This window comes from Rhodococcus sp. X156 (genome assembly GCF_004006015.1).
Classification (GTDB): Bacteria; Actinomycetota; Actinomycetes; order Mycobacteriales; family Mycobacteriaceae; genus X156.
In genome coordinates, this window is sequence record NZ_CP034766.1 from 624,014 (window position 1) to 681,236 (window position 57,223).

Sequence of the window (57,223 nt, forward strand, 5' to 3'; positions counted from 1 at the left end):
TGGTGACCAACGTGCTCAACCGGGTGTGGGCGCAGTCGGCGACCATGGGGGCGCTGCCCACCCTCTACGCGGCCACCGCGCCGGACCTGCCGGGCGGCACCTACGTGGGCCCGGACGGGCTGGGCCAGCAGCGCGGGCACCCCAAGCCGGTGGGATCCAACCGCCGGTCGCGTGACCGCGAGGTGCAGCGGCGGCTGTGGGGCCTCTCCGAGGAGCTCACCGGAGTCGAGTTCGACCTGCCCTCCACCGTGTCGTCGAGCTGAGTGTCGTCGAGCTGGGTGTCGCCGAGCTGACCCGGGCCCCCGGGCCGAGCAGTCCGGAGGACTGCTTGCCGAACAGCGGCGGCAGGTGGCGCAGCATCAGCGCCGACCACGTGACGTGGCTGATCATCGGGGCCTGGATGCCGCCGGTGGCGCGGCGCTGCAGCGCGAACAGGGTGCCCATCGCGGTGGAGGCCAGCACCAGGGCGGGGTTGCGGGTGGCGCAGGTGGCCAGCGTGTACACCGCGGTGGTGGCCAGCACCGGGCGCCCGGTGCCCAGTGCCCCGGCGCCCAGCGCCGCGAACACCGCGCCGCGGTAGAACACCTCCTCGGCCACCCCGTTGGCCAGCGTGGTCAGCAGCACCAGCCGGTCGGCGCCCTCGTCGGAGTACTGCAGCACCGAGGAGATCGCGCGGTCCAGCACCGGCACGTGCCGGGCGACGAGGGCGGCGGCGTAGAAGACGCCGAACGCGCCCGCACCCACCAGCACCGGGACCAGCACGGGCCGGTGCAGCGCCCCGTCCGGGCCGCGGGCCCAGCCCCGGTGCAGCGGCCCCGACGCCAGGCCGCCGGCGGTGTAGGTGGCGGCTACCGCCAGGGTGAGCCCGTAGAACTCGGGCGAGCCCGGCTCGGTGGACAGCGACACCCCCAGCAGCCCGGCCCCGGCCACCGACACCGCGCCCACCACCTTGCGGCGCCGGGCGAAGGCGGCGTCAGGCTCCCAGTGGTCGCGCGGCACCCGCTCCGTCAGCCACGCCGGCGCTGGGATCCTCACAGCTGCAGCAGGGCCTCGGCGCGCTCGGCCAGCGCTGCCCGGACCGAGTCGTCGTAGCTCATCGGCTGGAAGGGCACGACCTGGCGGATGCTGTCGTCGCGCACGACCACCTCGTTGCGCATCGACTCCACCAGCGAGCGGCCGGTCTGGGTGTCCAGGTCGGTGACCAGCGACAACCACCGCGACGACAGCCCGGGCGAGAGCAGCGGCACCGGCACGATCACTAGCGGCCGCTTCTCGATGGCCGCGACCCGCCGCATCATGTCCACGTAGGCCAGCACGTCGGGCCCGCCCACGTCGAAGGCGCGCCCCCGCGCCTCGGGTGCCTGCAGCACGCCCACCAGGTAGCGCACCACGTCGTCGATGGCGATGGGCTGGGTGCGCGTGCGCACCCAGCGCGGGGTGACCATGGCCGGCAGGTGCTCCACCAGCTGGCGGGTCAGCTCCCAGGAGATGCCCCCGTGGCCGACGATGATGCCGGCGCGCAGCGTGGTCACCGGCACACCCGCCGAGCCCAGGGCGTGCTCCACCTCGCGGCGGCTGCGCAGGTGCTCGGAGAGGTCGTCGTCGTCGTCGCCGAGCCCGCCCAGGTAGACGATGCGCTCCAGGCCCGCGTTCGCGGCGGCCTGGGCGAAGTTCTCCGCGGCGGCCAGGTCGCGCTGCTGGAAGTCGGCGGCGTCCAGGGAGTGCACCAGGTAGTAGGCCGCCGCGCAGCCCTGCAGCGCGGTGGCGAGCGAGCCGGCGTCGTGCACGTCGCCGTAGACCGCCTCACCCGCGCCGTCGTAGGTGTCGGGGTGACGCGTCATGGCCCGCACCTCCTGCCCAGCCTCGACAAGGGCAGGGCACAGTCGTTGACCCACGAAACCGGACGAACCCGCAACCAGAACACGCATGTCCCCAGGATCGCTGGTGTGGCTCGGTTGTGCTCGTCCTGGCTGTGGTGGGGGAGCAGCGGCGTTCACCTTCCGGACACCTTGGTGGTACACCGTGGGCGAAGGCCCGAGCTGGCCCGCGCCTGCCGCAGCAGGACTCCGCGCTGAGACCCCGATAGGACTGACCTTGCCGTGATCCACGCTGATCCACCGCTGCCTGGGCAGACGCTGCCTGGTCAGAAGCTGCCTGGCTCGGCTGCCCCGGAGCCCCGCACCCTGCTCGACATCCTCGCTGCCACTGCTGCGTCCTGGCCGGATGCCGACGCCCTGGACGACGGTCATCGCCGGCTGGGCTACGCGGACCTGTGGCTGGAGGTTCGAGCGCTGGCCGCCGTGCTGGCCGGTGCCGGGATCGGCCCCGGGGACCGGGTGGGGGTGCGCATCCCGTCCGGGTCCTGCGAGCTCTACGTCGCCATCCTGGGTGTGCTCGCCGCGGGCGCGGCCTACGTGCCCGTGGACGCCGACGACCCCGAGGAGCGGGCCACGCTGGTGTTCGGCGAGGCCGAGGTGCGCCTGGTCCTCGACGGCAAGCCGCTGGAGGTGGTGCCAGCCACGCCGCGCGCACCGACGGCGGACGACGACGCCTGGATCATCTTCACCTCGGGCTCCACCGGGGTGCCCAAGGGGGTGGCGGTCAGCCACCGCAGTGCCGCGGCCTTCGTGGACGCCGAGGCGCGCCTCTTTCTGCCGGACCACCCCGTCGGTCCCGGGGATCGGGTGCTGGCAGGGTTGTCGGTGGGCTTCGACGCCTCGTGCGAGGAGATGTGGCTGGCGTGGCGACACGGCGCCTGCCTGGTGCCCGCGCCCCGCTCGCTGGTCCGCAGCGGCAGCGACCTCGGCCCGTGGCTGGTGGCCCACGACATCACGGTGGTCTCCACCGTCCCCACCCTGGCCGCGCTGTGGCCCGCCGAGGCGCTGGAGGCGGTGCGGCTGCTCATCTTCGGCGGCGAGCCCTGCCCGCCGGAGCTGGTCGCCCGCCTCACCGTGCCCGGGCGCGAGGTGTGGAACACCTACGGCCCCACCGAGGCGACCGTGGTGGCCTGCGCCGCCCGGCTCACCGGCGAGGGACCGGTGCGCATCGGGCAGGCGCTGGATGGGTGGGAGCTCGCCGTCGTGGACGCGACGGGCGCCCGGCTGGGCGAGGGCGAGATAGGTGAGCTGATCATCGGCGGCGTCGGGCTGGCCCGCTACCTCGACCCGGCCAAGGACGCCGAGAAGTTCGCGCCGCTGCCCGCGCTGGGCTGGGACCGGGCCTACCGCAGCGGTGACCTGGTGCGCAACGACGCCGCGGGGCTGGTGTTCGTCGGCCGCGCCGACGACCAGGTCAAGATGGGTGGGCGCCGCATCGAGCTGGGCGAGGTGGACGCCGCGCTGCAGGCCCTGCCGGACGTGGCTGCCGCCGCCGCGGCGGTGCGCACCACCCCGGCCGGGCACCCGGTGCTGGTGGGCTACCTGGCCCCGAGCCGCCCGGACTTCGACGTCGCCGCCGCCCGCGTGCAGCTGGGTGCCGTGCTGCCCGCCGCGCTGGTGCCGATGCTGGCGGTGGTGCCCGCCCTGCCCACCCGCAGCTCGGGCAAGGTCGACCGGGCCGCCCTGCCCTGGCCGCTTCCCGTGGAGTCCGCCCACGCCGAGCCGCAGGAGCTCACGGGCACCCTGGCCTGGGTGGCCGAGCAGTGGACTGCTGTCCTCGGCGCCCCGGTGCACAGTCCGGACGCCGACTTCTTCGCTGCCGGTGGGGGCAGCCTGGCCGCCGCGCAGCTGGTGTCCGCGCTGCGGCAGCGCTATCCGGCGGTGACCGTGGCCGACGTCTACGACTACCCGCGCATCAGCGCGCTGGCCGCGGCGCTGGAGGAGCTGGCGGCGCCACCGGTGACCGTCGGGCGCACCGTGGTGCCCACCCCGCGGCGCACGCAGGTGCTGCAGCTGCTGCTGGCCATCCCGCTGCAGACGGTGGTCGGACTGCGCTGGCTGACCTGCCTGGCCGCCCTGAACAACGTGCTCGGACCGCGTTCGTGGGCGCCGGCGGTGTCCTGGTGGTGGGTGGTGCTGGGCGTGGTGGTGCTCGTCAGCCCGCCGGGCCGGATGGCGATCGCCGTGGCCGGTGCCCGGATCCTGCTGCGCGGCGTGCGCCCGGGCGAGCACCCCCGCGGGGGCAGCGTGCACCTGCGGTTGTGGCTGGCCGAGCGGCTGGCCGATGCCAGCGGGGCCGTCGGGCTTGCCGGGTCCTCGTGGGTCACGGTCTATGCCCGGGCGCTGGGGGCGCGGGTGGGCAAGAACGTGCACCTGCACTCGCTGCCCCCGGTCACCGGCATGCTCACCCTGGAGCGGGGCTGCTCGGTGGAGCCCGAGGTGGACCTGGCCGGGCACTGGGTGGACGGGGACGTGCTGCACCTGGGGCGGATCCACGTCGGGCCGGGGGCCACCGTCGGCACCCGCAGCACCCTGCTGCCCGGCGCCCGCATCGGCGCCGACGCCGAGATCGCCGCGGGCTCGGCCGTCACCGGCACCGTGCCCGCCGAGCAGCGCTGGGCCGGTTCGCCGGCCACCCCGATGGGTCGGGCCAAGCACCCCTGGCCCGAGCGCGCACCGGCCCGCAGCAGGGTCTGGGTGCTGGCCTACGGCGTGGGCTCGCTGCTGCTGGCCGCGCTGCCCGTGCTGGCCGGGCTGCCGGGCATCGCCCTGCTGGCCTGGGCGATCGGGGACGCACCGTCGCTGGGCGCGGCGACCGGGCGGGGCCTGCTCGCCCTCCCGGGAGCGACCCTGCTGTGGTTGCTCGGCTACGCGTTGCTCACCGGTGTGCTCGTCCGGGCGCTGGGTGTGGGCATGCGGGCGGGCACCGTGGCGGTGCACAGCCGGCGCGGCTGGCAGGTGTGGGCGAGCATCCGGCTGATGGACGCCGCCCGCGGCTGGCTGTTCCCGCTCTACTCCAGCCTGCTCACCCCGGTGTGGCTGCGCGCGCTCGGCGCTCGTGTCGGCCGCGGCGTGGAGGCCTCCACCGTGCTGCTGCTGCCCCGGATGACCGTGGTGCGCGACGGCGCCTTCCTGGCGGACGACACCCTGGTCGCCGGCTACCGCCTGGGTGGTGGCTGGCTGCGCATCGCCGAGGCCAAGGTCGGCAAGCGGGCCTTCCTGGGAAACTCCGGAGTGACCGCCGGTGGTCGATCGGTGCCCAAGAACGGTCTGGTGGCGGTGCTGTCCGCGGCGCCGGCCAAGGCCAAGGCCGGCTCGTCGTGGCTGGGCAACCCGCCGGTGCGGCTGCGTCGCGCGGCCACCGGTGGGGACGAGGGCCGCACGTTCGCGCCGTCGCGACGGGTGCGGGTGGCGCGCGCGCTGGTGGAGCTGCTCCGGGTGGTGCCCGTGATCGCGACCGCCGCGCTGGGTCTTGGCGTGCTGGCGACCCTGCAGCTGCTGCTTGCCCGATTCGGCGGCGCGGTGGCCGCGGCGTGCGCGGGCCTGGTGCTGATCGCGGCCGGCGCGGTCGCGGTGCTGGCGACCAGTGCGGCGAAGTGGCTGCTGGTCGGGCGGTTCCGGCCGGTGGAGCACCCGCTGTGGAGCTCGTTCGTGTGGCGCAACGAGGTGGCCGACACCTTCGTGGAGGTGCTCGCTGCCCCGTGGTTCGCCCGCGCCGCCACGGGCACCCCGGTGCTGGGTGCGTGGCTGCGCACCATGGGCGCCCGGATCGGTCGCGGGGTCTGGTGCGAGTCGTACTGGCTGCCCGAGGCTGACCTGGTGACCCTGGGGGACGGGGCGACGGTGAACCGCGGCTGCGTGGTGCAGACGCACCTGTTCCACGACCGGGTGATGAGCATGGACACGGTGACGCTGCACGCGGGCGCCACGCTCGGCCCGCACAGCGTGGTCCTGCCCGCGGCGGTCATCGGTGCCAACACCACCGTGGGCCCGGCCTCGCTGGTGATGCGCGGGGACGAGGTTCCGGCCGGCACCCGCTGGGTCGGCAACCCCATCGCTGTTGCTACAACTTGCCGGTGAAGTCCCGTGACGCTGTCCAGCTGGAGGGTTCGGCCTCCGTCGGCGACCCGTACGTGCCCGAGCGCGGCAACGGCGGCTACAGCGTCACCCGCTACGAGCTGGACCTCGACTACCGGGTGGCGAGCAACCGGCTGAGCGGGCGGGCCCGGCTGTCCGCGGTCACCACCCAGTCCCTCAAGCGCTTCAGCCTCGACCTCGCCGGGCTCACCGTGAGCAAGGTGTCGGTGAACGGCACGAAGGCGACGAAGTTCGCCCAGCGGGACGACAAGCTGTACGTCAGCGTGGCCACCCCGCTCCCCGTCGGGGCCACCCTCACCGTCGACGTGCACTACACCGGCGCCCCGACCCCGGTCACCGGCCCGTGGGGCGAAGTCGGCTGGGAGGAGCTGACCGACGGGGTGATCGTGGCCAGCCAGCCGGACGGCGCGCGGTCCTGGTTCCCGTGCGACGACCACCCGAGCGCCAAGGCGAGCTTCCGCACCACCATCACCACCGACTCGCCCTACACGGTGTTCGCCAACGGCACGCTGACCAGCCAGCGAACCCGGTCCAGCCGCACCACCTGGGTGTTCGAGCAGCCCGAGCCGATGGCCTGCTACCTGGCGACGGTGCAGGTCGGGCAGTACGAGTCGACCACCCTGACCGAGAGCGGCGTGGTGCAGCGGGTGCTGGCGCCCAGCGCGCTGCGCTCCGCCGTGGCGCACGACTTCGCCCGGCAGCCGCAGATGATGGCGCTGTTCGAGCGGCTGTTCGGCCCGTACCCCTTCGCCGCCTACACCGTGGTGGTCACCGGTGACCCGCTGGAGATTCCGGTCGAGGCGCAAGGCGCGTCCATCTTCGGCGCCAACCACGTCGACGGCGGCCGGGGCTGGGAGCGGCTGGTGGCCCACGAGCTGGCCCACCAGTGGTTCGGCAACAGCCTCACCGTCCGTGGCTGGCAGCACATCTGGCTCAACGAGGGTTTCGCCTGCTACGCGGAGTGGCTGTGGTCGGAGGAGTGCGGTGGACCCACCGCCGCGCGGCTGGCCGAGCAGGCCCGCACCCAGCTGGCCAGGCTGCCGCAGGACCTGCTCCTCGCCGACCCGCAGCCCGAGCGGATGTTCGACGACCGGCTCTACAAGCGGGGTGCGCTCCTGCTGCACGCCCTGCGCGGCACGCTCGGCGACGAGGCGTTCTTCGCGCTGCTGCGGGAGTGGACTACGCGCTACCGGTACCTCACGGTGACCACCCACGACTTCATCGACCTCGCCGGCGCGCACGCCGGGCAGCCGCTGCGGGAGCTGTTCACCGCGTGGCTGGACCAGCCGAAGTTGCCCAGCTCGTAGCGGCAGCCCGGGGTCGCCCGGGGTTGGCGTCGAGGCCGTCGAACCGCCCGGCCGGGCGCAGCCCGCGGTACTCGGCGACCACCGGCTCCAGCTCGGCCGGGGTGGCGCCGTGCAGGATCACCCCGTCCACGCCCAGGTCCAGCTGCGCCAGCACCCGCTCGGCGCAGCGGCGCGGGCTGCCGGTGGCCGCCGGCTCCAGCCACTCCGCCGGCAGCAGCCCGGCCACGTGGCCCAGCGTCTCGACGTCGGCGACGGTGTCGATCGCGCCGGGCACCCCCTGCACCACCGGGTCGGCCCGGAAGCGGTCCAGCACCGCAGGGTCCCAGCCGTTGGTGCGCACCAGCAGGTCGCCGTAGCCTTGCAGGTAGGTGGCCAGGCGACCCACCGTCTTCTTCAGCCGCAGCTCGGTGGGCAGGTGGTCGCCGACGGTGGCGTAGCAGGACCAGATGCGCACGGCGGCGGGGTCGCGCCCGGCCTGCTCGGCGGCGGTGCGCACGGTCTGCACGGCCCGGCGCACGGTGTCGTCGGTGAAGTAGGTGTGCAGCACCACCATGTCCATGGTTCGCCCGGCCAGGGCCAGCGAGCGGGGCCCGAAGGCCACCATCCCCACCGGGATGTCGGCGTCGAAGCTGGAGTCCAGGTGCAGCACGGGGTACTTCCCGGCCGGGCCGTCGTGGCCGATGATCGTCTCGCCCCGCCACAGCCGGCGCACCAGGCCGACGAAGTCCTCGATCTGGGCGCTGGTGATCCGCGGGATGCCGAACGCGTCGAAGAGCGGCTCGATGCCCCGGCCCAGCCCCAGGGTGAAGCGGCCGTCGGTGAGCCCGTGCATGGTGGTGGCGTAGGAGGCGGTCACCACGGGGTGACGGGTGTTGTGGTTGGTGGCGGCGGTGGCCACCCCCAGCGTGCGCGACAACGCGCCCACCGCGCCGGAGAGCGTGACGGCCTCCTTGATGGTGAACCGCTCGGAGATGAACGCCGAGCCCAGGCCCATCTCCTCGGCGGCGGCCACCTCGGGGCGCACCTCGGCGGGGGAGCGGGGCGCTCCGGCCAGGGTGTAGAAGCCGAGCTCGGTGAGCTGGTCCACCGCGTCTCCTCCGCTTGGCCCTCACCGCCGGAGGGAGTTCGTTGTTACGTTAGTCACACCACGGCCCAGATGCACTGGGCGGCAACGCAGCAGGGGGACGTGCGATGCAGACCGACGCCGGGGTCGCCACCGGATCACCCGGCCCCATCGACTCACCGGCCGAGCTCACCGCCGACTGGCTCACCGCGGCCCTGCGCTCGGCCGGGCACGACCTGGCGGTGGCCGAGGTGCGAGCCGCGCCCATCGGGGTCGGCCAGATCGGCACCAACCTGCGGCTGCACGTGCGCTGGGCGCACGGTCAGGGGCCGCAGACGCTGGTGGTGAAGCTGGCCGCGGGGGACCCGGGCAGCCGCGACATCGTCCGGCAGGGCTACCTCAAGGAGGTCGGCTTCTACACCGAGCTGGGCGGGCAGGTGCTGGCCCGCGTGCCGCGCTGCTGGTTCGGCGACATCTCCGCCGACGGCTCGGTGTTCACCCTGGTGCTCGACGACGTGGCCGACGCCCGCCCGGGCGACCAGCTGGACGGCTGCGACGCCACCCAGGCCGGGGCGGCGCTGGTGAACCTGGCCGGGCTGCACGCCTCCACCTGGTGCGACCCCACCCTGGCCGAGCGGGCGTGGCTGCAGGCCGGGGGCCTCAACACGCCGGACTTCCTGGGTCCGCTGATGGTCGACTCGGTGCCGCTGTTCACCGAGCGGATGGGCAGCCGGCTCAGCCCGGACGACGTCGCCGTGCTCACCCGCGCCGCCGACGCCGTCGCCGCCTGGGTGGTCACCGGCACCGAGCCGTTCGCGCTGATGCACTGCGACTACCGGCTGGACAACCTCATGTTCGGCGCCGACGGGACGGTGACCGCGCTGGACTGGCAGACCGCGGCCACCGGCCCACCCGGGCGCGACGTCGGCTACTTCCTGGAGACCAGCCTCGATCCGCAGGTGCGCCGCGACGCCGAGGAGGACCTGCTGGCGGCATACCTGCAGGCGCTGCGCGCCGGGGGAGTCACCGGCTACACCGACGACGACGCCTGGCGCGACTACCGGCTGGGGCTGCTGCAGGGCCCGCTGGTGACCGTGCTGGGCGCGGTGTACGCCCAGGCCGAGCGCAGCGAGCGGGCCGACGCCATGTTCGCGGCCATGGCGCAGCGCTCCTGCGCCGCCATCCGCGACCACGACCCGTTCGCGCTGCTGCCCTGACTTCGCACTGCCCGGACCTCGCTGCTGTCCTGACCGGCTCTGGTGAGATGGGCGGGTGAGCACTCTTGCCAGCCGCACCGTCGGCGAGTCCGGGCCCCGCGTGGTCTTCCTGCACGGGTTGTTCGGCCAGGGGCGCAACTGGCACACCATCGCGCTGCGCCTGGCCGAGCGCGGCTACCGGGTCACCACGGTGGACCTGCCCAACCACGGGCGCTCGCCCTGGACGGAGACCCAGGACTACGGGGTGATGGCCGAGGAGGTGGCCGAGCTGCTGGCCGAGTTGGGCGAGCCGGTCACCCTGGTGGGGCACTCGATGGGCGGCAAGGCGGCCATGACGCTGGCGCTGCGCCGGCCCGAGCTGCTCACCGCGCTGGTGGTGGTGGACATCTCCCCGGTGAGCTACCCGGCCGAGCGCAGCGGCTCGGACTTCGACCGGTTCCTCACCGCCATGCGGGCGATGGACCTGGCCGCGCTGACCTCGCGCAGCGACGCGGACAAGGCGCTGTCGGAGGCGGTGCCCGACCCCACGGTGCGGGGCTTCCTGCTGCAGAGCCTGGTGCGCGACCGCGAGGTGGGCTGGCGCTGGCGGCTCAACCTGGACGTGCTGCACGCCCACCTGGCTGACCTCGGCCGCTTCCCGGAGCCGCCCGAGGGGGCGGTGTTCGACAAGCCGGTGCTGTGGATCGCCGGGGCGGAGTCGGGCTACGTGCGCGAGGACAACCGCGCGGCGATGACGGCGCTGTTCCCGCGCACCCGGCTGGTGCGGGTGAAGGGCGCCGGCCACTGGGTGCACTCCGAGCAGCCCGACACCTTCCTCTCCGCGCTGGCCCAGTTCCTGGACGACGCCGCCACCGGCTGAGCGATGAGTTCCCCGCACCCGTGGCGTCCACCGAGGAGGACGTTCACGGCGGAGAGGGGAAGTCGAATGAGTGGAGCACGCGTACTGGTCGGCACGCGCAAGGGCGCCTTCGTGCTGACCTCCGACGAGCGGCGCCGCGACTGGGACGTGCAGGGCCCGTTCTTCCCGGGCTGGGAGGTCTACCACGTGGCGGGCTCGCCGGCCGACCCCAACCGGCTCTACGCCGCCCCCTCGGGCGGGTGGTTCGGCCAGCTCATCCACCGCTCCGACGACGGCGGTGCCACCTGGGACGCCGTGGACAGCGACTTCTCCTACGCCACTCCGCCGGGCAACCACCTCTGGTACGACGGCACCCAGCGGCCGTGGGAGTTCACCCGGGTGTGGCACCTGGAGCCCTCGTCCACCGATCCCGACACCGTCTACGCCGGGGTGCAGGACGCCGCGCTGTTCCGCACCACCGACGGCGGCCAGGCCTGGACCGAGCTGACCGCCCTGCGCGAGCACAGCTCCGGGCCGCAGTGGCAGCCCGGCGCCGGCGGGATGTGCCTGCACACCATCCTGCTCGACCCCGACCGGCCGGAGCGGATGTTCGTGGCCATCTCCGCCGCCGGGGTGTTCCGCACCGACGACTTCGGGCAGAGCTGGCAGCCGGTGAACAAGGGGCTGCTGTCCGACGGCATCCCGTCGCCGGCGGCCGAGGTGGGCCACTGCGTGCACAGCCTGTCCATGCACCCGTCGCGGCCGGAGGTGCTGTACATGCAGAAGCACTGGGACGTGATGCGCAGCGACGACGGCGCCGGGACGTGGAACGAGATCAGCGGCAACCTGCCCACCGACTTCGGGTTCCCCATCCAGGTGCACGCCCACGAGCCGGACACCGTCTACGTCGTGCCCATCACCAGCGACTACCACCACTTCGTCCCGGACGGGCGGCTGCGGGTGTACCGCAGCCGCACCGGCGGCGAGGAGTGGGAGCCGCTCACCGTCGGGCTGCCCCAGCGCGACTGCTACGTCAACGTGCTGCGCGACGCCATGGCGGTGGACGCGCTGGAGCAGTGCGGGGTGTACTTCGGCACCACCGGCGGGCAGGTGTACTGCTCGCCCGACTCCGGCGACACGTGGTCGCCCATCGTGCGGGACCTGCCCGCCGTGCTCTCCGTGGAGGTGCAGACGCTGTCATGATCCGAGTAGTGCTTCCCGCCCACCTGCGGGTGCTGGCCAAGACCGACCGCGAGGTGCAGCTGGACCTGGGTGGCCAGGCCACCCAGCGCACCGTGCTGGACCTGCTGGAGCAGCAGTACCCGGTGCTGCGCGGCACCATCCGGGACCGGGAGAGCGGCAAGCGCCGCCCGTTCGTGCGGTTCTTCGCCTGCCAGGAGGACCTGTCCCACGAGCTGCCGGACACGCCCCTGCCCCAGGCCGTGCTCGCCGGTGACGAGCCGTACCTGGTGGTGGGGGCGATGGCCGGCGGCTAGCAGGGGCAGTGCGGCTGGGGGATCAGAGGCCCAGCAGCACCCGCAGCACTGTGCTGAGCACCTGGTAGGGCGACCACGGCACCAGCGGGGTGACCGTGAGCTCGCCGGTGCGGGTGGCGCCGTCGGCGGCGGTCACCCGCAGGGTGTGGGTGCCTGCCGGGGTGGCGGCGTCGAGCACCGTGGCGCCCACGGCGAAGCCGAAGGCGTTGGTGCGCACCGTCTGGGTCCGGCTGCTGCCCTCGACCTGCAGGGTGAGGGTGGTGTCCGGGGCCCAGCCGGTGAGCAGCACGCCGAGCACCCCGCCGGCCTCGGCGGTGCCGGGCAGCACCTGCAGGTGACCGGGGCGCGACACCGCGGGCAGCGTGACCGTGGTGTTGGCCGCGACGCCGTGGGGCAGCGCGGCCTGCACCACCTGGGCGCCGCCGAAGTCCGCCGGCACGGCGACCGCGGCGGAGGCGGTGCCGCGGGCGTCGGTGGTCAGCGTGCCGAGCGCGGCCGACTCCGTGCGCAGCCGCAGTGCGTAGGTGGTGGCCGGCTCGAGCCCGGTGGCGCTCACGGTGAGCGTGGAGCCGGTGACCGCCGAGGTGAGGGTGGGGGCGGTGTAGCCGGGGGCGAACGCAGCGGCGACCTTGGTCATGTCCACCTGCAGGAAGGCGCCGTCGTCCTGCTTGCCGTCTGGAGTGGTCTTGACGTGCAGGGAGTACGGGGCGGAGGTGGAGCCCTCGGCCACGGCGTCGATGCCGTAGTCGCTGTCGTTGCTCAGCGTCACCAGGCCGGTGCCGTTCTGCACGGCCACCCCCTCGATCTTGTCGTGGGCGAAGTACCCGCCGGTCGGGTCCACGTCGTGCACCAGGGCGGTGACGTCGAGGAACTCCCGGGAGGTCACCGGGGTGATGCCGGCGGCGGTCAGTGTGGTGGCCGCGGCGGCCTCCGTGGCCTTGCCCACGGTGGCCTCGATGGACCTGCCCTGCACCAGCAGGCCGCCGGCCGCTGGGTCGTAGGTGGCGCCGGCGACGGTGCTCGCCGGGCCCACGTCGGTGGCCCCGGCGAGGTCGATCTTGTACAGCTTCTTGAAGGTGTCCGGCCCGGTGCTGCCGTCGCGCTCGTCGACGAGGAACGTGGTGTTGCCCAGCGCGGTGATCTCGCTGACGTTGGTCTCCGCGCTGTCCAGGTGGCGCAGGTAGAGGTACTCGTGGGTGGCCTTGGTGGCCAGGTCGATGGTGACGATGCGCAGTGGCACCACGTTCTTGGGCTTGGCGCTCAGGTCAGGGGTGATCAGCGCGCTCTGCATCACCCCGACCAGGGTGGTGCCGTCGGGAGTGACGGTGAGGCCCTCCATCCCCTTGTTGGGGTCGCGCATCGCCAGCTCGCGAGGCAGCGAGCCGTCGAACGGGCTCAGCCGGTCGAGCTGGCGTCCGGTGGCGTCGAAGTGGGTGATGTAGGGCCCGTACTCGTCGGAGACGTAGAAGGTGCCGTCGGGCATGGCCACCAGGCCCTCGGAGTCGTAGCCCAGCGGGGAGTCGGCCAGCCGGTTGCCGTCGAGGTCGACGATGGTCTCCTTGGTGGAGGCCTCGGGGTTGACCTGGCCGTTGTACGGGCTGCCGTCCGGGCCCTGCAGGCCGATCACCTGCAGCAGCGTGGCGGTGCCGTCGACGAGGCGGAACAACCCGATCTGGGGCTGGTAGCTCGGCAGCGGCTCGATCTTCTGGCCGGCCACGGGGCTGTCCACGTTGGGGCCCCGGTCGGTGAGGCCGTAGAACTCGTCGCTGGTGCCCGGCTTGGGGTAGAGCGAGGAGCCGTAGGCGCCTGCGCTGAGGGAGGCGCCACCGAGCACGGCCAGCGGCGGCAGGTCGGTGCGGAAGAGCGTGGTGGCACCTGTGGTGGGGCTGCTGGGCTGCGCGAGTGCCCCGGCAGGCGCGGCCAGGGCCGCGCAGGTGGCACCGACCACGGCGAGGGCGCAACCGGCGTACAGGCGAGCTCGGGGACGAGAGGTGGGACGACGCACGGGGGATCCAATCAGGACGTGTGCTCGCTGGTGCCTGCCCGGTTGGTCAGGCGGCTGCGATGATCCGGCGCCGTGGTGAACCGGCAGGGGTGTTGCGGTGCCGCCAGGGTGAACGGGGGCTGACGATTCTCGGCCGGGGGGAGGTGCTGCCGCCGAAGATGCAGGTGAGACACGTTGCGCAACAGTCCTGACACGGACCGTGAGCAGTTGTAGTGTCTCGAATGCCCGTGCAGCCCAGCCGATTTAGGTGGCGCACGGCGGGGAGCGGGGGGCTCAACGTGTCAGCGCACATCACGGTTGTCCGGAACACGGCACGGCTGGGGGCGACCAAGCGGTTCGAGATCATCGTCGACGACGTCGTCGTGGCCAGGCTCAAGCGGGGCCAGGCCCGCACGATTCCGCTGGAGCCGGGCAGCCACTCGGTGCAGGCCAGCTACGGCGACGTGCGCAAGAGCCCGCGCGTGGTGGTGAACCTGGCCGACGGGGAGGAGCGCACCCTGCACGTGGCGCACGTCAGCGAGCGCGCGCACCAGCTCAAGCCGCCCTACCGCGACACCGACTGGCTGGTGCTCACCGGCAACTCCGAGAGCGAGGCCATCACCGGCGGCCTGCCCACGACCGAGGACCGCCTGCTGCTGGCGCTGGGCGTGCTGAGCGGGCTGGCGCTGCTGGCCTCGGTGGTGGCGCCGGCCCACTCGGTGCTGCGGCCGCTGGCCTTCGCAGTGCTGATCGTGGTGGTGGCGGCCGCGTTGCCTCTGGTGGTGCGGCAGCTGCGCCGATCCTCGTGAAGGGCACGCGCGGAGCTAGCCGGTGTGGACCCGACCCGTCATCAGACTGACCCGCTCGGACGTCGGCGCCGAGGCAGGAAGACCAGCAGGAGAGCTGCCACCACGGCGATTGCTCCGCACCACCCGAGGCTGAGATCAGTGAACACGCCCAGTGGGATGAACACGAGCGGACCGAAGAACGCGCCTTCGACTCGGGGGTGCCGGCGCATCCAGCGGTCATATCGGTTGGGTGCGAGAACGCCGGATGCGAACATCGCCGCGTAGGTGAGTGCAGCGAACACGCCGAACCACGGCCCTCGCGCGCCCACTGCCAGGGAGAACGTGCCCGGGATGACGACGGCTGCAAGCACGCCGTAAGTGATCCGGCGGCGCACGGACCACTGTCGTGCGGGGGTCAGGCCCGCCCACCGTTGCCACCGAGGTAGCTGCTCGGTTCCTCGGGAGTGCTCGCCAGTGGTCATGCCCGCAGCCTGTCACGGCCTTTGTGGTGGGAGCGGACGACGGACCGGCTATCGCTCCCGACGGAGGGCGCCGAGCAGCGCGCGGGCATCGCCATGCATCTCCGCGCTGAGCCGGACGAGCTCGTTGTTGACGGCATCGACGTCGTCCGCCGCCACGGAGTGACCATTCATGGGGTGGATGACCAGATCGTGGAAGCCGCCCATGCCGCCATATCCGTTGAGGAGCCGCTCCAGCCCGTGGGCGTCGTGTGCCGTCAGCTCGCGCTGGACGACGGCGATCCACCGCGCCCACCAGGACTCACCGCAACGGTTGAGCAGCTCGTGGGCTCGCGCGACGTTACCGAGCAGCCGCTGGGAACGATCTTCTGCCTCAAGCGAATCCACGAGGCCGATTGTGTCAGCCGCCCCGCGCTGGGTGCCCCTAGCAGGATTCGAACCTGCGACACACGGTTTAGGAAACCGATGCTCTATCCCCTGAGCTATAGAGGCGGGGGTAGCAAGAGAACCGTCAAGGGATCTCCCACCACAGGCTCTCGGCGGCCAGAGCGGTCGGCGAACAGCCCTGATGATGGTACTGGAGGCGTCCGCGTACCGCGGCGGGGCGCCCAGGCGTGGCCGTACTGCGTTCGCACGACTGACCGGTGTCGGTGCCCTGTGCCATGGTGGGTGAGCACGTCCGGGGGGACGAGCGGTACGGGTAGGGGTGGGGGCACCATGTCAGAGTTCAACAAGGCGCTGGGCGGACGGCTGCGCGAGGTCCGCAAGGGACTGGGACTGTCGCTGCAGGCCGTGCAGGAGAAGTCCGACGGCCAGTGGAAGGCTGTGGTCGTCGGCTCCTACGAGCGGGGTGACCGCGGCCTCACGATGATCCGCCTGGCCGCGCTCGCCCGCTTCTACGGTGTCGGTGTCGCCGAGCTGATCCCGGAGCTTCGCGCGGACGCCAAGCCGGTGCGCCTGGTGCTCAACGTCGACCGGGTGCGCCAGCTGACGCAGGAGCAGGCCCAGCCAGTGCGCCAGCACGTGGAGACCGTCCTGCACCGCCGCGGCGGCACGTCCACGCTGCTGGAGATGCGCGCAGCGGACCTCGACGTGCTGGCGTCGGCGAACAACACCACGGGCGCGCAGCTGCTGAACCAGCTGGCTGACTGGGGCTGCTGCGCCCGAGCCTGAGCGTGCTCAGCGTGCCTGCAGCCGCCGCGGGTACAGCGCAGCGATGCACCGCTGCACCCACCGAGGCGCTGGTCCCAGCGGCCGGAGCACCGGCCAAACCGGCGGCGACGCCTGCACGGGGCCGGTCACCACGCCCTCGGGGGTCAGCTCCACGGTGAAGCGCTCGATCCCGCGCTCGGTGCCCAGCCCGATCAGCACGGTGGCGGTGCGGGTGGTTGCAGCACCGTGGCTCGCGCCAGATGGTCGCTCGTCCTGTCTGCGTGCACTCGTGTTCGCCCCCTCGCGGCCGCAGCACTCGCGCAACCAGCCGTGATGGTGCCGCACCACCACCCCAGCGGCCACGTCGGAATGCGACGGGTGTGAGCCGGCATCTGTTTAGAATGCGCTGCGAAGGTTGCTCTTTCGGCCACTTGGGTCCAAGGAGGAGCGGCTTTCGGCCCCGGCCGCCCTCCCCCCAGTCAAAGGACCACGTCGATGTCTCAGCAGCCTCCGCCCACCGGAGATGACTCGTCCAGCGAGCCCCAGAGCACCGGCTGGCAGAAGCCGTCCAACCCGACCCCCCCGCAGAACGAGCAGGGGGACCAGGGCCAGCAGGGCTACGCGCCGGGTTCCTACCCGTCCGGTCCCTACCCGCAGGGCTCCTACCCCTCGGGGCCGTACCCGCAGGGGCAGACCGACCCCAACGCCTACGGCCAGCCGCAGTACGGCCAGCCCGGCTACGGGCAGCCGCAGTACGGCCAGCCCGGCTACGGCCAGGAGCAGTACGCCCAGGGACAGTACGACCCAAACGCCTACCAGCAGCAGCAGTACGGCCAGCCCACCTACGGCCAGCCCGGCTACGGACAGCCCGCGTACGGACAGCCCGGCTTCCCGCAGGGGCCGGTGCCGCCACAGAAGAACAACAACAAGATCTGGATCTTGGCGTCGGCGGCGGTCGCGGTGCTGGTGATCGGCGCCGGCGTGGCCATCGTGGCCGTGCAGAGCTCCGACGACGACGGCGACACCGCTGCCCCCACCAGCTCCGCTGCCCCGTCCAGCTCCGGCAGCCCCTCCAGCTCCAGTTCCAGTTCCAGCTCCAGCGCGGCACCGTCGAGCTCGTCGACCACCTCGGGTGACAACTACCCGGGCAAGAGCTCGGGCGACACCATCGTCCAAGCCGGCGAGCTGGGCACCAAGGACAGCATCGCGGTCACCACCACGGCGCTCACCGAGTTCAAGGGCCGGTACGACGACCTGCTCTGCACGTCGGTGGTCCTGAAGAACCAGGACACCAAGGAGCGCACCTTCACCAACCTGCGCTGGGAGCTGGCTGACCCCACGGGGCGCATCGAGGACGCCAGCTACGCCTCCGACATCCCCAACCGGTTGAAGTCCGGCGCGGTGGCACCAGGCACGGAGATCAGCGGGAACGTCTGCTTCGAGCAGCCCAACGGTCTGCCGTCGGGCACCTACGCCGTCACCTTCGAGCCGCAGCTGGGCGACGAGGACCGGATCGTCTGGATCAACAAGCGCTAGGACCCGCACAGCAGAGAGCCCGGCAACCGGACACTGGGTCCGGCTGCCGGGCTCTCTGCGCTAACTGGCTCTGGGCCGACTAGCTCTGCGCGTTCTGCCGCTGCGTCTTCTCTGCCTCGGCCAGCTTCTCCACCTGGTTGGCGTCGGCCCGCTTCTGGGTGGCCTCGTCACGCTTGGCGGCGGCCTCCTTCAGCTCGGCCGTCGCCGGCGCCGCGGCCTGCTTCTCCTTGGCGTCGATCTTGGCCTGCTCGGCCTTCTTCTCCGCCTCGGCGTCCCGCTTGCGCTTGGCGGCCAGCTCGTCGGCCTGCTTCTTCTCCGCCGCAGCGCGCTGCTCGGCCTGCTCGGCCGCCTTCTTCTTGCGGTCCTCCTCGGCCTTGCGTGCCGCGGCCTGCTTCTGCTGCTTCTCCCGCTGCGCGGCCACCTGGTCCTCGCGGGCCTGCTGCTGCTTGGCCTTCAGGTCGGCGTCGGCCTGCTCGCGCTTGCGGTCGGCCTCCTCCTGCAGCTCCACGGCCCGGGTGAGGGCGGCGCTGCGCTCCTGCAGGGCCTCCCCGCGGCGGATGGCGGCCGGGTCGCCCAGGGCGCGACCGACGGCACCGTCGATGGCGCCGAGGGTGCGCTCGTAGGCGAGGCGCACGGGCGCCTCGTCGTGCATGCGGGACACCACCTGCGTCTCGATGAGCTGCAGCGGGAGTCGGGCCACCTGGTAGGGCAGCCGCAGCGCGGCCTTGGGGATGCTGAGCACGTTCATGCGGTCTCCTTCGATCGGTGTGGTGGTGGTCAGGACAGCTCGGCGTCGCCGCTGAGCTTCGCCGCCTCGCGGCGGGCCTTCTCGGCGGCGGCCTCGGCGTTGGCCGCCTCGGCGTTGGCGGCGGTGTGCTCGGCGCTCGCCTGTGCGGCGTCCTGTGCGGCGGAGGTGGACTTGGCGCGGGCGGTGGCCTCGGCGCCCTGCTCCTTGGCCTTGGCGTCCCGCTCGGCCTGGGCCTGCTCGCGGGCGGTCTCCTGCTGCTTGGCGGCCTCGGCCTGGCGACGCTCCGCCTGCTGGCGGGCCTCGGCAGCCTGCTTGGCCGCGGCGGACTCCTGGGCGGTGGCCGTGCGCTCCTGGGCGGCCTCCTGCCGGACCTCGGTGAGGTCCTCGGCAGCGTCCTTGGCCTTTGCGTCGGCCACGGCGGCGTCGGCGTTGGCCTCCCTGCGCTGGGCGGCCTGCGTCTGGTCCAGCTGGCCCTCGGCGGTCAGGGAGTCGTTGCCGGACAGCGCGCCGGCCACCTCCTTGGCCTTGCCCTTGATCGAGTCGAACATGCCCTTGCGGGCCTCACCAGACTTGTCTTGCTCAGTCATTCAGCACTCCTAGTGGTCTCGCGTGGTCGGACGCCGACGGGCGTCCGTGGTGCGGTGGCCACCCGCTCCGGCCCCGAGCAACCCGTGCTTGTGCAGGCGGGGCCCAGGGCGGACGGTGGCAGCGATCCCGGCTTCTCGAGGACGCGTGAAGTCCTAAGTGTACGTCTGTGCACGGCATTCGCACCCGGCAGTGGCGTGGCTAACACCCTGGTCAGAGGCCCGCGGTGCTGTCAACCGCAACCTCGCGCCGCTAGCCGAGCACCGGTCGCCTGCCCTCGGTCATCGCCGTGAGGCGGTCCTGCATCAGGGTCTGCACGCGTCCGGCGAGGTCCTCCGCGCTCTCCCCGTCGCGGGCCTGCACGGCCGGCAGCACGGCGGTGCAGAGCTTGCTCGGCAGCGGCAGGTAGGGCAGCACCAGCCCCACCAGTCCGAGGTTGAGCCCCCACGGCAGCGACACCGACAACGGCAGCGCCCGCAGGTTCAGCCAGGTGTCCAGGCGTGCGGCCCGGGCCAGGTTCTGCCCGTCGGCGAGCACCAGCAGCGTCTCGCCCACCCCTGCCGTCACCACCGGGACGATGGGCACCTCCGCCCGCAGGGCCAGGGCGGCGAAGCCCGGCCGACCGTCGAAGATGATGCGGTTGCGGTTGTTCCAGGTGGCCGCCGCCTCCACGTCCCCGCCGGGCAGCACCAGCACGTGGTGGTCCTGCGCGAACGCCTCCAGCGCGTTGGCCATGCTGGCGGGCCGGGCGCCGAAGGCCTCCGCCAGCGCTCCGAAGCCCAGCGTCCAGGCCAGCGGGTGGGCAAGCACGGTGACCGGGCGCTCTGGCCGCAGCTCGTGCAGCGCAGCGGCGACGGCCAGCAGGGTGACGTCCAGCAGCGCGCCGAAGCCGTGGTTGGCCACCAGCAGCACCGGTCTGTCGGGGAGGTCACCGGCCACCGCCAGCTCGAGGCGGTGGTAGCGCCGGGCGACCTCGGTGCCCAGGCGCCGCAGCAGCGCGGGCGGAGAAGTCACGTCGGCTAGCGGTCGGTGAGCTGCAGGACGCGCCGCGCGGCCCGGTAGGCGGCCGGCTCGAGCAGGGCCGGGGTGGTGCTGGCGACCAGCTCGGCCATGGCCTCGGCGATCCGGCGCACCTTGATGTTGGACCCCTGCGAGCACAGGGTGAGCACCTGCCATGCCTCCTCGGCGGTGCACTGCCGGTGCTGCATGACCATCCCCACCGCGCGGTCGGTGTCGGTGCGTGAGGCCAGGGCGTTGCGCAGGTTCATCTCCTGGTTGCGGGCGGCGCGCAGCGCGGCCAGCCGCAGGTCCAGCTGCTGCATCACCATGCCGGCCAGGCTGCGCAGGGTGCACAGCTGCTCCGAGGTGGGCTGCCGGGGCCGGGTGTCCAGCACGTTCACCGTGCCCAGGCGGTGCCCGCCCTCGGTGACGATCGGTGCCCCGGCGTAGAACCGCACGCCCAGCCGGCCGCGGACCAGGCTGTTCTCCAGGGTGCGTGGGTCGCGCAGGGTGTCCGGCAGCACGTAGGGCTCGTCCTGCAGGATCGCCGACGCGCACAGCCCGGGCTCGCGGCTGATCTCGGCAACCCCGAGGGGCAGACCCTCCGCGGCCTTGAACCAGATCCGGTCCTCGTCCACCAGGGTCACCGTGGCCATCGGCACGTCGAAGACGTGCGCAGCGACCTGGGCGGCGCGGGTGAACGCGCCGTCGCGCGGGGTGTCCAGCACCTCGTAGCGCCGCAGCGTGGTCAGCCGGGCCGGCTCGTCGGCGGGAACGGTCGGCGGGGGGCAGGTCGCGGCGCCGATGCCGATGACGTCACTCATGTGCACTCCTCAGGTGGGCCGGGTCAAGGATGGCACCGAACGACCCGACTCGCGACGCAGATCTGCCCCCCACCGGCACCGATGTGCGACCAGGTCACGACGGTGATTACATGGGGGGCTCCCGCACCGGCTCCCAGGAGGACCCGCGTTGACCTCGCTCTGGCTCGACCGCCCCGGGCTGCCCCGGTACCCGCCGCTGACCGAGGGGCGACGCTACGACGTGGTGGTGGCCGGCGCCGGGCTCACCGGTCTGGTCACCGCGCTGTTGTTCGCTCGGGCCGGTCGGCGGGTCGCGGTGGTGGAGGCACGCACGGTGGGTGCGGTGACCACCGGCAACACCACCGCCAAGGTGAGCCTGCTGCAGGGCTCCCGGCTGAGCCAGCTGGCCAGCAAGCAGCCCACCGACTCCGTGCGCAGCTACGTGGAGGCCAACCGCGAGGGCCAGCAGTGGCTGCTCGACTACTGCGTCCAGCGCAAGGTTCCCGTGCAGCGCACGCCCGCCATCACCTACGGCACCACCCCACGGGGACGGCGGCAGGCCCGGGCAGAGCTGGCCATGGCCGTCAAGGTCGGCCTGGACGCGCGGTGGGACCGCGACCTCGACCTGCCCTACCCCACCCTCGGCGGGGTGCGCCTGGACGACCAGGCCCAGCTCGACCCGATGGACGTGCTGCTCGCCCTGGCCGCCGAGCTGCGGGAGCTGGGCGCGGACATCTTCGAGAACACTCGCGTCACCGAGGTGCACCCGAGCGAGGAGACCACAGTGGTCACCGAGCACGGTGACGTCCGCGCTGACCGGGTGGTGCTGGCCACCGGCATGCCGATCCTGGACCGCGCCGGCTACTTCGCGCGGCTGGAGCCGCTGCGCTCGTACTGCCTGGCGTTCACGGTGCCCGGCCCGATCCCCACCGGCATGTACCTCAGCGCCGACGCCACCACCCGCTCGCTGCGCACGGCGCCCACCTTCCGCGGCCGGCGAACCCGCACGCCCCGGCTCATCGTGGGCGGCAACGGCCACGTCGTCGGCCGGGTGACGTCGGAGCAGGCGATGGTGGACGACCTGCGCAGCTGGACCGAGGAGCACTTCCCCGGGGCGAGGCTGACGCACTGGTGGTCGGCGCAGGACTACGAGTCCATCGACGGGCTGCCCTACGTCGGCCCGCTCACCCCCGGCGACGAGCGCGTGCTCATCGCCACCGGCTTCGACAAGTGGGGCATGACCAACGCCGTGGCCGCGGCGCTGTCGCTGTCCAAGCGGGTGCTGGGCGAGCAGAGCACTCCGTGGGCCCGGGTGCTGGACAGCTGGCGGCTGCACGAGCTGGTGGGCTTCCCCAAGGGCGCCAGCCTCAACGCCAAGGTGGGGTGGAACCTGGCCGAGGGCTGGATCAAGCCGCTGCTGAGCCCCGGCTCCGTGGAGCAGCCGGCGGAGGGCCACGGCGAGGTGCGCCGCAACCTGCCCGCCCCGGTGGCGGTGTGCACGGTGGACGGCACCACGCACACTGTGTCGGCGATGTGCCCGCACCTGGGCGGCATCGTCTCCTGGAACGACGCCGAGCGGTCCTGGGACTGCCCGCTGCACGGCTCCCGCTTCGCCGCCGACGGCACGGTGCTGGAGGGGCCGAGCACCTCGGGGCTCACTCCTCGCTAGCTGGCGGCAAAAGCGGTGCGCACCTGCGTGTCGTCGGCGCCGGCGGCCAGCAGCGCGGCCAGCTGCACGCGGGCCTGGCTGGGGCGCAGCGTCCCGGTGAGGACCGCGCCGGCGGCCACCAGGTCGCGGCCCCCGCCCCCGCCGCCGTAGACCGCGCGCAGCGGACCGGCCGGCACGCGGCTGGACAGCAGCACGTGCACGCCCCGCTGGACGTGCCGGCGCACCGCCGCCACCACGGTGGGGTTGGCGTTGCCCAGCCCGGGTGCCTCCAGCACCAGCCCGCGGGCGCCGGCGGCGGCGCAGGCGTCCAGCGCGGTGGCGTCCGCACCGGGGTAGAGCGCCACCACGTCCACCCGCACGTCGGCGAGGTCGGTCAGCCCGGACAACGGGGCCGGGCGCTGGGGCGGTCGCTGCACCACCAGCTCGCCGAGCACCACGCGGCCCACCGCGCCCAGCTCGGGATCAGCGAAGGGAGCCGACGCCAGGGTGTGCATCTTGCGGGTGCCGCGCGCGGCGTGCACCGCCCCGTCGAACACCACCAGCACGCCCAGGCCGCGGGCGGCCGGGTCAGCGGCCACGGCGAGCGCGTCGCGCAGGTTGCCCGGCCCGTCGGTGTTCGGCTCGTCCGCGCCGCGCTGGGCGCCGGTGAGCACCACCGGGCGGGGATCGTCGTGCACCAGGTCGAGCAGGAAGGCGGTCTCCTCGGTGGTGTCGGTGCCGTGGGTGAGCACCACGCCGTCCACGCCCTCGGCCAGGGCGGCGGCCACCGCGCGGCGGATCACGTCCAGGTCGGCCAGGGTGAGGGCGGCGCTGTTCTTGCTGAGCACGTCGCGCACCTGCACCTGCACGCCGGCGGGCAGGTCCACCCCGTCGAGCAGCTCGGCCCCGGAGACCCCGGCCACCTTGGCGCCGGTGGCGTCGGCGCTGCTGGCGATGGTGCCACCGGTGGTGAGCACCGCGACTGTGGTCACGTCATCCTCGGCTGGCCGTTGGAGGCGCTGAGCCCGCCGTCCACCGGCAGGTTCACCCCGGTGACGAAGCCCGCGTCGGGGCTGGCCAGGAAGGCGATCACCGCGGCGACCTCCTCCGGCTGCGCACCCCGGCCCATCGGGATGCGGTCGGTGAAGCGGGCCATCACCTCGTCGTTGCCGACCATGCCCTGGGTCATCTCGGTGAAGGTGAACGACGGAGCCACCGCGTTCACCCGCACCCCGTCGGCGGCGTGGTCCATGGCCAGCGCGCGGGTCAGGTTGACCACCGCGCCCTTGGCCGCGTTGTAGGCGACGTTGTCCCAGTCCCCGCCCAGGCCGGACACCGAGGAGACGTTGACGATGCACCCGCCGCTGCTGATCAGGTGCGGCATGGCGGCCCGGCAGCCGTGGAAGACGCCGTCGACGTTGGTGCGCAGCACCCGGTTCCAGTCCTCGTCGCTGGTGTGCAGCACGTCGCCGGGGGCGCCGGTGCCGGCGTTGTTCACCAGCACGTCCAGCCCGCCGCAGGCGGACACCACGTCCGCCACCAGCTGCTCCACCGCGTCGCGGTCGGTGACGTCGACCTCGGCCACCCGCACGTCGCCGTCGGCCGCGGAGGCCACCTGCTCCAGCTTGTCCCGACGGCGGCCGGTGATGGTGACGATCGCGCCCTCGGCGGCGAAGCGCTGTGCCGTGGCCGCGCCGATGCCCGTGCCGCCGCCGGTGACCACGACGACCTTTCCGGCGAAGCGGCTCATGCGGCGCCACCGGGGCGCACGGCGCTGCCCAGCTCCTCGGCCAGCGCCTCCGCCGAGGCGGTCTCGCCCAGGTCGTCCACCAGCACCGGCAGCGGGATGCACCAGTTGTCGCGGGTGGTGGTGCCCGGCACGTTGGGCCGGCGCACGGCGAGCACCGCGTCGTCGATGGTGGCGCACAGCAGCGCCGAGGGGGCCTGCGCCAGCTTCTCGTGGGCCTGCAGCACCGCCTGCTCACCGGTCATCTCCGGGCGCACGCCGAGCTTGGCCAGCATCCCGGCGCGGGCGGCGGCCAGCTCTTCGTCACTGCCCAGCACCAGTGCCTGCTGCTCGGCCATGTCGGTGCCGTCCACCAACCCGCACACGGTGGGCAGGTCGTGGGTGGTCACGGCGGACATCGCCTCGACCGGCCAGGTGGCGGGGGCGTCCTCCTCGAAGTACAGCAACCGGTAGCTGAGGATCCCGAAGTCGGCCATCGCCTCGCGGACGCCGTCCTCCACCACGCCGAGGTCCTCGCCGACCACCAGCGCCTGCGCCCGGTGGCTCTCCAGGGCGACGATGTTGAGCATGTCCTGCCACGGGTAGCGCACGTAGGCGCCCTCGGTGGGGCCCTTGCCCGGCGGCACCCACCACAGCCGGAACAGTCCCATCACGTGGTCCACCCGCAGCCCGCCCGCCCCGGCGAGGGTGGCGCGCACGCCCTGGATGAACGGCTCGTAGTCGGCCAGCCGCAGTCGCCACGGCACGAACGGCGGTGAGCCCCAGTCCTGGCCGAGGCCGTTGAACTCGTCCGGGGGAGCACCCACGGTCACGCCGTCGGCCATCACGCCCTGCCAGGCCCAGGCGTCGGCGCCGCCGCCGGAGACCCCGACGGGCAGGTCCTGCAGCACGGTCATCCCGTCGCAGGCGCGTTCCAGCTGCAGCTGCAGGTTCCACTGCAGCCACGCGTGGAAGGCCACCTCGTCGGGCTGGGCGGCGACGGCGGCGGCCACCGCGGGCCCGGCCGGGTCGTGCAGCTCCTCGGGCCAGTCGTGGAAGTCGTCGCCGTGCTGCTGGGCCAGCAGGCACCAGGTGGCCCACTCCTGCAGGGGGGCGCCCTGCTCGGCCCGCCACTGGGCGAACTCCTGGGGCTGGGCGGCGTCGAAGATGCGCCGCAGCACCGCCCGCTGCAGCGTCCACGCCGCGTCGCGGTCCAGGGTGTCCAGCGCGGCCAGCTCGGCGGCCGCGGCGTGGTCGGCGGGAGTGAGCACGTCGTCGGCGCCGGGCACCTCGGGGATGCGCAGGTACAGCGGGTTGCGGAAGCGGCGGGTGGCCGGCAGGTAGGGGCTGTCCTCCTGGGGCAGCGTGGGGGCCACGCCGTGCAGCGGGTTCACCAGCAGGAAGCCGGCGCCGCGCTGCTGGGCCCACTCGCGCACCGTGCGCAGGCTGGCCAGGTCACCGGTGCCCCAGCTGCCGCGCGCGCGGGCGGCGTAGACCTGCACGGCCATGCCCCACTCGCGCAGCGGCTCCGGGCGGAAGCAGCGGCCGGGGGAGACGATCAGCCGGCGCTCGGGTCCCTCGGCCGGGACCAGCCGGTGGTAACCCAGCGGGAGCTCACCCGCGGGGCCGCCCACGTCCAGGGTGGTGCCGTCCTCGCACACCAGCTGGCCGCTGGGCAGGGTCACGGCGTCGCCGGTGGCCAGCACCAGGGGGGCGCGCTGGTCCAGGTCGGCTGGGGGCGTGCCGATCACCGTGCGCAGCGCCTGCAGGGTCTGCTCGCTGGGGTGCTGTTCCTGGTCGAAGTCGTCCAGCCAGGTCAGGGAGATGCCCCACTCGTCGGTGCTCACCTCGGGGGAGCTCATGCCGTCACCGCCCGAACCTGGCGGCGGACAACGAGACCGGGGTTCAGCCAGGGTGCGCTCATGGGGCTGATTGTTCTCTGTCTGTGTTCAGCCTGCTCAGTGCGGTGCGGAAGAAAAGTGACACTGGTTACACTCCGCCTTGGCCTCGATGAGACGTGCCCCACTCACCAGATTGGCAGCCATGACCAAGCCGCAGCTCGACGTGCACCGTTCCGCGCAGTACTACGACTTCGCCGGCAAGGACGTGCCGTGGCTGGCCAAGCTGTGGGCGGAGCAGACGCCGGACAAGGTGTTCCTGGTGTGGGAGCCCCGCGACGGCCGCACTCGCACGTGGACCTACCAGCAGTTTTGGCAGGAGATCAACCAGGTGGCGTGCGGGCTGATCGCCCGTGGGGTGACCAAGGGCGACAAGGTCCTCATCCACTCCGACAACTGCCCGGAGATGATGATCGCCTGGTACGCCTCGGCCATCGTGGGGTCGGTGGCGGTCACCACCAACACCCGCTGCATCGGCGAGGAGCTGACGTACTTCGCCGAGCACTCCGAGGCGGTGGGGTGCATCACTCAGCCCAAGTTCGTGGAGCAGCTGGCCAAGAACGCCACCAACCTCGGGTGGTTCGTGGTCGCCGAGGACAACTCCGGCGAGGCCGCCACCGAGGAGCAGCTCGGCCACGGCCAGCCCACCTGGGACAGCCTCTACACCGAGGGCGACGAGCCGCCGGCGCGGCCCGCGGAGCCGATGCTGCCGGTGGGGATCCAGTACACGTCCGGGACCACGTCACGGCCCAAGGCCGTGGTGCACACCCACGCCAACGCGCTGTGGGGTGGACGCAGCGGATCGCAGAACGTGCTGATGACCAGCGACGACACCTACCTGGTGTTCCTGCCGTGCTTCCACGTCAACGCCCAGAGCTGGTCGTTCTGGTCGATGATGTGGGTGGGCGGCACGGTGGTGCTGCAGCCGAAGTTCTCCTCCAGCACGTTCTGGGACCTCTCGCTCAAGCACCAGGTGACGCGGGCGTCGATGATCCCGTTCTGCATCAAGGCCATCTCGTCGCAGGCGGTGCCCGAGCACTCCTACAAGACGTGGGCCACCGGGGTGAAGCTGCACGACATCGAGAACCACTGGAAGGTCACGACGTTCGCCACGTGGGGGATGACCGAGACGGTCACGCACGCCACCCGCGGCGACGTCATCCAGGACTCCCCGGAGATGAACATCGGGATCCCCTCGCCGGGCTACGAGTTCGCCATCGTGGACCCGGAGACCGGTGAGCTGTGCCCGCCCGGGGTGAACGGTGACCTGTGGGTGCGGGGGACGCGCGGGGTGCAGATCTTCCTGGAGTACTTCAAGAACCCGGAGGCGATGGCCTCCTCCTTCGCCGACGACGGCTGGTTCCGCAGCGGCGACGTGGCCCGGATCGGCGACGACGGCTACTTCTACTTCGGCGACCGGGACAAGGACATCCTCAAGGTCGGTGGGGAGAATGTCTCGGCCAGCCAGGTGGAGGGCTTCGTGCTGGGGCTGTTCGCCCGTGGGGTGCTGGAGGCGCAGGCCGTGGTGGCGCAGAAGCACGAGATGCTCGGCGAGGTGCCGGTGCTGTTCGCGGTGCGCAGCGGGCACACCACGCTCACCGAGGAGGAGATCCGCACGACGGTGCTGCAGGGGTGCGAGGAAGGCTTGGCGGACTTCAAGCGTCCGCGGGAGGTCTACTTCCTGGATGAGCTGCCCCGAGCGACGCTGGACAAGGTGGCCAAGAACAAGCTGCGTGACCTGGCCAACGAGATGCAGCCCTGAGCTAGTCGTGTGGCGCCAGGAACCGTGGGGGGTGTCGGTGCGTCGGACGGTGTGACCTGACGGGGGAGGGGTGTGTCCGATGTTGCCTGAGGATGATCGCGCGCTGGCGGAGTCGAGTGCCGCAGTGGAGCGGAGCAAGACGGAGTGGACGGCGCTGAAGGCGTCGGCGGGGCGGGGTGAGCTGCGCTTTGAGCCGGAGGCGGCGGAGCGGTGTGCGAAGGCGTGTGAGGACGCGATCGCGAAGATTGAGGGGCACTTAGCCCGCGCTCGCCGGCTTACAGCCGTGGAGGGCTTTGGCACCCCGAATGCGGGGGTCGCATTGGCTGCAAAGTTCAGTGCCAAAGGTGCTGAGGCAGTATCGGTGCTCAAAGCTCATCTGGACGTGCTTGCTGATATGCGCGACGCGTACCGGGCAGCTGGCCGTGCGTATGTCGCAACTGAGTCCGCGAACACAACCACGTTCGGCGCCGAGTGACGAGCGCAAGGGGCAAGGCCGCTCTGAGCTTGGGCGTGTGCGGGATTGCCCTAGCAGTAACTGCTTGCGGCTCAAACACGTCGACAGTGGCTTCTCAGAACGAAAGCCAAGTCTCAGACGCTCCGTTGGAGGCATCCACTGCCAAGCAGCCACGGGCGGCCGAAATCAAGACCTGCGAAGATCTGTCATCTGGAGACATCGCAGCAATGGGGCTGGATCCCGCAACGAAGAAGCCTGCGGACCTCGAAGGGCAGGTCAAGCAGTTCGGATGTCGCTGGTCCGGCGAGCACATCATCGTGGACGTGCTAACGACTACCGCAACGGTCGCCATGTACGACAGCAGGACGGACCTCAACATCGTCGGCCATCCAGTTGTGTTCGGGTTACCCTCGATTGCCTTTCAAGTTCCTAACGATCCAGGAGCGTGTTTCCTGCTGTCTGACCTCGAGGGCCGCAAGGGATTGATGGTGCTTGCGGGTATCAAGTTTGAGCACGAGGCAGCCGTCGGCGTGGATTCGTGCACGCTGGCGACACGCCTCATGGAAAGGGCGGCACCGATACTCCTTGCGCCACGGTGATGGCCTGCGGCGGCGAGCGTCCGGCAGAAGCAGGGCTGCTATTCCAGGCTCAGTAGTTGAGGCTGATGTCGTCGTTGGTGTGCGGGCCGCGGCGTGCCGTCGGGGTCGATCCAGGCCGGTGGGGTGAACCAGGGTTGGCGGTCGTCACCGATGGTGACGGCCCAGCCGTGGTGGTGGACAACGCGGTGGTGGTGCCCGCACAGCAGGACAAGGTTGCTTAGTGCGGTGTCGCCGTTGTCCGCCCAGTGCACGATGTGGTGGGCGTGGCACCAGCCTGGTGGTCGGCCGCAGCCGGGGAAGGCGCAGCCGCGGTCCCGGGCGATGAGGGCCCTGCGCAGGCCACCGGACACGACGTAGGTGGTGCGTCCGACGTCGAGCGGTACGCCGTTCTCGTCCAGGGTCATGGGGGTGATCTCGGCGTCACAGGCCAACCGTCGGGCGGCGGCGATGGACAAGGGGCCGAGGAAGGTGAGCTCTGCGGCCGGGCCATGGCCGGCGGCGAGGGCGTCGGCGCGCACGTGCAGGGTGAGGTGCGGGCGGGCGTAGCCCTCCCCGGGCACGCAGGCGTGGTCCGCGGCCCGGCCGAGCAGGTCGACGAAGGCGTCCCCGAGGCGTTTGGCCGGTGACCGGGTGTCGCGCTCGCCGTCGTCGGCGGGGCGCGGCTTGGCTAGCGGTGAGAGCACGGAGTGGGCGAGCTCGGCGGCTTCGGTGTCCAGCCAGCCGGTCACCTTGTGCAGCCCGTCGCCGCAGTCACTGATCCGCAGCTCCCGTCGTGCGACGGCGTGTTCCTCGGTGAGCTCAGCATCGTCGGGGGAGATGCGGGCGAGCAGCTCGCGACCGCGGCGATTCAGGGCCTGCGGGTCCTCGGCCAACGCCGCTTCCAATAGGTAGGTGCGGCAGGCATCGACACCGTCATCGGGTAGGTCGTCGGGCAGCTGCTGCAGCACCCGGACGATCACCTCGGCGTGCTCGCTCAGCAGGGCGCCGGAGTCCAGCGCAGCGGCCACATCGGGCAGCCGATCCAGGGCCAGGCCCAACTGCACCATTCTCGATGCCGCACCCGGGGACACGTGGCTCACGTCGGTCAGCCACCGCGCGGTGTTCGCGGCGCCCAGCTCGATTGCTGCTCCCCGCCGATCGATCTCGGTGATGGTTCGTAGCTGCAGGCCCTGAATGGCAGAGACCGTGGTTCCTAGCTCGCGGGCGAATGCGCGGAGCTCGTCCGTGCCCAGCCGCCACAGCTCGACCCCAGCGGGCTCGGCGAGTGCGACGGCGATCTCCATGTATCGAACACTAGTTCGAACCGCCGACAGTTTTGAGAAGTCAGGTGACCTCGCGCAAATCTGTGCACAAACCCGTACCTGCTGGTCAGGCTGTCCACAGGCTTTGCCAAAGCCAGCCGGCGGCGGATCTCATCGAACTAGGGTTGCACCCGCTGAGAGCGCTTCGTACCCACAGTCGTCGGAACCGTGGGCGACGTCGGCGCGTCCTACGGCAGGCGACTATCAGGAGGTCCGGCGTGTACAGCAGTCGACCGGACGGTGGTAGCGCTACTGCTCGAGAACACGTAGCACCGCAAGAATCTGGGGGGATTCAATGACCACACCGCCCGTGCCAGGGCTGCCCGCTTCATCCGGGGCAGGAGGGTCCGGCGAGATTCCGCTGCCGGGTATCTCGCTGACGCCCGTGACCCCAGTACCAGGCGGCCTCTCCCCGCTCGGGCTCGTCCAGGTGCTCACGCAGGCCGCCGGCCTGGGCGACGAGTACGGCTTCTACGCCACCCAGCACGGGGTGATCCAGGACCAGCAGGATGCGCTGGCGCACAAGGTCGGCGACGAGTTCGACCCGCTGGCGATCACCAACCCGGACAACTTCGACTCGTGGTCGCACCCGGACATGGCCACCGCGGCCGCGCAGCTGCAACCGGGCACCATGCACTCCACGGCCAACGCCTGGGGCGACATGGGCAAGGCGGTCAGTGCGGACATGGAGACGCTGGGACAGTCGATCAGCTCTGCGATCAACGGCTCGTGGTCCGGACCCGGCGCCGACCAGGCCACGGTGGCCTCCAGCGCCTACACCTCCCGGGGCGGGCAGCTCGGCGCAGCGATGATGCTGACCAGCACCAAGATCCACGAGGCTGCCGTGGCCGCCTCGGAGACCCAGGCGGCCATGCCCCCTCCGGTGGCCTACGACGAGCAGCGCACGGTGGCAGCGGCGAGCGTGAACCCGATGGCGGCCGTCGCCGACCTCGCCCAGCAGATGAAGGAGCAGGAGGACGCGCGGCAGCAAGCGGTGCAGGTGATGAACAGCCGGTATTTGCCTGTCTACCAGCAGTCCGACGCAGGCGTGCCCGTGCTGCCCCCGCCCACGTCTCCCACCGGACCCGACGCGACCGGATCCCCCGGCGGCGGCGGCTCTGCGCTCTCGGCCATTCCGGGGACGGGTGGGCTTGGCGCGGGCGCCGCGCCGGGCACCGCAGGCTCGGCGGGGTCGGCTGCTTCCGGTGCCGCAGGCCCGGGCTCAGCCGGGTACGGCGGTGGTGCGGGTGTCGGTCAAGCAGGTCTGGTCAGCACCGGAGGCAACGGCGGCTACTCGACCGAGTGGGCCGGCCAGAGCCAGGGGCAGGGCGCGGGTCAGGGTGCAGGCGGCGGCAGCTTCGGCCCGGGCAGCAACCCCAACGTGAGTGCCGCGAGCGCGGGTGCAGAGCTGCCCGGCTCCAGCCAAGGCGTGGGCGGGGCTGGTGCCGGTGGCTTCGGCACGGGTGACTCCAGTGAACGCACCCGCACCGGCGGCATCGGTTCCAGCGGCGTGGGCGGTACAGCGACAGGGACAGGTGTAGGAGTCCCCGGTGCATTCGCCGGCCCCGGCGGAGCAGGCCGTGCTGGCGGCCACTCTGGCGTCGGAGCAGGCAAGGCCGGCGGGGGCGGGGGCGCCGGCATGGGCAAGCTCGGCGGCGCCAGCGGCATCGGCGGTAGCGGCGTTGGCACGAGCGGCGTCGGAGCCAAGGGGGCCGGGGGATTCGGCGCCGGCAAGCTGGGCGGCGGTGGCAGCGGTAGCGGCATCGGGCCCGGAGGCGGCTCGGGCTCCGGTGCAGGCAGCGCGATGGGTCGCGGCGGCGCCAGCGGGATCGGGGCCAACGGCGCCACCGAGGCGATGGCCGCTCGAGGTGGCGCGGGCAGCGGGGGCGGTGCGGCCGGCCGGGGCATGGGCATGGGCGGGATGGGCGCCATGGGTGCCGGACGCGGCCAGGGCGGAGGGGACGACCTCGAGCACAACACCCCGTCGTACCTGATCACCGAGGACCATGGCTCGGAGATCGTCGGCTACCTGCCGCCTGTCGCTCCACCCGTCATCGGTGAGTAGCCCCACCAGCTGGCGGCTCACCCCGCACGAGCTGCTGACGCTGTGGCCCGTCACCGGGGTGGCCCGCTTCCCGTTCCCGCTGCAGGTCCGCGACACCACGCCCACCCTCAACGAGCGCGACCTGGCGATGCGGCACGCCACCGCCCGCCTGCAGCACGGCGGCCTGATCCGCGACGGCCGCGTGGACGCCGACCTCGAGGCGGCGCTGCGCATCCTGGCCGCGGCCCGGCTGTGGTGCACCGCCTTCGGCTTCCACGGCACCCGCACCGACGGCCCCAGCGACCTGGTGCGCATCCGCGCCGCGCACGCCGGCCGTGCCGGGGTGCTGGCGGTGCAGCTGCCCGGGCCGCAGGACGACGTCGGCGGCGACGTGCTGCTGCGCACCGTGCCCAACGCGGCGCTGGCGGAGTCGGTGGTCGGGGCACTGCCGCCGGCACCCCCGGGGCGGGAGCGCCCGGCCACCACGGCGACCGGGCCGCACGGCGCAGAAACCGCCGTGCGCAGCGCCGAGCAGCGTGAGGACCGGCGCTTCCGCGAGCTGGTGGCGGGGCCGTTCACCAGCGCCGGCCAGCTCAGCGTCACCGCACTGGCCGGCGACGGGCACGAGCACACCCGCAACACGCTGCGCTGGTTCGACCGCGAGGACGACGGCCGCTACCTGGCCGACCACACCGCCCCGGCCACCGTGCGCCCGGCCGACGCGGTCACCCTCACCGCCGCGCTGCAGTCCCAGCTCACCCGGTGCGCGGCGGTGCTCAGCTACCGCTGAACGGGCTTCGGCGCCCGGGGCCGCTCGCCCAGCAGCACCAGCAGCAGCCACGCCCACCGCCGTTCCAGCACGCGCTGGAACAGGATCGGGCCACCCACGCCCACCAGCAGCCCCAGCCCGAACACCACCACGTGGTTGTCCACCCCGGCGAGGTAGAGCACCGTGTCCGACACCGACAGCCCGAACACGTGCAGCAGGTACACCGCGAAGGAGAACCCGCCGATCCAGGCCAGCAGCCGGGAGCTGAGGTACTGGCGCGCGGAGTACACCAGCACCACCCCCAGGGCGCCGACGATGACGCTCAGCGTCCGGCGGGTGAGCTCCGACGGCGACCAGACGTCCTCCAGCAGCAGCCACTTGGCGCCGTAGGCGGCCACGAACATCGCGCTCACCACCGCTGCGTCCCAGCCGCGCGCGTCCAGGCGGCCATGGCGCTGCATCCCGTAGCCGAGCAGGAAGAACGGCAGCAGCCGCAGCGCACCGTTGATGCTGAACACGTCCGCCTCGGGCGGCAGGTTGACCACCACGAACGTCACCATGGCCGCGAGCGTGGCCAGCTGCCAGCGCCGCACCGAGGCGAGCAGCCCGAACAGGTCCAGCACCGCCACCACCAGGAACACCAGGAAGATCGCCTGCAGGAACCACAGGTGCTTGAAGCCGTAGGCGAACACCCGCCAGTAGTCGTCCAGCGCCGGTGTCCAGTTGGTCCAGGGCACCAGGAACAGCAGCGCGAACAGCACCGTCCCCACGCTCAGCAGGGGCAGCAGCAGCCGCCGGCTCTTGCCGCGCACCATCCGCCGGTAGTCCTGCACCGTGTGCACCGGGCGCAGCGCGTAGACCAGGCCGGAGAGGAGGGTGAACAGCGGCATTCGGATGTCTTCCAGGCCCACGGTGAAGTAGTGCCACAGCGAGCCGGCGTCCACCTGCATGCCCTGCTCGGCGTGGCCGCCGACGATGTGCCCGGAGACCATGAGGACCACCGCGAGCCCGCGCAGCGACTGGATGGCGAGATCCTTGCGTGCGCGGTCGAGGGCGTGGCGGGTGTCCGCCGCACTGCCGCTCGAGTCGATCACGGCAAGTCAGGTTACCGCCCGGTACCCGACGTCGGCCCGGTCACCGCAGCGCGGAGCGGTCAGCCCCCCACGAGGTTCTTGTGCTGCGGGCAGATCGCCAGCACTGAGGCGGTGATCACCGTGCGCGCGTCGTCGGCGTTGTAGTCGAAGGAGCCGGAGATGCCGTTGGCGATGGTCTCGTAGTCGGTGCCGGCGGAGAGCTGGCCGCACACCTGGTGACCCAGCGCCTGCGTCACCTGCTCGGCCACCCCGCCACCGATGCCCACGGCCAGCGGGACGGTGAAGTCGGCCAGCTGGGACAGGAACGCCTGGTTCACCGTGGCGCTGGCGGCGCTGGCGGCCGCGGTGTCGTAGGTGGCCAGCACCAGCTCGCCCTTGGTGCAGCGGGTCACGGCCACGCCGGCAGCGGCCGAGGCGCACTGCCAGCCCTGCACGGTGCGGGTGCCGCCACCCTGGGCGGTGTAGGCGTCGAGCACCCCGGCGGCGTCCGCGCAGCCGACGGCGCTGGTGCCGTTGCCCGAGCGGGTGAGCACCTGCAGGCCCTGCACCGGCGGGCAGGCCTGGTCCTTGACGGCCACCGGGGTAGTGGCGGTGGGGGCGACCAGCGGCGGCGTGGTGGGGCGGGCGGCCGTCGGCGACGGGGTGGCCACGGGTGGCTGCGTGCGCGAGGCCGTGGTGGTGGGGGCTGCGGTGCTGGTGGGCGCGGCGAGGGTGGTGGTGGTGGTGGGCTCGGCCGTGGTGGTGCTGGGCAGGGCGGTGCTGGACTGCGCGTCGGGGGCGGCGGAGCCGTCACCGCAGGCGGCCAGCAGCAACGCCGCAGGCACAACCATCGTGCGTGCCAACGCCATTCCGAGCTTGCCCATGTGTGGTCCCTTCGCTGCCTACCGAGAGTCATGAGGATGCCATCCGCCGCGCGGCGGCCCTACCCCCGTCCGTGATAGGCAGGAACGAGCACACCTCAGCGACGCAAGGAGCCCCCGTGTCCGGTCTCAGTCAGCGCGAACAGCAGCTCATCGACTCGCTGCCCACCAAGCTGTGGATCGGCGGTGCGCAGGTGGACGCGCAGGGCGGCGCCACCTTCGCGGTGGACGACCCCTCCACCGGGGAGACGCTGACCGAGGTTGCCGACGCGAGCCCGGAGGACGCCGTCATGGCGCTGGACGCCGCCTGCGCCGTGCAGCAGGAGTGGGCGGCCACGCCGTCGCGGGAGCGCGGGGAGATCCTGCGCAGGGCGTGGGAGCTGGTGGTGGCCCGCACCGACGACCTCTCCCTGCTGATGACGCTGGAGATGGGCAAGGCGCTGTCGGAGAGCAAGGCGGAGCTGACCTACGGCTCGGAGTTCCTGCGCTGGTACGCCGAGGAGGCGGTGCGGGTGAACGGCCGCTACACCCACTCCCCGGCCGGCACGGGCCGCATCCTGGTGACCAAGCAGCCGGTGGGGCCGTGCCTGGCCATCACCCCGTGGAACTTCCCGCTGGCCATGGGCACCCGCAAGATCGGCCCGGCCTTTGCCGCCGGCTGCACCATGATCGTCAAGCCGGCCAGCGCCACCCCGCTGACCATGCTGCTGCTGGGGGAGATCCTGGCCGAGGCGGGTGTGCCGCGGGGGGTGTTCTCGGTGCTGCCCAGCTCACGCTCCAGCGAGGTCACCGCGCCGCTGCTCACCGACCCGCGGCTGCGCAAGCTCACCTTCACCGGCTCCACCGGGGTGGGGCGCACGCTGATCGAGAAGTCCTCCAAGCACCTGCTGCGCACGTCCATGGAGCTGGGCGGCAACGCGCCCTTCGTGGTGTTCGACGACGCCGACGTGGACGCGGCGGTGGAGGGCGCGATGCTGGCGAAGATCCGCAACGGCGGCGAGGCGTGCACCGCGGCCAACCGGTTCCACGTGGCCAACGCGGTGCGCGAGGAGTTCACCACCAAGCTGGTGGCCAAGATGCAGGCACTGAAGGTGGGCCGCGGCACCGAGGACGACACCGACGTGGGTCCGCTGATCAACCAGGACCAGGTGGACACCGTCACCGAGCTGGTGCAGGACGCGGTGGACAAGGGCGCCAAGGTCCTGTGTGGAGGATCAGCGCCGGAGGGCAAGGGCACGTACTACACCCCGACGGTGCTGGGCGACGTGCCCGCTGATGCGCGCATCCTGGCTGAGGAGGTGTTCGGCCCGGTGGCGCCGATCACCGGCTTCGACACCGAGGAGGAGGGCATCGCGCTGGCCAACAACACCGAGTACGGCCTGTGCGCCTACATCTACACCCAGGGCCTGGACCGGGGGCTGCGGGTGGCCGAGGCGCTGGAGAGCGGCATCGTGGGCATCAACCGCGGCGTGGTGTCGGACGTGGCCGGCCCGTTCGGCGGCATCAAGGAGTCGGGCTTTGGCCGCGAGGGCGGCAGCGAGGGCATCCACGAGTACCTGGAGACCAAGTACGTCGCGCTGACCAGCTGAGCAGGGTCCAGGTGCCGAGGAGGGTGCCGTCCACCGTGGACGGCACCCTCGGTCGGCCGGCGAGACGGTGACGCCGAGCGACTTCTCCCTCGCCTAGGTGACGTGATCCCTGTCACGTCAAGAAGATCATCACTGAGATGCCGAGAGTGCAGTCGGTGGGCAAGGCTTTGATCCTGGCGCGCATCGTCAAAAGTTGCAGGACGCGGGTCCACCTGGGACGACTCGCCGAGAGGTGAACAATTCACGGCGGCTTCACCTCGGAGTTGTGTCCACAAAGGTATTTGATCGCCGCAACGGATTCAGGCGGGTGAGCACATCTGCCCCCGTTTCGGTGAATTCGTCCCGGTCGGAGGGGGATTGATCCCAGACGCCGTACGGTCTACCGTCGTTACTGACGGTCACGTTGGTTTACGTTCAGTTTCAACGTTTCGTGCGTGCAGGTGACTTCAGAAAGAAGTTGAGTCTCATGAGGAGCGACGCGATTCCTGAGTGGTCAAGTGCCCCAGTAGAGTTGCCTACTCGGGGGAGCGATCAGGGGGAACTGCGCTCGCCGGCCGACCGCCTGACGGCGCTGCTCGGCCCGCACTCGGAGGGGAACGCCGCACACATGAAGACCGGTTCGACGCCCAGCGCCACTGCGCACCTGCTCGGCGCACCATCGTCCCACCGCGGGCAGCAGTGACCGCTACCAGAGAGCGCACCCCGGTGGTGAATCCGCTCGAGACCATGCTGGCTGGCGCGCAACGCGACCGACTGGTCCGGTGGACCTGGGCCTGCGCGGACGCGCTCCTCTGGGGTGCGGCGATCTTTGTGGCGTGCCTCTTGCGGTTCGACTTCGTCTTCACCGACATCCCGGTGGGCGGTGCTGCCTGGTTCGCCCTTGTCGCGGTGATCGGGCAGCTGGTCATTGGTGGCCTGATCGGCCCGTACGCGGTGGGGCACCAGCGGGGCTCGTTCGAGGAGATCGTGGACGTCGCGCGGACCGTTGCCGGGGTCGCTCTTGGACTGTTCGTGTGGGCCATGACCGTCAACCCCGTGATGATTCCCCGCAGCATCCCCATCAGCGCCGGCGCCCTCGCGCTGATGGCAATGTTCGCCCTGCGCTTCGCGGTGCGGACCCTCAGCACCAGCCGCTACGCCGCCCAGGAGCGGGAGCGCCGGGTGATCCTCTTCGGTGCTGGGGAAGCGGGCCGCCGGCTGCTGCGGAGCATGCTGCGCGACGGCGACAACTCCTTCATCCCGGTAGCCATGCTGGACGACGACAAGAGCAAGGCGCGCCTGCGCATCGAGGGCATCCGGGTGCGCGGCACCCGCGACGACCTCGCAGCAGTGGCGGCCAAGTACGAGGCGACCGACCTGGCCATCGCGCTGCCCAACTCCGACGCTGCGCTGATCCGCGACGTCACGGCCCGGGCCGAGGCGCTGGGGCTGCGCACCATGGTGCTGCCGCCGCTGCGCAAGATCATGGACGGCCAGCCCACGGCCCACGACCTGCGCGACGTCAACCTGGGAGACTTGTTGGGGCGCAGGCCGATCGAGCTGGACCAGGAGGCGATCGCCGAGCAGATCAGTGGGCGGACGGTGCTGGTGACCGGGGCGGGTGGCTCCATCGGTTCGGAGCTGTGCCGGCAGATCGCCAAGTTCGGCCCCGCCAAGCTGCTGCTGCTCGACCGGGACGAGTCGGCGCTGCACGCCACGCAGCTGAGCCTCGCCGGCCACGGGCTGCTGGACGACGACAGCGTGCTGCTGGTGGACATCCGCGACCCCCAGGCGCTGCGCGCGGTGTTCCAGAGCCAGCGGCCGGAGGTGGTGTTTCACGCCGCGGCGCTCAAGCACCTGCCGCTGCTGGAGCGGTACCCCCTGGAGGCGTGGAAGTCCAACGTCATCGGCACCCTCAACGTGCTGCAGGCCGCCGATGACGCGGGAGTGGGCACCTTCGTCAACATCTCCACCGACAAGGCGGCCAACCCCAGCTGCGTCCTCGGCTACAGCAAGCGGGTGGCGGAGCGGCTGACGGCCGACTTCGCCCGGCGCAGCAAGGGCCGCTTTGTCAGCGTGCGCTTTGGCAACGTGCTCGGCTCGCGTGGCTCCGTGGTGCCGGCCTTCACCGCGCAGATCGAGCGCGGGGGCCCGGTGACGGTGACCCACCCCGACGTCAGGCGCTTCTTCATGCTCATCCCGGAGGCCTGCCAGCTGGTGCTGGAAGCGGCGGCCCTGGGTTCCGACGGAGAGGTGATGGTGTTGGAGATGGGTGAGCAGGTGAAGATCGTGGACGTCGCGCACACGTTGATCCGCATGTCTGGGCGCACCGACGTGGAGGTCAACTTCACCGGGCTGCGGCCGGGGGAGAAGCTGGCCGAGGAGCTGTTCTACCCGGGCGAGACCCGGGAGCCGACGGCGCACCCGCTGGTCTCCAGCGTGTCGGTGCCGCTGATCGACGCCGACTGGGTGCGCGAGGTGGTGCAGACCAGCCACGACGATGCGGCGGAGTGGATGCGCGAACGCGCCTCCCGCAGCGCGGACTCCACCGACACAGTGTCGGCGGGCCACTGATGTCGCGCATCTTCCTGTCCAAGGCGGACGTCACCGAGGTCGAGGAGCAGTACGTGCTCGACGCGGTGCGCTCTGGCTGGGTGGCACCCCTGGGCCCACACGTCGACGCCTTCGAGGCGGAGATCGCGGAGCGGGTGGGGGTTGCTGGGGCGCTGGCGCTCGCCTCCGGCACGGCGGCGCTACACCTGGCCCTGCTGGAGCTGGGCGCCAAGCCGGGAACCGCCGTGGTGGTGTCGAGCATGACGTTCGCGGCGTCGGCCAACGCCATCGCCTACACCGGCGCATCGCCGGTGTTCGTGGATGCCCAGGCGAGCGACGGCAACGTCGACCCGCAGCTGCTGATCGATGCGGTGGACACCCTGCAGGCTGAGGGCACCACGGTGGCGGCGGTGATGACCGTCGACCTGTTCGGGCGCTGCGCCGACTACGACGAGATCGTGGAGGCGCTCGACGCACGGGGCGTTGCGCTGCTGGAGGACGCCGCAGAGGCACTGGGAGCGGTCTACGGCGAGCGCCAGGCGGGGTCGTTCGGACGGGCGGCGGCACTGTCGTTCAACGGCAACAAGATCATGACCACCTCCGGCGGCGGCATGCTGCTGAGCAACGACCTAGAGCTGCTCGACCGCTGCCGGTACCTCTCGACGCAGGCGCGGCAGCCCGTGCCGTACTACCAGCACACCGAGATCGGCTACAACTACCGCCTCTCCAACGTGCTGGCGGCGCTGGGCCGGGCGCAGCTGACGCGCCTGGACGGCATGATCGCTCGCCGCCGCGCCATCCGGCAGCGGTACGTGGACGGGCTGGCGGACATTGCCGGTGTGCGCTTTCTGGGACGTGACGACCAGCGGGGGGATGCGCAGGACAACTGCTGGCTGACCACCGTGGTGCTCGACCCCGAGGTGGTGGACGTGACCGCGGACTCGGTGATCGAGAAGCTGGGCGCCGAGGACATCGAGGCGCGTCACCTGTGGAAGCCGATGCACCTGCAGCCCGTCTTCGCCGACGCGCGCGCGTTCGTCAACGGCACCTCCGAGCGCCTCTTCAACCACGGGGTGACGCTGCCGAGCGGATCAGTGCTGACCGACGACGACGTGGCGCGGGTGCTTGCCGCGGCGCGCTCGGCCCTCGGGCGGGCCTGACCTGTGCGTCCAGTGAGCGCCAAGCGCGCCTTCGACCTTGCCGTGACGGTGCCGGCCTTCGTGCTGTCACTTCCGGCGCAGGCCGCAGTGGCCGCCGTGATCGCCGTGAAGCTGGGCCGGCCGGTGCTCTTCACACAGACCCGTCCCGGCCTGCACGGCCGGCCGTTCACCATGGTCAAGTTCCGCACGATGCTGCCGGTGGACCCTGCTCGTGGCTGGACCGACGATGCATCGCGGATGACACCCCTGGGCCGGCTGCTCCGGGCCACCAGCGTGGACGAGCTGCCCACGCTGTGGAACATCGTGCGCGGCGACATGTCGCTCGTCGGGCCACGCCCGCTGCTCATGCAGTACCTGGACCGCTACAGCCCGGAGCAGGCCCGTCGGCACGACGTCCGTCCCGGGTTGACGGGCTTGGCTCAGGTCTCGGGCCGCAATGCGCTGAGCTGGGAAGAGAAGTTCCGACTCGACGTCAAGTATATCGCCACCCAATCGTTAGCCCTAGACCTCAAGATTCTGTGGCGCACCGTGCGATCTGTACTCCGTCGTGACGGAATCAGCGCAGACGGTGAAGTCACAATGCCTGAATTTCTTGGGATCCTCGGGGGAGGGCGATCGTGACCCTTTTGCACACAATACGACGATACAAGACGAGGGTAGAAGCGGACCACGCCGGTCGCGCAGAGTGGCGGAACCGCCTCAGCATTAACCTGAATGGCGATGGCCGCGAAACAGACGCCGATGGCTCTCGCGGAACAGATAAGCGAAACGGGAGTCAGGGGACGACGACGGCAGCGCTCGGTCACGGACGGCGAATAGTTCTGGCAGTCACAGCGGCACAGTCGCTCAAACTGATGACCGGATTCCCCGAACACCTCGCGGGGCGTGGATGGGAAGTTCACGTGGTCGCCAATGACTGCCCAGCATCCCTGTACAGCGAAAACATCATATTTCATCAGGTCAGGATGAGTAGAGAGCCAGCGCCACTGCGCGACGCCCGAGCTCTATTTGCATGGACAAGACTGCTATATTCGTTAAAGCCAGACCTAGTCGTCTCGGGAACACCCAAAGCTGGCCTACTGGGTATGCTCGCGGCATACGTCACCCGTGTACCGGTGCGAATCTACCTGCTTAGAGGTTTGCGGTCGGCGACGGAAACCGGCGGGAAACGCAGGGTCTTGAATCTGCTCGAACGGCTTACGGCATACACATCTACAACGGTACTGGCAGTGAGCGAAAGCTTACGGGCCGAGTTTCTGCGTGAGGGACTCAGCCAACAGGATAAGGTCATCGTCCTGGGTTCGGGTTCGTCAAATGGAGTAGAAATCGCGCCCCTCGTAACCTTCCATGTCGCAGAAACATCGACAGACTTACGCGCCATGGTGGGTCTAGACCCCAACGTTCCAACTATCGGATTCGTCGGCCGCCTAGCTGCGGACAAGGGCCTACCAACCCTCCTTCGAGCGATACAGCAACTAGATGAGCAGAAGCTATTCCCGCAGATCTTGCTAGTCGGGCCAGACGAGCCGGAGGGATCCCTGCAGACTTTTCTGAAGGAAGCCGGTGTGCGCCCAAACCGAGTGAAGTGGCTCGGTGCCGTCGCAGACGTTCGCCCTTACTACCCACTGATGGACGTTCTATGCCTACCGACGCTGCGAGAGGGATTCCCGAACGTAGTGCTTGAAGCGGGTGTCAACGCCGTCCCAACTGTTGCGTCACGGGTCACAGGATGCGTCGACGCCGTGATTGATGGTGAGACGGGACGTCTATTCATCCCAGGTGCCAGCGGCGACCTAGCTCAAACCCTGGCCGAACTGCTGCGTGATCCAGAGCTTCGACACCGGTTGGGCGACGGAGCGCGCCAACGAGCCGTGAAACTGTTCGACCGACGACTTGTATGGGAACTGACGGAAGCCTACTTCGGTCAGCAGATGGATACTGGGAAACTTAGGAGAGTGCAACTTCAATGCGAGTCTTAGTTACAGGCGGTGCCGGGTTCATTGGCGGGAACCTCTGCCGCCGTCTGCTAGCAGATCCTGCTATCGACGAGGTCGCGGTCATTGACGATTTGTCAAACGGCCACCTCCAAGCGCTCGACGGGCTGGAAGTGACCTTTGAGCACGCGAGCATCCTCGACGACCGAGCCATGGCGAGAGCGGCACACGGTTGCAGTGCCATCGTCCACCTCGCCGCGCTCGGCTCCGTGCCGAGGAGTATCGCCAATCCAATGTCAACCCACGATGCCAATGCTACCGGAACTTTGAAAGTCCTCGAGGCCGCGCGTGCGAACGGAAATGCCCACGTCGTCCTGGCTTCATCATCCTCCGTCTACGGCGCCAACAGCGCGATCCCGAAAACCGAAGACCTTCAGTGTCTCCCAGTGAGCCCGTACGCCGTGTCGAAGCTTGCGTCGGAGCAGTACGCAATGGCATACGCCCGTTGCTACGACCTTCCCGTTCTTCCGCTTCGCTTCTTCAACGTCTTCGGACCAGGACAGATTCCCGGACACGTCTACGCGGCAGTGGTTCCCGTGTTCCTCGAGGCTGCGTTGACCGGGCTTCCCCTGCCGGTGAACGGAGACGGGGAGCAAAGTCGGGACTTTACCTATGTCGGCACAGTGGTTGATACGATCGCGCAGGCCGTTGTGTCCAGGACGACCGGCTCCCCCATGAACCTCGCATTCGGCACACGCACCACACTCAATGAACTTATTCGTATGCTGGGTGCAGCGCTCGGTGCGGAGCTCGGGATTGAATACCGACCCCCTAGGCCGGGCGATGTCCGCCACTCCCAGGCGGCAAATGACAAGTTGCGCGAGGCCTTTCCGTCAGTAGAGCCAGTGTCTCTGAGCGAAGGGCTTGAGTCCACCATCGCCTGGATGCGCCAGCATCTAGGCAATCGCCTTGCAACTACGGCGGGTAGCGTCTCGTGAGGGTGAAATAGCGTGCGTGGTAGGGAACTATTTGACCGGCTTGAGCCACTACTGCTCGCTCTGGTGGGAGGCTTACGGCTTCTGCCCCGCCCATTTCGTCGGTGGCTTCTTGTCGCGGCCCGGCGACTCAGGGGAAAGGCTGGTATTGGTCTTCGCTACTGCCTCCTCTCGTCGCTCGGAGTGGCGCCACAGGCGAACGTTTCGGTCCACGAGGACGTCTACCTTCTGCATGTGGAAGGGCTCCGAATTGGGCGAAACGTGAGCATTCATCCCCTGTGCTACATCGATGCGGCTGGCGGTATAAGCCTCGGCGACAACATCTCGGTCGCACACGGGACCACCGTAATGTCTACGAGCCATGTGTTTGACGAGTTAAACACTCCGATCAACGACCAGGGTGTGTCTACCGCGAGCACCTACATCGGTGATGATTGCTGGATCGGCGCACAATGTGTCATTGTCGCCGGGGTGAAAATTGGTCCGGGAAGCGTTGTCGGCGCAAACTCGGTCGTGACCCGCGATGTACCGAGCGGCTCAGTCGTCGCGGGCTCGCCAGCCAGTATCGTCAGAAAAAGGGGCGGCCCCAATGACTAGCGAGCGCGAGGGTCCAGAATCGTCCGCACCCCTGACAATCGCAATCGTGACGCCTACATATAACCGATTGCCACTTCTGAAGCGACTTTATGAGAGTCTCAGTCTTCAGTGTGACTCCGCGTTCGTCTGGGTCGTTGTCGACGACTGCAGTACGGACGGTACGCAGCAATGGCTGGCAGAGGTAACCGCAGTATCCAGGTTCGAGATTGCGGTGCTTCGGAACGATCAGAACAAGGGAAAGTGCGCCTCGCTGAACGTGGCCTTTGATAGCATTAACGCGGAGTTCTACCTCATTGTGGATAGCGACGATCGCCTTGACGACGGTGCGGTTCGTACTGTTCGCGCGAAAGCAATGGAATACGCACCCGCCAATGATGTAGGTGCCGTGTTTTTCTGTTACCGAACCGCGGGTGGGGACTTGCTAGGGGCGCCCGGCGGGGCAGATAACGAAGACGTCGTGATGACGCGCGCGACCTATGATGAGAGCTTCGGCAAATACGACGGAAGCGTCGGCTATTTCAGGCGTGTTGTCGAACGGTACCGTTATCCACAGTTCGGAGGAGAGTCCTACTTAGGGCCGACGGTTCTCCAGCTCATGATGGCGCCGGAGTTTTCTCTATGCTTCACGCATGATGTCGTTGGCTTCGCTGAGTACCAAGCTGATGGCCTCAGTGCGAGCGGGAGGTTGCTCCGGATGCGGAACCCCCTTGGAATGATGACGTACGCGTCCCTGCAGAGGCAGCAATCTCGTTCCTTGAGCGCCCGTCTGCAGCACGCTGTCAAGTATCACGCCTACCGCAGACTTGCGGCGGGCGGACCCGACTGCACGGCCCTAGGTGAGCTGCGTGGCGGTCGAGGTGAGCGTGTGCCCCTTCTTCTTGGTATCTGCCTAGCGCTGTACTGGAAACGAAAGTACACGCCCTCTTCAACTGGTATGAGTGGTCTTGCCGCTGGTGCTTCCCGTACGCATCCACACAAGGGCGGTGCGAGTTGGTTACGCCGTCGCTAGATAGATCCGATGTCCCGGGACTCACGTTCGGCAATAGGCGGCGCTTTCGGTCGCTGTCGATGCCTCTATTGCTCGGAGAGGCTGCGATCCTCCTTGCGGTACTTGGGGCCATCTATGTGGTCGGTGGACATCGACCCACCGAGTTGGCGAGCCAGCAAGTCCTTTATCTGTGCTGGGTGAACAACGGGCTCGTGGTTGCTCAACTTTGCGTCCTGCGAAGGTCATTTGGGTCTCTGATGGCCCCGACCGTGCTGTACGCAGGGCTTCTATCAATCTTCACGTCGGGGCAGCTTGTACTGTTCTCGGTCGGGATCGATCCGTCTGGCGCAGACGTCCTCAATAGGGAGGCGCAAGCTTCAGTTATCCGCGCGGCGGTCTTCTACATGGTTGCATATTGCTTTTTCTGCGCGGCCTGCGTCGCCACTAACGAAATTGCGGGGGCACGCCCTGCCCGGTACCGGGCAGGGCCGTCGCTTGACGATTGGAGGACGGCGCTTCGATCTACCGGCGCGGTCTGCATTGTTGTGGGAGCGGTCCCATTTATGGTGGCGAATCTCCATAACTTTCGGGTCATCCTCACCGAAGGGTACTCAGGGTACTACGCAGAGGGTGCACGGATCAGTTCACCGCTGCTGAACCTCAGTTATCTCTTCATCGTGGGTTTGGTATTCATAGGATGTGGGGGAGTCGAAAGTCATCGAAAGTGGGCGGCCTTAGCGCTCGCCTCGGTAGCAATATTGCGCCTGGCTGCTGGGGACCGTGGCGAGGGAATGATCTATCTGCTCACCGCATATCTCGTTGGGACACAGCTTGCTCGGGTCGGCAAGGGCCGTAGGTTGAAGTTGATACTCGTCTTCATCTTCGCGATCATCGCGATCCCTGCGGTAGGAGTAATCCGGCAATCGTTCGGCGGAGTCGGAGTCGGCCTTCTCGACTCGATACGGGAGCAGAACCCATTCGAAACCACTCTGCAGACCACGGGCGGAACTCTGTTCCCCTTGGTGAAGATCATGGAGTTGATTCCAGCAGCGGAACCGTTCGCTGCTGGGGGAACGTATGTAAGCAGCGTGGCCCATCTTTTCCCGGGATTCCTGCGCGGGCCTCTGACCGATATTGCGGCGGATACGGGCTTCAGCAGCCCTGCCACATGGCTCATGGAGCGAATGGGAATGTCCTATGGCCCCGGGTTCACACCGTTTGCTGAGGCATATATGAACTTCTCCTGGATTGGGGGATGCGGGGCAATGTTCGTGTATGGTGTGCTATTTACAACACTATTGCGCGTGCCCACTCAGGTGTCGTCCGCCGGGCCTTTGAGGGTGGCGCTCGTGATAGCGTCATTTGCCCTCGTAGGGTTTAGTGTCCGTGGATCGGTGAACTTCGTTGTTCCGTTTCTATTCCGCTACGTGTTGGTTCCGGGTGTCGCTGTAGCGCTGATCGCGCAGGGCCTCCGCCGAAGCCGCGGGCGCAAGGTAGGGCATGGTGACTAGCTTGGAGAAGACGAGCGTTCTCGTTGTGGTGAGCTCTATGGCCATCGGTGGGCCGCAGAAGAGCCTGATCGGACTGCTGGACCGCCTCGACTACGAGTTGCTGTGCGTCGACCTGATGGTGCTCAACGGGCGTACAGGGCCGCTCTCGGCGTTCGTACCCTCCAGCGTGCGGGTTATAGACACTCCTCGTCGGGTCGTCGCTGCAACCCTGCCCAGCGCCGAGATGGCGCGGAGCCTCGGTGTCCTTCTTCGATCTCTCAGCCTGCGGACTCTGCCGGCTGCCATCTGGGAGCTACTGAAGGGCGTCAGCGAGCGGCGTGGATGGCAACGCGTTCGTCAGCGAGTATGGAGGGTTGTCAGCCGGGAGCTGCCGCGAGTTCCGGGTACTTATGATGCGGCATTTGGAATCCTGGGCCTCTCGACCTACGCCATCGTTGACCTTGTCGATGCAAGGTTCAAGTATCACTGGGTCCGCAGCGACACGCGGGTGCTCGAGCGCGACGAAGTTGTCGATCGCGAGTACTACGACAAGTTGGCGGGAGCCGTTGCGGTGTCTAAGCAATGCGCCGAGATCTTTCAAGACATGTACCCGAGCATCCGTGGAAACATGGCTGTATACAAGAACGACATCCCCCGGGGCATCGGACTGGAAGGATCGATCGATACGGCTCCCCTACGGGGTGGGTCGTTCACGCTGCTCACGATCTCGCGATTGGACCACCTGAAGGGCCTCGATCTTGCGATCGGGGCATGCGCTGCGCTCGTCGAGCGCGGCTTTTCGCCTCGTTGGATCGTGTTAGGCGAGGGTCCCGAGAGGGTGAAGTTGGAGAAGATGATTCGGGCGCGTGATCTTTGCGACTTCTTCACCCTCCCCGGAAGTGTCTTGAATACGATTCCATATTTGGAGAGGGCGGACATTTATGTTCATCCTTCTCGCACGGAGGGTCGATCCAACGCTGTCGAGGAAGCGAGAGCGTTGGGCAAGCCGATTGTGGCAACGGCCTACGAGACTGTCGCGGACCAGGTGGCTGATGGCGTCACGGGGGTAGTTTGCGCTATTGACTCGCTAGCGATCGCTGATGCTATTGAAAGACTATTAGCCGAGCCGAGTGTCGGCCGTAGGCTGGGTGAGCAGGCAAGGCATGCGTATGACTCGGAAACCTGCGACCCGGACGTACTAATGCGGATGGCGTGCCTGGGCGACGTGTCGAGCTTCGGTGGTGGGATTAAATGAGGGACTATCGCCTAAATTTAATCAATAAGGCCATCTCTTCTGTAGCCGGTCTGGTCGTCTCGGTGATTATCGCCAGGTATTTGGGTGTTGTGCTGCGCGGGGAGCTGGCCTTCATTACCCAGGCAGTTGGAATGCTGGCCGTTATCTTCGGCATGGGGCTGAACCAGGCGTTCCCCTATTTCTTCCGTACTGAGCCGAACCGTAGGACGCTAGATACGTTCTTGCGCCTGTTCGCCGTTCAGTTTGTGTTTTATGCCGTCGCGGCGGGGCTCTTGGCATTTCTCGTGCCCGACAGGACGGTTCGATGTCTCCTGCTTCTCCTCGTTGTTACCGTGCTGTACCAGCAGATGGAAAGTGCGATGGCGGTGTACCATATTCGGCTCAAGATCTGGACGAATATCGGCATATCTGTGCTGCGAATCCTGGCCCACGCGGGAATGCTTCTGTGGCTACCTTCCAGCCTAGTTTGGCCGGTAGTAATCTCCAGTGGTACTTGGCTGGCCGCCATCCTGGCGTACATCATTGGTGTCGGCGGACTATCCCGGGGCCGTCTTGACGCCGACCGTGCAAAAAGGATTGTCTCCTACAGCTGGTTACCCATGTTTACTTCCCTGCTGATCATTATGAATTATAATATCGATACTCTGATGTTGAAGTGGCTCGGCAGTCCTGAGGACCTCGGTAATTATGCAGTCGCTGCAGGCATTGTCGTCTACCTGTGGGTCATTCCCGATGCGATAAAGGAAGTTCTGATGTCCCGCGTCGCCCGCTCCAGCGACGTGCGAGCGGCCGTCCTACCACTAAAAGCGGCGGTAGTCCTTGGGGTGCTGAGTGTGGTATTCATTATTGCATTTGGACCGCTACTCATCCCCTTGCTGTACGGCGAAGATTTCGCCGCTGCGTACGGGCTGTGCGCTGTGTTATCCATTGGCGTTATTAGCATGATCTACTACAAGGTCCTCGGTGTTGTGATGCTCTCCGAGGGGCGAAGAGTGTTCTATTTTGCGACGTTGGCTGTAGCTGTATTACTTAACTCTGTTGCAAACCTCGTCGTTATACCAGCCTATGGCGCATACGGCGCCGCCGGAGCGTCCGTCGCCTCATACACTGTGACCGGCGGTGCCTTCTTGGTCTATTTCTGCAGGGTTAAGGAGCTTCGCCTCCGTGACGTGGCAGTCGTGGGCAGAGGCGATCTTAGGGTTCTCCGAAATGTGGGCAGAAGGGTGGCGGCGTGAGGTTGAGTGCTTCGCCGTTTGGGCAAAGTGTGCGAGTAGGAGTGGACCCTGGCACGCCTTGATGGTGTCGAGTTGGAATGTTGAAGCGGTCGTCTTAGATCGCACGATCCGATGATTGGTGGAAGTTGATGAATCTAGAAATTCGTGATGCGAAGCTCGGCGTCGTTGGGCTTGGCTATGTGGGCCTCCCGCTCGCCGTCGCGTTCTCCCAAAAGTTCGATGTTGTGGGATTCGATATCAACCGAACCCGTATTGAGCAATTGTCTAGTGGGCACGACCGGACCAGGGAGGTCGGATCGACGGAATTGGCGGCTGCGACTCGGTTAACGTTTACATGTGAGCCGGACGCGCTGGGTGAAGCTAATGTCTACATTATCACCACGCCTACTCCGATTGACCCCCACAAGAATCCAGATATGAGCGCGGTACTTGCTGCCACCCGGACGGTCGGCGCAGTGCTTAAGGATGGTGACGTAGTTATTTATGAGTCCACCGTCTACCCGGGTGCAACCGAGGAAGAGTGCGTGCCGTTGCTGCGGGAGCTCAGTGGATTAGTCTTCAATGATCAATTTTATGTTGGCTATAGCCCCGAGCGCATTAACCCTGGCGATAAGGAGCATAGGTTTGAGAACATCTGTAAAGTTACCTCAGGCTCCACTCCTGAAGCGGCACGGTTTGTTGACGACCTGTACCGGTCGGTGGTTGTCGCCGGTACGCATATGGCGCCGTCCGTCAAGGTCGCCGAGGCCGCAAAGGTTATCGAAAATACGCAGCGAGACCTGAACATCGCTTTGATTAATGAGCTTGCGATGATATTCAATCGGCTGGAGATTAGCACTGAAGATGTACTTGCTGCTGCAGCTACGAAGTGGAACTTTCTCAACTTTCGGCCGGGCTTGGTCGGCGGTCACTGCATTGGTGTTGATCCCTACTACCTTACATACAAGGCACAAGAGATTGGGTATCATCCAGAACTGATCCTCGCCGGCAGACGCCTGAATGATTCGATGGGGGCGTACGTTGCGTCTCAGCTCATCCGACAGATGATCCGAACTGGAATTGATCTACGCACGGCGCGGGTCCTCGTCCTCGGCCTCACGTTTAAGGAAAATACGCCAGACCTACGGAACACGCGTGTCGTCGATGTTTGTCGAGAGCTTGAATCCTATGGGGTGCAGGTGGACGTCCACGATCCTTGGGTCGATGGTGACGAGGCGTCAAGGGAGTACGGCATCACCGTTACGAAGAGTCCGGGCCACGGCGAGTACGACGCAATCATTGGCGCGGTGGCTCATGATTCGTTCCGGGAACTGGGCGCGGAGGGCATTCGCGCCTTTGGAAAGCCTGGACGCAGCGTTCTGTACGACCTGAAGGGACTGGTGGGGCGCGCGGACTCCGACCTTCAGTTGTGAGGACAACTTCTTTCATCGCGTGAAATGACGGTGAGGCCAGCCCTGGTTGCAGACGCGGCTGTTAGCCGGGCACCTCACTACGGTGCGAATCTCTGGGGATTACGCCGCGGTCCCGGCCGGCCTGGACGGCTTTGTCCGAGTAGCTGACTGCTGAGTCTTATTGGAAGCAGCCGTGGCGACGAGTAGCTGCGGTCAGTGTGGTTTGGACTTCTCAAGGCTGCACGGCATGGCCAACAGTTCAACAGGGCTTTCGATGCCTCGACGTGGCGCTCTGCGCCGGCGAGCGGCGCCTGCCCCAGGTGCCGATGCGTTGGCTGATTGCTTCTCTTCGAGGCGGGCGGGCTCGGCTGAGGCGCGGGTCTGGGTTTGGGGCGGAGGGGTCGGCGCTGCTCTGTCGGCCACTGCGGGTTGTTCAGACCAGTGCGGGCTGGGGAGCAGCGATACGGGTGCATGGGTCAAGCGCCGTGGGCGGCCGTATCGCGTTAGGGCGGCGGGTCGAGGCCGGTCATTGGGAGGTAGCCTACGGTCAGCCAGAGTGGGATTCGCAGAATGCGCCGCGTGCCACGCTCCTGCGGGCGACCTCGGTGGCGGTATTGCTGTTGAGCGCGGAACAACTAGGCGAGGCGACGGAGAGGTCAGCGCGGTGGAGATTAGTGATTACTTCCGGATTTTACGGAGTAGATGGAAGCTTGTGGTTGCAGTAATAGCGGCAGGAGTACTCGTAGCGCTCTCCGTGTCGCTGCTGACCACCCCGAAATATGCGGCAACGACTCAGTTGTTTGTCTCCACAACTGGCCAGGACAACACCACGTCGGCCTACCAGGGCGGTCTTTTTTCCCAACAGCGTGTCACCTCATACTCGGAGTTAATCAAGGGCCGCGAGGTCGCTCAACGTGTCGTTGATGCGCTGCGACTTCCAGTAAGTGCCTCCGACGTATCTAGCGGGATTACAGTTAAGGTCGTTCCAGATACGGTCATCCTCCAAGTCACTGTTACCGATCCGTCTCCTGAACGTGCGCGAGACGTTGCGAACACTCTGGCTATTGTGTTTACGCAATTGGTGTCGGAATTGGAGACGCCCCAGGGGGGCGCGACCGCTGCTACGAAGGTCACGGTGGTTCAACAGGCAGACTTACCTACCATGGCTGTGTCCCCAAATACCAGGCAGAATGTTGCGTTTGGCGCTGTCCTCGGCCTCCTGATCGGTCTCGGGTTGGCCCTTCTCCGAGACCGGCTGGACAAGACAGTTAAGAGCCGGCAGGAAGTGGTCGATTCGACCGGTGCGTCGGTCGTGGGTGCGATTCCGTACGACTCCGTGAGGCCCGAACAGCCCCTCGTTTCTTTCGGGGAGGGGCACTCCGCTAGCGCGGAGGCGTTCCGACAGGTCAGGACGAACCTACAGTTTCTAGATGTGGACAACCCTCCCCATGTGGTGGTCGTCACTAGCGCGTTGCCGAATGAGGGTAAGACGACGACGGCACTGAATCTTGCATTCGCGATAGGTGAGGCCGGTCATCGTGTGCTGCTGGTGGAGGCTGACCTGCGACGACCGCGACTAGCGCGTTATCTCCGGCTTGTGGAGAACGTCGGCTTGACTAACGTGCTGTCCGGCACCGCAGAACTGGATGATGTGTTGCAGCCGACTAGTAATCTGACTGTCGAATTGCTGGCTGCAGGCCCCCACCCGCCGAACCCGAGCGAGTTATTAGGCTCCAGCCGACTGCAGGACCTGCTTGCGGATCTGCGCACTCGTTACGACTACATCATTTTTGATGCGCCCCCGCTATTGCCAGTGACTGACGCTGCGGTGCTGACCGTTCAAGCTGATGGTGCGATCCTGGTTGCGCGGCATGGGCATACTGAACGGGACAAGCTGGCACGCGCGACGGAGAACTTGCGCAGTGTGGACGGACGCGTGCTGGGAACTATCTTGAATATGGTGCCGGTTAAATCGAATGGCTACGATTACGCCTATTACTACGAAACCGAGCCCCGGCCCGCGGCCAGCGGGGTGCACTCGCCCGGTGATGCGCCAGTTGGCCCTGCGTTGGATGCCGACGTCAACGGCGCCGCTGTGCCCGATCGAGCGGCCAAGGTGGAACGGCACTAGTGGATACCGAGGGTAGTTTGAACAGCTTGCAGGCGCCTTCGGCGCCCCCGCGACGACGCGTCCGTCGACGTCGCCGTGTCGCCTGGCACCGGCGCCACCGTACTGCGCTGGTAGTGGCGGGGTTTTTTTCCCTGGCCACCCTCGTCCTAGGTGTCTGGCTCGGACTTTCTGCATTCTCCGCTCGGGCCAACCTCGAATCTGCGCAGAGGCATTTGCAGGGGGCCCGCGCTGAGTTGGTCCGGCTAGACGTAGGCGCCGCCCAGCGGGAAGTCGAGTTGGCGGCTGCCGAGACGGCTGACGCACGTTCGGCGACGTCGATGTGGCTCTGGCGAGCGATGGGCGATGTGCCGTACCTGGGGACGCCGTTCGAGTCCACGGCCAGCATTGCGGAGGCTGCGGATGATCTAGTGGCGCTAGTGCTGCGTCCCGTCGTCGAGCAGGCGGCTGCGCTATCCCCAGAGAATTCGCGCGTCGCTGGGGCGGAGGTCGATCTGGCGGCGCTCAGTCGTGCCCGTGATCCGCTAAGCGACGCGCTTTCCGCATCTTCTGTCCTGCGTAATCGGATCGACGCAATTCCCGCCGATAGTTGGATAGGCAAGGTGGACGATGCGCGCCAGAATTTGCAGGGAAGGTCAGCTGAGTTGAACGGTCTGCTGTCGAACGCTGTCACTGCATCTACGCTGCTCCCGCCGATGCTGGGAGCGGATGGTCCGCGCAACTACTTCCTGGCCTTCCAGACCAACGCCGAGGCGCGTGGAACGGGCGGACTTGTCGGTGCGTACGGCATCCTGACCGCAGACCAGGGGAGGATCAGCCTTGACACGTTGGGCAGCAACCGCGATCTAAGCAACCGTGGCAAGGTGGGCATCGACCTTGGTTCCGAGTACTCCGAACAGTACGACGTCTACCGGTCGACAAGTGTCTGGGCGAACAGCAACGCGAGCGCGCATTTTCCCTACGCCGCCCAGATCTGGATGTCGCTGTGGGAGCAGGAAACCGGTCAACGGCTCGATGGCGCTATCGCCACAGATCCCGTGGCTTTGAGCTACCTGCTGAAGGTGGCCGGGCCAGTCAAGTCCGCTACGGGCGATACTGTGGACGGAAGCAACGTGGTGCGGTTGACGGAATCGGAGGTTTACCTCCGGTACCCCGACGATCAACGAGCACGCAAGGATTATCTGCAGTCGATCTCGTCTGCGGTGGTCGATAAGATCCTTCGGGGGGGTGGGGGTTCGACCACAGGGCTGCTAGGCGCTTTAGGCAGGGCTGCGAGTGAGGGGCGGCTAGCCGTCTGGAGTAGCAGTCCAGGCGAGGCAGAGGTGCTGGCGGCGACCCCGCTGGGCCACACGGTGCCCGAGACGGACCAGCCCTACGCGCAGGTGGTGGTGAACAACGCGGCCGGCAACAAGCTGGAGTACTACCTGGGCCGCCAGGTCGGCTACACGGCCGGCCCCTGTGTCGGTCCTGTCCGCGCATCGACGGTGACCGTGGACCTCACCAACAACGTTCCCGCCGGTGGGCCCGACGCACCGTCCTACGTCTACGGACGCATCGACCGGGGTGCAGTCGGACCGCCGGGCACCTCCCGGCTGCTCGTCGCGCTGAATGCCACCCACGGGGCGGAGCTACTCTCAGTAACGGTAGACGGAGTACCCGCCACTGCCCGTGTGGCTACGGAGCGTAGTCATCCGGTGTACACAGTGGACGTGCAGATTCCTCCCGGTGCCACAAAGAAGCTGCAGTACAACCTGACCGAGCCCACCGCCCCTGGCCGGGCGATTGTCCCGGTGCAGCCACTGGTGGAGCCGATGGGTACAGAGATCAACGTTCCCCAATGTTCCAACTAGGATTGTTGATTACCCTTGGTGCTGTTAGGGTTTCACTGAGCATGCCGCTAGGTCTGCTAAATACGATCTCAAAGGGAGTAGTGCGATGAAGGCACTCCGAGTTACTCGCGTCCTGGCGGCCGCCACTCTGGTCATGGGCGGCTCGCTGCTGGCCGCCGCACCCGCCTCCGCCCAGGTGTACAACCCCGACGCCCCGCCGGTCGCGTCCATCAGTCAGACCATCGTCGTGGCGGGCCAGAACGTCACGGTGAACGCGTTCAACTTCAACATCGGCGAGATCGTCGTCGGCACGGTGTTCTCCACGCCGCGCAACATTGGCACTGCAGTCGCCGACGGTGCCGGTGCTGTGTCGTTCACCTTCTCCACGGCCGGCCTCGAGGCCGGTCCGCACCACGTGGACCTCGTCGGCAGCGCGGGCAACATCGCCCGTGTTGAGTTCACCGTCGTGGCCCCCGGCCAGGGCAGCGGCATTCCCGGCGGCAACGGCACCGGTACGGGCAACGGCTCCGGCAACGGCGCCGGTGGCACCGGCGGCGGCTCCGGTACCGGCACGGGCAGCAACGGCTCGGGCTCGGGCCTGAACGGCTCCGGTTCCGGCAGCACCGGCACCGGCAGCACCGGCTCCGCCTCGTCCTACAACGCCTCCAGCATTGACACCGGCGTTCCCGGCGAGGGCACTGGCCCCGACGGCACGGTTCTCGCTGGCGGTATCGCCCTGGTGGCCGTCGCCGGTGCCGGCGCGGGCGTCATGGTGCTGCGTCGCCGCAACGCTGCCTGATCAGGCACTAGCTCTCACCCCGGGCGCCTCGGCGTCTGGTCGCTAAGCCCCGCCTCTGCACCAGAGGCGGGGCTTAGCCCATTTTCCGGCGACCACTAGCGGAGGCGCGGCATGAGCGAACGAACCACCACAGCACGAGTGGCACAAGGCGGACTGGTCGTCGCGATCCTGGTGGCACTGGTGGCCGGCGTGGTGCTGATCGTGCAGGGATCGCGATCAGAGGAGCCCGCCGCGGCGCCGTTGCCCAGCGTGCAGTTCAACGTTCCCGCGGCTGAGCTGCCGCCGCTGGAGGCGGCCCCTGCAGCCGCCGACCCGCTCCGCGACAAGCCTGCCGGGTGCGAGCTGGCCGTGGCGCCCTCCACGGTGGTGATCGGCTCGCTCTGCCTCAGCGGACGGCTGGTTCCGGCCAGCACCACCGAGACCGGCGCACTCAACGTTCCCCGCGACGTGCACGTGGTGGGAATGTGGGACCAGGGCGCCCCGCTGGCAGGCCCAGCTGGAGAGCCCGTGGCCGAGGGCACCACGCTGCTGGCCGGCCACGTCAACGACTACAGCCAGGGCAACGGCGTGCTCTACGACCTCTACAAGGTGCAGCCCGGCGCCGTGGTGCACGCAGCCGACGCCGCAGGCCACACCACCCGCTGGCGGGTGACCGCCCAAGAAGTGGTGGTAAAGGCCGCACTGCCCAAGTCGGTGTTCGCCGGCCCGGTGGGTGAGCGCAAATTGGTGCTGGTGACCTGTGGCGGCCCCATTGTGCACGTGCCCGGCTACGGCAACACCTATCGCGACAACGTGGTGGTGACCGCGGTACCCGCCTGATCAGCCGTGGGCGAAGGCGCCGGCACAACCAGCTCCACCATGGACTGCTGACTGGCCGGTACGCCGCGATTCTGCAACGTCAGGTACATGATGGCACCCACCACGAGGGCGACCGCGAGGAAGGCCCAAAAGGCAAGGTTCTGCATACGTCGCTGCTCGACGACGTTTCGGTGATGGCGTGGCATGACGGGAATTCTCCGCATCTCACGACATTAAGCAAGGTCACAATGGGTGAGCGATGGTGTAACCCTATGAATGGTGTGGCATTGCCCAGCAATGTGCGAATACGGATTAGCGATAAGTCGCTGCTCCGCAATGGCGCGAAGGTTCGGGGCGACGGGAAGGGGCCCCGGGGTACGTCACGAAGCGTGAGATCCGTTGGGCTGGAAGGTAGTTGCTCGTGGATCAGCAACGGTCTCGGGCATGATGACCCCATGAAGCTGAACGACGGCGTCGAGAAGTACGGGTTCCCGGTGTTCATCGCGGCGGCCATCGTGGCGGGCGCCGTGATGTGGACCGCGCTGGAGAACCGGACGCCCCCAGTGGAGCCGCAGACCGCCGGAGCAGCCCCGATGACCACTGCGCCGCCGGTGGTGACGTCGGCGCCCCTGCCGCAGGCCTCCGTGCCGCCCCGCCCCACTGCCTCGTCCACCGCTGCGGCCTCCGCGATGCCGCAGGCAGTGCGGATGGTGGTGATCGGCGGCTCCTCAGCCAACGGCAACAGCCCGGACTTCATCGGCAAGAGCCTGGGCAACACCTCCTGGGTCTCCCACGCAGCCAAGGACCGCATCACCTTCGTCGGCGGCTGGGCCGACAGTGGGGCCACCACGGAGCGCATGGCCGCCGCGGCCAAGTCCATGCCCGCTGACGTGGTGGTGGTCGGGGTCGATCTCACCGACGCCGAGCGGGACGTCCCCGCCTCGTCCACGACGGCCAACGTCGAGAAGATCGTGCGCGCGGTCAACGCCCCCCGGGTGATCCTCACCGGTGCGCTGCCCAGCGCGGCCGAGCCCACCCTGGCCACGCAGACCAACTCCGCGCTGCAGAAGCTGGCCAGCCAACGGGGTTGGACCTTTGTGGACGTCGGAGCGCCGGTGCGCTCGGGTGACGGCTACGCCAGGGGCATGTCGGCGGACGGCGAGAACCCCAACGCGGCGGCAGCTGCGGCGATCGGCGAGACCGTGCGCAAGGCGATCCTCAACCAGTGAGCTCTAGCCTCAGCTGAGCTCGGCTCGCAGCGCGTCGAGCACCGGCAGCAGCGTGGCGGTGATCTGCCGACCGATCTCCTGGAACGTGGCGAGGTCCTGCCCCATCGGGTCGGTGATGTCCAGCGAATCCGGCGCCGGTGGTCGCGCGG

General features: G+C 68.9%; 50 protein-coding genes and 1 tRNA gene (2 of these 51 cut by a window edge). 32 read left to right on the plus strand and 19 right to left on the minus strand.

Features of this window, described 5'->3' with window-relative positions:
• Positions 1-263: the 3' end of an oxidoreductase gene (locus ELX43_RS02970; protein WP_127782064.1), read on the plus strand. 634 nt of this gene lie to the left of the window's left edge; the window shows 263 of its 897 coding nt (coding positions 635-897); the start codon falls outside the window, past its left edge; the stop codon is at positions 261-263.
• Here ELX43_RS02970 and ELX43_RS02975 read toward each other — a convergent pair.
• The gene (locus ELX43_RS02975; RefSeq protein ID WP_127782065.1) at positions 217-1,035 is read right to left on the minus strand and encodes a type II CAAX endopeptidase family protein; all 819 of its coding nucleotides are present in this window, start codon (positions 1,033-1,035) and stop codon (positions 217-219) included. The genes ELX43_RS02970 and ELX43_RS02975 overlap by 47 nt on opposite strands.
• Positions 1,032-1,928 carry an NAD(P)H-binding protein gene (locus ELX43_RS02980; protein WP_127782066.1) on the minus strand — a complete coding sequence of 299 codons (897 nt, stop codon included), beginning with the start codon at positions 1,926-1,928 and terminating at the stop codon, positions 1,032-1,034. The genes ELX43_RS02975 and ELX43_RS02980 overlap by 4 nt, the downstream gene beginning before the upstream one ends.
• Positions 1,929-2,120: 192 nt before the next feature.
• On the opposite strand from ELX43_RS02980, the gene ELX43_RS02985 reads away from it, so the two are divergent.
• Entirely contained in the window at positions 2,121-5,957 is a 3,837-nt protein-coding gene (locus ELX43_RS02985) for a Pls/PosA family non-ribosomal peptide synthetase (protein ID WP_241249848.1), read from the plus strand.
• The gene (locus ELX43_RS02990) at positions 5,954-7,282 is read left to right on the plus strand and encodes a M1 family metallopeptidase (protein ID WP_241249688.1); all 1,329 of its coding nucleotides are present in this window, start codon (positions 5,954-5,956) and stop codon (positions 7,280-7,282) included. The genes ELX43_RS02985 and ELX43_RS02990 overlap by 4 nt, the downstream gene beginning before the upstream one ends.
• On the opposite strand, the gene ELX43_RS02995 is transcribed toward ELX43_RS02990, so the two are convergent.
• Positions 7,242-8,369: a TIGR03857 family LLM class F420-dependent oxidoreductase gene (locus ELX43_RS02995; RefSeq protein ID WP_127782068.1), complete on the minus strand. Its 1,128-nt coding sequence runs from the start codon at positions 8,367-8,369 to the stop codon at positions 7,242-7,244. The two genes, ELX43_RS02990 and ELX43_RS02995, sit on opposite strands and share 41 nt — an antisense overlap.
• 104 nt (positions 8,370-8,473) lie before the next feature.
• Here ELX43_RS02995 and ELX43_RS03000 point away from each other — a divergent pair, with 104 nt between their 5' ends.
• The 4 genes from ELX43_RS03000 (at position 8,474) to ELX43_RS03015 (ending at position 11,896) form a co-directional block, all read left to right on the plus strand.
• On the plus strand, positions 8,474-9,562 hold the full coding sequence (locus ELX43_RS03000; RefSeq protein ID WP_127782069.1) for a phosphotransferase: 1,089 nt from the start codon (positions 8,474-8,476) through the stop codon (positions 9,560-9,562).
• Between the two features lie 55 nt (positions 9,563-9,617).
• Positions 9,618-10,421 carry an alpha/beta fold hydrolase gene (locus ELX43_RS03005; RefSeq protein WP_127782070.1) on the plus strand — a complete coding sequence of 268 codons (804 nt, stop codon included), beginning with the start codon at positions 9,618-9,620 and terminating at the stop codon, positions 10,419-10,421.
• 66 nt (positions 10,422-10,487) lie between these two features.
• Positions 10,488-11,603: a sialidase family protein gene (locus tag ELX43_RS03010; protein ID WP_127782071.1), complete on the plus strand. Its 1,116-nt coding sequence runs from the start codon at positions 10,488-10,490 to the stop codon at positions 11,601-11,603.
• Positions 11,600-11,896 (plus strand): MoaD/ThiS family protein, encoded by a 297-nt coding sequence (locus tag ELX43_RS03015; RefSeq protein WP_127782072.1) that lies wholly within the window; start codon positions 11,600-11,602, stop codon positions 11,894-11,896. Before ELX43_RS03010 ends, ELX43_RS03015 begins: the two co-directional genes overlap by 4 nt.
• Before the next feature lie 22 nt (positions 11,897-11,918).
• On the opposite strand, the gene ELX43_RS03020 is transcribed toward ELX43_RS03015, so the two are convergent.
• Positions 11,919-13,901 (minus strand): esterase-like activity of phytase family protein, encoded by a 1,983-nt coding sequence (locus tag ELX43_RS03020; RefSeq protein ID WP_206518090.1) that lies wholly within the window; start codon positions 13,899-13,901, stop codon positions 11,919-11,921.
• 278 nt (positions 13,902-14,179) lie between these two features.
• On the opposite strand from ELX43_RS03020, the gene ELX43_RS03025 reads away from it, so the two are divergent.
• Positions 14,180-14,689: a hypothetical protein gene (locus ELX43_RS03025; protein ID WP_127782074.1), complete on the plus strand. Its 510-nt coding sequence runs from the start codon at positions 14,180-14,182 to the stop codon at positions 14,687-14,689.
• Between the two features lie 41 nt (positions 14,690-14,730).
• Here ELX43_RS03025 and ELX43_RS03030 read toward each other — a convergent pair whose 3' ends face one another.
• The 3 genes from ELX43_RS03030 to ELX43_RS03040 all read right to left on the minus strand — a co-directional run bounded on the left by ELX43_RS03030 (position 14,731) and on the right by ELX43_RS03040 (position 15,639).
• Positions 14,731-15,150, minus strand: a complete 420-nt coding sequence (locus tag ELX43_RS03030) for a hypothetical protein (RefSeq protein ID WP_127782075.1) — start codon at positions 15,148-15,150, stop codon at positions 14,731-14,733.
• 48 nt (positions 15,151-15,198) lie between these two features.
• Positions 15,199-15,534 (minus strand): hypothetical protein, encoded by a 336-nt coding sequence (locus tag ELX43_RS03035; protein WP_127782076.1) that lies wholly within the window; start codon positions 15,532-15,534, stop codon positions 15,199-15,201.
• Between the two features lie 32 nt (positions 15,535-15,566).
• A tRNA-Arg gene (locus tag ELX43_RS03040) sits at positions 15,567-15,639 on the minus strand.
• 225 nt (positions 15,640-15,864) lie between these two features.
• On the opposite strand from ELX43_RS03040, the gene ELX43_RS17545 reads away from it, so the two are divergent.
• A complete protein-coding gene (locus ELX43_RS17545) occupies positions 15,865-16,320 on the plus strand; it encodes a helix-turn-helix transcriptional regulator (RefSeq protein WP_164860559.1) in 456 nt (151 codons plus the stop codon).
• A 6-nt stretch (positions 16,321-16,326) separates the two neighbouring features.
• Here ELX43_RS17545 and ELX43_RS03050 read toward each other — a convergent pair whose 3' ends face one another.
• Positions 16,327-16,518, minus strand: a complete 192-nt coding sequence (locus ELX43_RS03050; RefSeq protein ID WP_127782078.1) for a DUF1990 family protein — start codon at positions 16,516-16,518, stop codon at positions 16,327-16,329.
• A gap of 276 nt (positions 16,519-16,794) precedes the next feature.
• Here ELX43_RS03050 and ELX43_RS03055 point away from each other — a divergent pair, with 276 nt between their 5' ends.
• Positions 16,795-17,835 carry a hypothetical protein gene (locus ELX43_RS03055; RefSeq protein ID WP_127782079.1) on the plus strand — a complete coding sequence of 347 codons (1,041 nt, stop codon included), beginning with the start codon at positions 16,795-16,797 and terminating at the stop codon, positions 17,833-17,835.
• Between the two features lie 79 nt (positions 17,836-17,914).
• On the opposite strand, the gene ELX43_RS03060 is transcribed toward ELX43_RS03055, so the two are convergent.
• The 4 genes from ELX43_RS03060 to ELX43_RS03075 form a co-directional block, all read right to left on the minus strand.
• The gene (locus ELX43_RS03060; protein WP_127782080.1) at positions 17,915-18,583 is read right to left on the minus strand and encodes an IF2 family translation initiation factor; all 669 of its coding nucleotides are present in this window, start codon (positions 18,581-18,583) and stop codon (positions 17,915-17,917) included.
• Positions 18,584-18,612: 29 nt separating this feature from the next.
• Complete coding sequence (locus ELX43_RS03065; RefSeq protein WP_127782081.1) at positions 18,613-19,170, minus strand: CsbD family protein; 558 nt, start codon at positions 19,168-19,170, stop codon at positions 18,613-18,615.
• Between the two features lie 250 nt (positions 19,171-19,420).
• Positions 19,421-20,182 (minus strand): 1-acyl-sn-glycerol-3-phosphate acyltransferase, encoded by a 762-nt coding sequence (locus tag ELX43_RS03070; protein WP_127782082.1) that lies wholly within the window; start codon positions 20,180-20,182, stop codon positions 19,421-19,423.
• A 5-nt stretch (positions 20,183-20,187) separates the two neighbouring features.
• A complete protein-coding gene (locus tag ELX43_RS03075) occupies positions 20,188-20,991 on the minus strand; it encodes a GAF and ANTAR domain-containing protein (RefSeq protein WP_127782083.1) in 804 nt (267 codons plus the stop codon).
• Positions 20,992-21,139: 148 nt separating this feature from the next.
• On the opposite strand from ELX43_RS03075, the gene ELX43_RS03080 reads away from it, so the two are divergent.
• A complete protein-coding gene (locus ELX43_RS03080) occupies positions 21,140-22,639 on the plus strand; it encodes an FAD-dependent oxidoreductase (protein ID WP_127782084.1) in 1,500 nt (499 codons plus the stop codon).
• On the opposite strand, the gene ELX43_RS03085 is transcribed toward ELX43_RS03080, so the two are convergent.
• The 3 genes from ELX43_RS03085 to malQ are packed head-to-tail and all read right to left on the minus strand — an operon-like array spanning position 22,636 to position 26,206.
• Positions 22,636-23,610: an asparaginase gene (locus ELX43_RS03085; protein WP_127782085.1), complete on the minus strand. Its 975-nt coding sequence runs from the start codon at positions 23,608-23,610 to the stop codon at positions 22,636-22,638. The genes ELX43_RS03080 and ELX43_RS03085 overlap by 4 nt on opposite strands.
• The gene (locus ELX43_RS03090; RefSeq protein WP_127782086.1) at positions 23,607-24,368 is read right to left on the minus strand and encodes an SDR family oxidoreductase; all 762 of its coding nucleotides are present in this window, start codon (positions 24,366-24,368) and stop codon (positions 23,607-23,609) included. Before ELX43_RS03090 ends, ELX43_RS03085 begins: the two co-directional genes overlap by 4 nt.
• Complete coding sequence (gene malQ, locus ELX43_RS03095; RefSeq protein ID WP_127782087.1) at positions 24,365-26,206, minus strand: 4-alpha-glucanotransferase; 1,842 nt, start codon at positions 26,204-26,206, stop codon at positions 24,365-24,367. Before malQ ends, ELX43_RS03090 begins: the two co-directional genes overlap by 4 nt.
• A gap of 181 nt (positions 26,207-26,387) precedes the next feature.
• On the opposite strand from malQ, the gene ELX43_RS03100 reads away from it, so the two are divergent.
• The 3 genes from ELX43_RS03100 to ELX43_RS03110 all read left to right on the plus strand — a co-directional run bounded on the left by ELX43_RS03100 (position 26,388) and on the right by ELX43_RS03110 (position 29,057).
• On the plus strand, positions 26,388-28,004 hold the full coding sequence (locus ELX43_RS03100; RefSeq protein WP_127782088.1) for an AMP-binding protein: 1,617 nt from the start codon (positions 26,388-26,390) through the stop codon (positions 28,002-28,004).
• A 79-nt stretch (positions 28,005-28,083) separates the two neighbouring features.
• On the plus strand, positions 28,084-28,479 hold the full coding sequence (locus ELX43_RS03105) for a PE domain-containing protein (protein WP_127782089.1): 396 nt from the start codon (positions 28,084-28,086) through the stop codon (positions 28,477-28,479).
• A 35-nt stretch (positions 28,480-28,514) separates the two neighbouring features.
• Positions 28,515-29,057, plus strand: a complete 543-nt coding sequence (locus ELX43_RS03110) for a DUF3558 family protein (protein ID WP_277601714.1) — start codon at positions 28,515-28,517, stop codon at positions 29,055-29,057.
• 38 nt (positions 29,058-29,095) lie between these two features.
• On the opposite strand, the gene ELX43_RS03115 is transcribed toward ELX43_RS03110, so the two are convergent.
• A complete protein-coding gene (locus ELX43_RS03115; protein ID WP_127782091.1) occupies positions 29,096-30,340 on the minus strand; it encodes an HNH endonuclease signature motif containing protein in 1,245 nt (414 codons plus the stop codon).
• Between the two features lie 403 nt (positions 30,341-30,743).
• Between ELX43_RS03115 and ELX43_RS17725 the strand changes: the two genes are divergently transcribed.
• Together ELX43_RS17725 and ELX43_RS03125 are read left to right on the plus strand one after the other, a co-directional pair.
• Positions 30,744-32,423: a hypothetical protein gene (locus tag ELX43_RS17725; protein WP_206518091.1), complete on the plus strand. Its 1,680-nt coding sequence runs from the start codon at positions 30,744-30,746 to the stop codon at positions 32,421-32,423.
• Positions 32,416-33,192, plus strand: a complete 777-nt coding sequence (locus ELX43_RS03125; protein ID WP_164860561.1) for an ESX secretion-associated protein EspG — start codon at positions 32,416-32,418, stop codon at positions 33,190-33,192. Before ELX43_RS17725 ends, ELX43_RS03125 begins: the two co-directional genes overlap by 8 nt.
• On the opposite strand, the gene ELX43_RS03130 is transcribed toward ELX43_RS03125, so the two are convergent.
• Positions 33,183-34,265 carry an acyltransferase gene (locus ELX43_RS03130; protein ID WP_127782093.1) on the minus strand — a complete coding sequence of 361 codons (1,083 nt, stop codon included), beginning with the start codon at positions 34,263-34,265 and terminating at the stop codon, positions 33,183-33,185. The genes ELX43_RS03125 and ELX43_RS03130 overlap by 10 nt on opposite strands.
• A 59-nt stretch (positions 34,266-34,324) precedes the next feature.
• On the minus strand, positions 34,325-35,128 hold the full coding sequence (locus ELX43_RS03135) for a DUF732 domain-containing protein (RefSeq protein WP_127782094.1): 804 nt from the start codon (positions 35,126-35,128) through the stop codon (positions 34,325-34,327).
• A gap of 116 nt (positions 35,129-35,244) precedes the next feature.
• Between ELX43_RS03135 and ELX43_RS03140 the strand changes: the two genes are divergently transcribed.
• The 16 genes from ELX43_RS03140 to ELX43_RS03220 all read left to right on the plus strand — a co-directional run bounded on the left by ELX43_RS03140 (position 35,245) and on the right by ELX43_RS03220 (position 57,074).
• The gene (locus ELX43_RS03140) at positions 35,245-36,714 is read left to right on the plus strand and encodes an NAD-dependent succinate-semialdehyde dehydrogenase (RefSeq protein ID WP_127782095.1); all 1,470 of its coding nucleotides are present in this window, start codon (positions 35,245-35,247) and stop codon (positions 36,712-36,714) included.
• A gap of 822 nt (positions 36,715-37,536) precedes the next feature.
• The gene (locus ELX43_RS03145; RefSeq protein WP_206518092.1) at positions 37,537-39,267 is read left to right on the plus strand and encodes a nucleoside-diphosphate sugar epimerase/dehydratase; all 1,731 of its coding nucleotides are present in this window, start codon (positions 37,537-37,539) and stop codon (positions 39,265-39,267) included.
• Positions 39,267-40,406, plus strand: a complete 1,140-nt coding sequence (locus ELX43_RS03150; protein WP_127782096.1) for an aminotransferase class I/II-fold pyridoxal phosphate-dependent enzyme — start codon at positions 39,267-39,269, stop codon at positions 40,404-40,406. Before ELX43_RS03145 ends, ELX43_RS03150 begins: the two co-directional genes overlap by 1 nt.
• A 12-nt stretch (positions 40,407-40,418) precedes the next feature.
• Positions 40,419-41,027, plus strand: coding sequence for a sugar transferase (locus ELX43_RS03155; protein ID WP_241249691.1), 609 nt, complete (start codon positions 40,419-40,421; stop codon positions 41,025-41,027).
• Positions 41,024-42,385 (plus strand): glycosyltransferase family 4 protein, encoded by a 1,362-nt coding sequence (locus tag ELX43_RS03160; protein ID WP_127782098.1) that lies wholly within the window; start codon positions 41,024-41,026, stop codon positions 42,383-42,385. The genes ELX43_RS03155 and ELX43_RS03160 overlap by 4 nt, the downstream gene beginning before the upstream one ends.
• A complete protein-coding gene (locus ELX43_RS03165) occupies positions 42,373-43,338 on the plus strand; it encodes an NAD-dependent epimerase/dehydratase family protein (protein WP_127782099.1) in 966 nt (321 codons plus the stop codon). The genes ELX43_RS03160 and ELX43_RS03165 overlap by 13 nt, the downstream gene beginning before the upstream one ends.
• Positions 43,339-43,596: 258 nt before the next feature.
• Positions 43,597-43,932: an acyltransferase gene (locus ELX43_RS18150; RefSeq protein WP_164860562.1), complete on the plus strand. Its 336-nt coding sequence runs from the start codon at positions 43,597-43,599 to the stop codon at positions 43,930-43,932.
• A gap of 1,245 nt (positions 43,933-45,177) precedes the next feature.
• Positions 45,178-46,431 (plus strand): O-antigen polysaccharide polymerase Wzy, encoded by a 1,254-nt coding sequence (gene wzy / locus ELX43_RS03180; RefSeq protein ID WP_164860564.1) that lies wholly within the window; start codon positions 45,178-45,180, stop codon positions 46,429-46,431.
• Positions 46,424-47,665, plus strand: a complete 1,242-nt coding sequence (locus ELX43_RS03185) for a glycosyltransferase (RefSeq protein WP_164860565.1) — start codon at positions 46,424-46,426, stop codon at positions 47,663-47,665. The genes wzy and ELX43_RS03185 overlap by 8 nt, the downstream gene beginning before the upstream one ends.
• Positions 47,662-48,900 carry an oligosaccharide flippase family protein gene (locus ELX43_RS03190; RefSeq protein WP_127782104.1) on the plus strand — a complete coding sequence of 413 codons (1,239 nt, stop codon included), beginning with the start codon at positions 47,662-47,664 and terminating at the stop codon, positions 48,898-48,900. Before ELX43_RS03185 ends, ELX43_RS03190 begins: the two co-directional genes overlap by 4 nt.
• A 128-nt stretch (positions 48,901-49,028) precedes the next feature.
• The gene (locus ELX43_RS03195; RefSeq protein WP_127782105.1) at positions 49,029-50,312 is read left to right on the plus strand and encodes a nucleotide sugar dehydrogenase; all 1,284 of its coding nucleotides are present in this window, start codon (positions 49,029-49,031) and stop codon (positions 50,310-50,312) included.
• Between the two features lie 253 nt (positions 50,313-50,565).
• Positions 50,566-52,422, plus strand: coding sequence for a polysaccharide biosynthesis tyrosine autokinase (locus tag ELX43_RS03200; RefSeq protein ID WP_241249850.1), 1,857 nt, complete (start codon positions 50,566-50,568; stop codon positions 52,420-52,422).
• Positions 52,423-52,697: 275 nt separating this feature from the next.
• On the plus strand, positions 52,698-54,269 hold the full coding sequence (locus ELX43_RS03205) for a DUF4012 domain-containing protein (protein ID WP_127782107.1): 1,572 nt from the start codon (positions 52,698-52,700) through the stop codon (positions 54,267-54,269).
• A gap of 85 nt (positions 54,270-54,354) precedes the next feature.
• Positions 54,355-55,047 carry a hypothetical protein gene (locus ELX43_RS03210; protein ID WP_127782108.1) on the plus strand — a complete coding sequence of 231 codons (693 nt, stop codon included), beginning with the start codon at positions 54,355-54,357 and terminating at the stop codon, positions 55,045-55,047.
• Between the two features lie 111 nt (positions 55,048-55,158).
• A complete protein-coding gene (locus ELX43_RS03215) occupies positions 55,159-55,866 on the plus strand; it encodes a class F sortase (protein WP_127782109.1) in 708 nt (235 codons plus the stop codon).
• Positions 55,867-56,300: 434 nt separating this feature from the next.
• On the plus strand, positions 56,301-57,074 hold the full coding sequence (locus ELX43_RS03220) for an SGNH/GDSL hydrolase family protein (protein ID WP_164860567.1): 774 nt from the start codon (positions 56,301-56,303) through the stop codon (positions 57,072-57,074).
• A gap of 9 nt (positions 57,075-57,083) precedes the next feature.
• Here ELX43_RS03220 and ELX43_RS03225 read toward each other — a convergent pair whose 3' ends face one another.
• Positions 57,084-57,223, minus strand: partial view of a hypothetical protein gene (locus ELX43_RS03225; protein ID WP_127782111.1) — the 3' end only. The gene runs 394 nt beyond the window's last position; 140 of the gene's 534 nt are visible here — the last part of the coding sequence; its start codon lies off the right edge, out of view — the gene reads right to left on this strand; it ends in the stop codon at positions 57,084-57,086.

Excerpts from the sequence above, each read along its gene's own strand:
- ELX43_RS02980 (WP_127782066.1), bottom strand. The coding sequence starts at position 1,928 with ATGCGTGTTCTGGTTGCGGGTTCGTCCGGTTTCGTGGGTCAACGACTG.
- ELX43_RS03000 (WP_127782069.1), top strand. The coding sequence starts at position 8,474 with ATGCAGACCGACGCCGGGGTCGCCACCGGATCACCCGGCCCCATCGAC.
- ELX43_RS03010 (WP_127782071.1), top strand. The coding sequence starts at position 10,488 with ATGAGTGGAGCACGCGTACTGGTCGGCACGCGCAAGGGCGCCTTCGTG.
- ELX43_RS03015 (WP_127782072.1), top strand. The coding sequence starts at position 11,600 with ATGATCCGAGTAGTGCTTCCCGCCCACCTGCGGGTGCTGGCCAAGACC.
- ELX43_RS03030 (WP_127782075.1), bottom strand. The coding sequence starts at position 15,150 with ATGACCACTGGCGAGCACTCCCGAGGAACCGAGCAGCTACCTCGGTGG.
- ELX43_RS17545 (WP_164860559.1), top strand. The coding sequence starts at position 15,865 with ATGTCAGAGTTCAACAAGGCGCTGGGCGGACGGCTGCGCGAGGTCCGC.
- ELX43_RS03055 (WP_127782079.1), top strand. The coding sequence starts at position 16,795 with ATGTCTCAGCAGCCTCCGCCCACCGGAGATGACTCGTCCAGCGAGCCC.
- ELX43_RS03060 (WP_127782080.1), bottom strand. The coding sequence starts at position 18,583 with ATGAACGTGCTCAGCATCCCCAAGGCCGCGCTGCGGCTGCCCTACCAG.
- ELX43_RS03065 (WP_127782081.1), bottom strand. The coding sequence starts at position 19,170 with ATGACTGAGCAAGACAAGTCTGGTGAGGCCCGCAAGGGCATGTTCGAC.
- ELX43_RS03075 (WP_127782083.1), bottom strand. The coding sequence starts at position 20,991 with ATGAGTGACGTCATCGGCATCGGCGCCGCGACCTGCCCCCCGCCGACC.
- ELX43_RS03090 (WP_127782086.1), bottom strand. The coding sequence starts at position 24,368 with ATGAGCCGCTTCGCCGGAAAGGTCGTCGTGGTCACCGGCGGCGGCACG.
- malQ (WP_127782087.1), bottom strand. The coding sequence starts at position 26,206 with ATGAGCTCCCCCGAGGTGAGCACCGACGAGTGGGGCATCTCCCTGACC.
- ELX43_RS03100 (WP_127782088.1), top strand. The coding sequence starts at position 26,388 with ATGACCAAGCCGCAGCTCGACGTGCACCGTTCCGCGCAGTACTACGAC.
- ELX43_RS03105 (WP_127782089.1), top strand. The coding sequence starts at position 28,084 with ATGTTGCCTGAGGATGATCGCGCGCTGGCGGAGTCGAGTGCCGCAGTG.
- ELX43_RS03115 (WP_127782091.1), bottom strand. The coding sequence starts at position 30,340 with ATGGAGATCGCCGTCGCACTCGCCGAGCCCGCTGGGGTCGAGCTGTGG.
- ELX43_RS03135 (WP_127782094.1), bottom strand. The coding sequence starts at position 35,128 with ATGGGCAAGCTCGGAATGGCGTTGGCACGCACGATGGTTGTGCCTGCG.
- ELX43_RS03150 (WP_127782096.1), top strand. The coding sequence starts at position 39,267 with ATGTCGCGCATCTTCCTGTCCAAGGCGGACGTCACCGAGGTCGAGGAG.
- ELX43_RS03165 (WP_127782099.1), top strand. The coding sequence starts at position 42,373 with ATGCGAGTCTTAGTTACAGGCGGTGCCGGGTTCATTGGCGGGAACCTC.
- wzy (WP_164860564.1), top strand. The coding sequence starts at position 45,178 with ATGGCCCCGACCGTGCTGTACGCAGGGCTTCTATCAATCTTCACGTCG.
- ELX43_RS03190 (WP_127782104.1), top strand. The coding sequence starts at position 47,662 with ATGAGGGACTATCGCCTAAATTTAATCAATAAGGCCATCTCTTCTGTA.
- ELX43_RS03195 (WP_127782105.1), top strand. The coding sequence starts at position 49,029 with ATGAATCTAGAAATTCGTGATGCGAAGCTCGGCGTCGTTGGGCTTGGC.
- ELX43_RS03200 (WP_241249850.1), top strand. The coding sequence starts at position 50,566 with ATGCCTCGACGTGGCGCTCTGCGCCGGCGAGCGGCGCCTGCCCCAGGT.
- ELX43_RS03210 (WP_127782108.1), top strand. The coding sequence starts at position 54,355 with ATGAAGGCACTCCGAGTTACTCGCGTCCTGGCGGCCGCCACTCTGGTC.
- ELX43_RS03215 (WP_127782109.1), top strand. The coding sequence starts at position 55,159 with ATGAGCGAACGAACCACCACAGCACGAGTGGCACAAGGCGGACTGGTC.
- ELX43_RS03220 (WP_164860567.1), top strand. The coding sequence starts at position 56,301 with ATGAAGCTGAACGACGGCGTCGAGAAGTACGGGTTCCCGGTGTTCATC.